58 protein-coding genes and 1 other RNA gene (1 of these 59 only partly in view) are annotated in these 56079 nt (G+C 65.0%); 20 read left to right on the top strand and 39 right to left on the bottom strand.

Going from position 1 to position 56079, the window contains the following annotated elements; translation table 11 throughout:
- The 3 genes from A7V84_RS00405 to A7V84_RS00395 all read left to right on the top strand — a co-directional run.
- Positions 1-596: the 3' portion of a TRAP transporter substrate-binding protein gene (locus tag A7V84_RS00405; RefSeq protein WP_025512364.1), read on the top strand. 373 nt of this gene lie to the left of the window's left edge; 596 of the gene's 969 nt are visible here — the last part of the coding sequence; the start codon falls outside the window, past its left edge; its stop codon occupies positions 594-596.
- Positions 597-665: 69 nt separating this feature from the next.
- The gene (locus A7V84_RS00400; RefSeq protein WP_025512366.1) at positions 666-1166 is read left to right on the top strand and encodes a TRAP transporter small permease; all 501 of its coding nucleotides are present in this window, start codon (positions 666-668) and stop codon (positions 1164-1166) included.
- 81 nt (positions 1167-1247) lie between these two features.
- On the top strand, positions 1248-2525 hold the full coding sequence (locus tag A7V84_RS00395) for a TRAP transporter large permease (protein WP_025512367.1): 1278 nt from the start codon (positions 1248-1250) through the stop codon (positions 2523-2525).
- A 12-nt stretch (positions 2526-2537) separates the two neighbouring features.
- Here the strand turns inward: A7V84_RS00395 and A7V84_RS00390 are convergent, their stop codons facing one another.
- The gene (locus A7V84_RS00390; RefSeq protein ID WP_025512368.1) at positions 2538-3167 is read right to left on the bottom strand and encodes a GntR family transcriptional regulator; all 630 of its coding nucleotides are present in this window, start codon (positions 3165-3167) and stop codon (positions 2538-2540) included.
- 176 nt (positions 3168-3343) lie between these two features.
- Here A7V84_RS00390 and ggt point away from each other — a divergent pair, with 176 nt between their 5' ends.
- Positions 3344-4939 (top strand): gamma-glutamyltransferase, encoded by a 1596-nt coding sequence (gene ggt / locus A7V84_RS00385; protein WP_025512369.1) that lies wholly within the window; start codon positions 3344-3346, stop codon positions 4937-4939.
- A 153-nt stretch (positions 4940-5092) separates the two neighbouring features.
- Here ggt and paaK read toward each other — a convergent pair whose 3' ends face one another.
- The 9 genes from paaK to paaA all read right to left on the bottom strand — a co-directional run bounded on the left by paaK (position 5093) and on the right by paaA (position 13203).
- Entirely contained in the window at positions 5093-6409 is a 1317-nt protein-coding gene (paaK, locus tag A7V84_RS00380; protein ID WP_025512371.1) for a phenylacetate--CoA ligase PaaK, read from the bottom strand.
- Positions 6410-6479: 70 nt separating this feature from the next.
- Positions 6480-6929, bottom strand: a complete 450-nt coding sequence (paaI, locus tag A7V84_RS00375; protein WP_025512372.1) for a hydroxyphenylacetyl-CoA thioesterase PaaI — start codon at positions 6927-6929, stop codon at positions 6480-6482.
- Positions 6926-7714 carry a 2-(1,2-epoxy-1,2-dihydrophenyl)acetyl-CoA isomerase PaaG gene (gene paaG, locus A7V84_RS00370; RefSeq protein ID WP_025512373.1) on the bottom strand — a complete coding sequence of 263 codons (789 nt, stop codon included), beginning with the start codon at positions 7712-7714 and terminating at the stop codon, positions 6926-6928. Before paaG ends, paaI begins: the two co-directional genes overlap by 4 nt.
- 11 nt (positions 7715-7725) lie before the next feature.
- Positions 7726-9390: a phenylacetic acid degradation protein PaaN gene (gene paaN / locus A7V84_RS00365; protein ID WP_025512374.1), complete on the bottom strand. Its 1665-nt coding sequence runs from the start codon at positions 9388-9390 to the stop codon at positions 7726-7728.
- An 87-nt stretch (positions 9391-9477) separates the two neighbouring features.
- Positions 9478-10566 carry a 1,2-phenylacetyl-CoA epoxidase subunit PaaE gene (paaE, locus tag A7V84_RS00360; protein WP_063492387.1) on the bottom strand — a complete coding sequence of 363 codons (1089 nt, stop codon included), beginning with the start codon at positions 10564-10566 and terminating at the stop codon, positions 9478-9480.
- A gap of 10 nt (positions 10567-10576) precedes the next feature.
- Positions 10577-11080 (bottom strand): 1,2-phenylacetyl-CoA epoxidase subunit PaaD, encoded by a 504-nt coding sequence (gene paaD / locus A7V84_RS00355; RefSeq protein ID WP_025512376.1) that lies wholly within the window; start codon positions 11078-11080, stop codon positions 10577-10579.
- A complete protein-coding gene (gene paaC, locus A7V84_RS00350) occupies positions 11080-11844 on the bottom strand; it encodes a 1,2-phenylacetyl-CoA epoxidase subunit PaaC (protein ID WP_063492388.1) in 765 nt (254 codons plus the stop codon). Before paaC ends, paaD begins: the two co-directional genes overlap by 1 nt.
- 7 nt (positions 11845-11851) lie before the next feature.
- Positions 11852-12136, bottom strand: coding sequence for a 1,2-phenylacetyl-CoA epoxidase subunit PaaB (gene paaB / locus A7V84_RS00345; RefSeq protein WP_025512380.1), 285 nt, complete (start codon positions 12134-12136; stop codon positions 11852-11854).
- Between the two features lie 77 nt (positions 12137-12213).
- On the bottom strand, positions 12214-13203 hold the full coding sequence (gene paaA, locus A7V84_RS00340; RefSeq protein WP_025512382.1) for a 1,2-phenylacetyl-CoA epoxidase subunit PaaA: 990 nt from the start codon (positions 13201-13203) through the stop codon (positions 12214-12216).
- A 177-nt stretch (positions 13204-13380) separates the two neighbouring features.
- Here paaA and paaX point away from each other — a divergent pair, with 177 nt between their 5' ends.
- Positions 13381-14319, top strand: coding sequence for a phenylacetic acid degradation operon negative regulatory protein PaaX (gene paaX, locus A7V84_RS00335; RefSeq protein WP_025512383.1), 939 nt, complete (start codon positions 13381-13383; stop codon positions 14317-14319).
- A gap of 6 nt (positions 14320-14325) precedes the next feature.
- Here paaX and A7V84_RS00330 read toward each other — a convergent pair whose 3' ends face one another.
- Both A7V84_RS00330 and orn read right to left on the bottom strand, forming a co-directional pair.
- A complete protein-coding gene (locus A7V84_RS00330; protein WP_063492389.1) occupies positions 14326-14952 on the bottom strand; it encodes an NAD(P)H-hydrate epimerase in 627 nt (208 codons plus the stop codon).
- 21 nt (positions 14953-14973) lie between these two features.
- Positions 14974-15519 (bottom strand): oligoribonuclease, encoded by a 546-nt coding sequence (gene orn, locus A7V84_RS00325; RefSeq protein WP_025512385.1) that lies wholly within the window; start codon positions 15517-15519, stop codon positions 14974-14976.
- A 56-nt stretch (positions 15520-15575) separates the two neighbouring features.
- Here orn and A7V84_RS00320 point away from each other — a divergent pair, with 56 nt between their 5' ends.
- From A7V84_RS00320 to otnI, 3 genes are all read left to right on the top strand, one after another.
- Entirely contained in the window at positions 15576-16835 is a 1260-nt protein-coding gene (locus A7V84_RS00320; protein WP_025512386.1) for a M48 family metallopeptidase, read from the top strand.
- Positions 16832-17734 (top strand): ribosome small subunit-dependent GTPase A, encoded by a 903-nt coding sequence (rsgA, locus tag A7V84_RS00315; RefSeq protein WP_063492390.1) that lies wholly within the window; start codon positions 16832-16834, stop codon positions 17732-17734. Before A7V84_RS00320 ends, rsgA begins: the two co-directional genes overlap by 4 nt.
- Before the next feature lie 66 nt (positions 17735-17800).
- Positions 17801-18598 carry a 2-oxo-tetronate isomerase gene (gene otnI, locus A7V84_RS00310; RefSeq protein WP_033534423.1) on the top strand — a complete coding sequence of 266 codons (798 nt, stop codon included), beginning with the start codon at positions 17801-17803 and terminating at the stop codon, positions 18596-18598.
- 10 nt (positions 18599-18608) lie between these two features.
- Here the strand turns inward: otnI and A7V84_RS00305 are convergent, their stop codons facing one another.
- Positions 18609-19325 carry a CoA pyrophosphatase gene (locus tag A7V84_RS00305; protein WP_025512390.1) on the bottom strand — a complete coding sequence of 239 codons (717 nt, stop codon included), beginning with the start codon at positions 19323-19325 and terminating at the stop codon, positions 18609-18611.
- 169 nt (positions 19326-19494) lie between these two features.
- On the bottom strand, positions 19495-19878 hold the full coding sequence (rplS, locus tag A7V84_RS00300; RefSeq protein WP_025512392.1) for a 50S ribosomal protein L19: 384 nt from the start codon (positions 19876-19878) through the stop codon (positions 19495-19497).
- Between the two features lie 339 nt (positions 19879-20217).
- Between rplS and A7V84_RS00295 the strand changes: the two genes are divergently transcribed.
- Complete coding sequence (locus A7V84_RS00295) at positions 20218-21090, top strand: DMT family transporter (protein WP_025512393.1); 873 nt, start codon at positions 20218-20220, stop codon at positions 21088-21090.
- A gap of 360 nt (positions 21091-21450) precedes the next feature.
- Here A7V84_RS00295 and A7V84_RS00290 read toward each other — a convergent pair whose 3' ends face one another.
- From A7V84_RS00290 to A7V84_RS00255, 8 genes are all read right to left on the bottom strand, one after another.
- Complete coding sequence (locus A7V84_RS00290; protein ID WP_063492391.1) at positions 21451-21801, bottom strand: hypothetical protein; 351 nt, start codon at positions 21799-21801, stop codon at positions 21451-21453.
- Positions 21802-21871: 70 nt separating this feature from the next.
- Positions 21872-23314, bottom strand: coding sequence for a PA0069 family radical SAM protein (locus A7V84_RS00285; protein ID WP_328586961.1), 1443 nt, complete (start codon positions 23312-23314; stop codon positions 21872-21874).
- A 514-nt stretch (positions 23315-23828) separates the two neighbouring features.
- Positions 23829-24470 carry a peroxiredoxin gene (locus A7V84_RS00280; protein WP_025512395.1) on the bottom strand — a complete coding sequence of 214 codons (642 nt, stop codon included), beginning with the start codon at positions 24468-24470 and terminating at the stop codon, positions 23829-23831.
- A 108-nt stretch (positions 24471-24578) separates the two neighbouring features.
- Positions 24579-26405 carry an acyl-CoA dehydrogenase gene (locus tag A7V84_RS00275; RefSeq protein WP_025512396.1) on the bottom strand — a complete coding sequence of 609 codons (1827 nt, stop codon included), beginning with the start codon at positions 26403-26405 and terminating at the stop codon, positions 24579-24581.
- 73 nt (positions 26406-26478) lie between these two features.
- On the bottom strand, positions 26479-28167 hold the full coding sequence (locus A7V84_RS00270; RefSeq protein WP_063492392.1) for an aspartate-alanine antiporter-like transporter: 1689 nt from the start codon (positions 28165-28167) through the stop codon (positions 26479-26481).
- Positions 28168-28395: 228 nt separating this feature from the next.
- Entirely contained in the window at positions 28396-29325 is a 930-nt protein-coding gene (locus A7V84_RS00265; RefSeq protein WP_063492393.1) for an electron transfer flavoprotein subunit alpha/FixB family protein, read from the bottom strand.
- A gap of 2 nt (positions 29326-29327) precedes the next feature.
- Positions 29328-30077: an electron transfer flavoprotein subunit beta/FixA family protein gene (locus A7V84_RS00260; RefSeq protein WP_025512401.1), complete on the bottom strand. Its 750-nt coding sequence runs from the start codon at positions 30075-30077 to the stop codon at positions 29328-29330.
- A gap of 70 nt (positions 30078-30147) precedes the next feature.
- Positions 30148-31062: a histone deacetylase family protein gene (locus A7V84_RS00255; RefSeq protein ID WP_033534512.1), complete on the bottom strand. Its 915-nt coding sequence runs from the start codon at positions 31060-31062 to the stop codon at positions 30148-30150.
- Between the two features lie 19 nt (positions 31063-31081).
- Here A7V84_RS00255 and mltB point away from each other — a divergent pair, with 19 nt between their 5' ends.
- The gene (gene mltB / locus A7V84_RS00250) at positions 31082-32218 is read left to right on the top strand and encodes a lytic murein transglycosylase B (protein ID WP_025512403.1); all 1137 of its coding nucleotides are present in this window, start codon (positions 31082-31084) and stop codon (positions 32216-32218) included.
- Positions 32219-32288: 70 nt separating this feature from the next.
- Here the strand turns inward: mltB and cysM are convergent, their stop codons facing one another.
- The 15 genes from cysM to gyrA all read right to left on the bottom strand — a co-directional run bounded on the left by cysM (position 32289) and on the right by gyrA (position 48645).
- Positions 32289-33200 (bottom strand): cysteine synthase CysM, encoded by a 912-nt coding sequence (cysM, locus tag A7V84_RS00245; RefSeq protein WP_025512404.1) that lies wholly within the window; start codon positions 33198-33200, stop codon positions 32289-32291.
- A gap of 79 nt (positions 33201-33279) precedes the next feature.
- Positions 33280-33642, bottom strand: a complete 363-nt coding sequence (locus A7V84_RS00240; RefSeq protein ID WP_033534428.1) for a helix-hairpin-helix domain-containing protein — start codon at positions 33640-33642, stop codon at positions 33280-33282.
- 137 nt (positions 33643-33779) lie between these two features.
- Positions 33780-34769, bottom strand: a complete 990-nt coding sequence (rfaD, locus tag A7V84_RS00235) for an ADP-glyceromanno-heptose 6-epimerase (protein WP_025512756.1) — start codon at positions 34767-34769, stop codon at positions 33780-33782.
- Positions 34766-35707, bottom strand: coding sequence for a D-glycero-beta-D-manno-heptose-7-phosphate kinase (rfaE1, locus tag A7V84_RS00230; protein ID WP_063492394.1), 942 nt, complete (start codon positions 35705-35707; stop codon positions 34766-34768). The genes rfaD and rfaE1 overlap by 4 nt, the downstream gene beginning before the upstream one ends.
- Complete coding sequence (gene lapB, locus A7V84_RS00225; protein WP_025512406.1) at positions 35704-36927, bottom strand: lipopolysaccharide assembly protein LapB; 1224 nt, start codon at positions 36925-36927, stop codon at positions 35704-35706. Before lapB ends, rfaE1 begins: the two co-directional genes overlap by 4 nt.
- A gap of 35 nt (positions 36928-36962) precedes the next feature.
- The gene (locus A7V84_RS00220; protein WP_025512407.1) at positions 36963-37271 is read right to left on the bottom strand and encodes a LapA family protein; all 309 of its coding nucleotides are present in this window, start codon (positions 37269-37271) and stop codon (positions 36963-36965) included.
- Positions 37272-37423: 152 nt separating this feature from the next.
- Positions 37424-37783 carry an integration host factor subunit beta gene (locus tag A7V84_RS00215; protein ID WP_025512408.1) on the bottom strand — a complete coding sequence of 120 codons (360 nt, stop codon included), beginning with the start codon at positions 37781-37783 and terminating at the stop codon, positions 37424-37426.
- A gap of 1 nt (position 37784) precedes the next feature.
- The gene (gene rpsA / locus A7V84_RS00210; RefSeq protein ID WP_025512410.1) at positions 37785-39497 is read right to left on the bottom strand and encodes a 30S ribosomal protein S1; all 1713 of its coding nucleotides are present in this window, start codon (positions 39495-39497) and stop codon (positions 37785-37787) included.
- Between the two features lie 223 nt (positions 39498-39720).
- Positions 39721-40398: a (d)CMP kinase gene (gene cmk / locus A7V84_RS00205; protein ID WP_025512411.1), complete on the bottom strand. Its 678-nt coding sequence runs from the start codon at positions 40396-40398 to the stop codon at positions 39721-39723.
- 17 nt (positions 40399-40415) lie between these two features.
- Entirely contained in the window at positions 40416-41738 is a 1323-nt protein-coding gene (aroA, locus tag A7V84_RS00200; RefSeq protein ID WP_063492395.1) for a 3-phosphoshikimate 1-carboxyvinyltransferase, read from the bottom strand.
- Positions 41738-42643, bottom strand: coding sequence for a prephenate dehydrogenase (locus A7V84_RS00195; protein WP_033534429.1), 906 nt, complete (start codon positions 42641-42643; stop codon positions 41738-41740). The genes aroA and A7V84_RS00195 overlap by 1 nt, the downstream gene beginning before the upstream one ends.
- Entirely contained in the window at positions 42640-43761 is a 1122-nt protein-coding gene (gene hisC / locus A7V84_RS00190; RefSeq protein ID WP_025512416.1) for a histidinol-phosphate transaminase, read from the bottom strand. The genes A7V84_RS00195 and hisC overlap by 4 nt, the downstream gene beginning before the upstream one ends.
- 19 nt (positions 43762-43780) lie before the next feature.
- A complete protein-coding gene (gene pheA, locus A7V84_RS00185; RefSeq protein WP_025512417.1) occupies positions 43781-44866 on the bottom strand; it encodes a prephenate dehydratase in 1086 nt (361 codons plus the stop codon).
- Entirely contained in the window at positions 44859-45989 is a 1131-nt protein-coding gene (serC, locus tag A7V84_RS00180; RefSeq protein ID WP_025512419.1) for a 3-phosphoserine/phosphohydroxythreonine transaminase, read from the bottom strand. Before serC ends, pheA begins: the two co-directional genes overlap by 8 nt.
- Before the next feature lie 7 nt (positions 45990-45996).
- Entirely contained in the window at positions 45997-48645 is a 2649-nt protein-coding gene (gyrA, locus tag A7V84_RS00175) for a DNA gyrase subunit A (protein WP_025512420.1), read from the bottom strand.
- A gap of 382 nt (positions 48646-49027) precedes the next feature.
- On the opposite strand from gyrA, the gene ompA reads away from it, so the two are divergent.
- The 10 genes from ompA to A7V84_RS00130 all read left to right on the top strand — a co-directional run bounded on the left by ompA (position 49028) and on the right by A7V84_RS00130 (position 55207).
- The gene (ompA, locus tag A7V84_RS00170; protein ID WP_025512422.1) at positions 49028-49612 is read left to right on the top strand and encodes an outer membrane protein OmpA; all 585 of its coding nucleotides are present in this window, start codon (positions 49028-49030) and stop codon (positions 49610-49612) included.
- A gap of 94 nt (positions 49613-49706) precedes the next feature.
- Positions 49707-50432, top strand: coding sequence for a bifunctional 2-polyprenyl-6-hydroxyphenol methylase/3-demethylubiquinol 3-O-methyltransferase UbiG (ubiG, locus tag A7V84_RS00165; protein WP_025512423.1), 726 nt, complete (start codon positions 49707-49709; stop codon positions 50430-50432).
- The gene (gene gph / locus A7V84_RS00160) at positions 50429-51103 is read left to right on the top strand and encodes a phosphoglycolate phosphatase (RefSeq protein ID WP_033534431.1); all 675 of its coding nucleotides are present in this window, start codon (positions 50429-50431) and stop codon (positions 51101-51103) included. Before ubiG ends, gph begins: the two co-directional genes overlap by 4 nt.
- Positions 51104-51149: 46 nt before the next feature.
- Positions 51150-51539: a transfer-messenger RNA gene (gene ssrA / locus A7V84_RS00155) on the top strand.
- A 254-nt stretch (positions 51540-51793) separates the two neighbouring features.
- Positions 51794-52576 carry a hypothetical protein gene (locus A7V84_RS00150; RefSeq protein ID WP_127070845.1) on the top strand — a complete coding sequence of 261 codons (783 nt, stop codon included), beginning with the start codon at positions 51794-51796 and terminating at the stop codon, positions 52574-52576.
- Positions 52577-52710: 134 nt separating this feature from the next.
- Positions 52711-53436: an SOS response-associated peptidase family protein gene (locus tag A7V84_RS21810; protein ID WP_425320896.1), complete on the top strand. Its 726-nt coding sequence runs from the start codon at positions 52711-52713 to the stop codon at positions 53434-53436.
- Positions 53437-53482: 46 nt separating this feature from the next.
- Positions 53483-53929: a hypothetical protein gene (locus A7V84_RS21300; RefSeq protein ID WP_127070847.1), complete on the top strand. Its 447-nt coding sequence runs from the start codon at positions 53483-53485 to the stop codon at positions 53927-53929.
- Complete coding sequence (locus A7V84_RS21390; RefSeq protein ID WP_063492397.1) at positions 53847-54341, top strand: helix-turn-helix domain-containing protein; 495 nt, start codon at positions 53847-53849, stop codon at positions 54339-54341. The genes A7V84_RS21300 and A7V84_RS21390 overlap by 83 nt, the downstream gene beginning before the upstream one ends.
- On the top strand, positions 54341-54802 hold the full coding sequence (locus A7V84_RS00135; RefSeq protein WP_063492398.1) for a hypothetical protein: 462 nt from the start codon (positions 54341-54343) through the stop codon (positions 54800-54802). The genes A7V84_RS21390 and A7V84_RS00135 overlap by 1 nt, the downstream gene beginning before the upstream one ends.
- A gap of 207 nt (positions 54803-55009) precedes the next feature.
- Complete coding sequence (locus A7V84_RS00130) at positions 55010-55207, top strand: hypothetical protein (protein ID WP_231940074.1); 198 nt, start codon at positions 55010-55012, stop codon at positions 55205-55207.
- A 142-nt stretch (positions 55208-55349) separates the two neighbouring features.
- Here the strand turns inward: A7V84_RS00130 and A7V84_RS00125 are convergent, their stop codons facing one another.
- Positions 55350-55616 carry a hypothetical protein gene (locus tag A7V84_RS00125; RefSeq protein WP_063492400.1) on the bottom strand — a complete coding sequence of 89 codons (267 nt, stop codon included), beginning with the start codon at positions 55614-55616 and terminating at the stop codon, positions 55350-55352.
- A partial coding sequence (locus A7V84_RS21385; RefSeq protein ID WP_063939962.1) for a hypothetical protein occupies positions 55600-56079 on the bottom strand: 480 nt, incomplete at its 5' end. The genes A7V84_RS00125 and A7V84_RS21385, both read right to left, overlap by 17 nt.

The following is a 56079-nucleotide window of genomic DNA, read 5'->3' as shown; positions in this document are numbered from 1 at the left end:
ATATGCTCGCCAAGTTCCCCGAGCGCGGCATCGTCGCCCTGGCCTGGGGCGAACAGGGCTTTCGCCACCTGACCAACAATGTGCGCCCGGTCAGTACGCCTGCCGACGCCAAGGGCCTGAAAATCCGCACCACCGAGAATCCGATCCATATTACGGCCTTCCGCCAGATCGGCATCCTGCCCACCCCGATGGCCTGGCCGGAAGTGGCCACCGCCCTGCAGCAAGGCACCATCGACGGCCAGGAGAATCCGCTCTCGGTGATCACCTCGGCCAAGCTGTCGCAACTGCAAAAGCACCTGGCCTTGAGCGGCCACGTCTACGGCCCGGCCCTGATCCTGATGTCCGCCAACGCCTATAACGACCTGAGCGCCGACGACAAGGCCAAATTCGACCAGGCCGGCAAGGCGTCGGCCCAGGCCATGCGCGATTACGTCGACAACATCGAGAAAACCGGCGTAGAGCAGCTCAAGAAAGAAGGCATGCAGGTCACCGAGGTCGATCGCAAGGCCTTCGCCGAGGCCGTCCAGCCGGCCTACCCCGAGTATTACAAGAAATTCGACAAGAAGCTGATCGACGCGATCCGCGACACCCAGTAAGCGCCATCAGCCGCAGCCGCCCTTTCAGGCGGCTGCGCTGTTTCGTCTCTCTCTTACGGGTGATTCGCCATGTCTTTGCTCTGTCTTGCCGAACGCCGGCTGTTCACGCTCGTGTCGCTGCTGGCCCAATGCCTGCTGGTCGCGGCGGCGGCCTGCGCCTTCTATCAGGTGATCGCTCGTTTCGTGCTGCGCTCACCCGCCGACTGGAGCGAGGTCGCCACGCGCGCCCTGCTCATCTGGGCCGTGCTCCTGGGCGTGGCGCTGGCCTTTCGTCATGGCGCCATGATCAGCGTCGAACTGCTGCGCAACGCCCTGGCCGGACGGGCGCAGCGCCTGCTGGAGCACCTCATCGCTCTGATCTGCACCGTCTTCATGGTGATGCTGGCCTGGATAGGCGGCCAGATGACCTGGCGCGTGCGCTTCCAGAACGTGCCCAGCCTGGACATCTCCATTTCCTGGATCTACCTGGCCATCCCGGTCGGGGCCACGCTGGCAGCGCTGGCCATCATCGCCCGCTGGGCCCAAGGGCCCGCGCAGGCCGCCCCGCAGCGCAACGACGCCCAGGGCTGAGCCGGCGTACTTGAACGAACCGCCCCCGCCCCGCGCGGCGGCCTTCCGCAGCGGACGCTGCATCGTTTCAGGCAGTAGACCATGTCGCAGTTGATGATTCTTTCCATGCTGATCTTCTTCGGCCTGTCGGTGCCGGTGGCCATTGCCATCGGCCTGGCCGCGCTGACCGGCATCTCCGTGGGCGGGCTGCCCTGGCTGGTGTTCGCGCAGCAGATCTATGCCGCGCTCGACAAATACCCCCTGGTGGCCATCCCCTTCTTCATCCTGGCCGGCAACCTCATGGAAGCCGGCGGGATATCGGAACGCATGGTGGAGTTCGCCAAGAGTCTGGTGGGTGGCATGCAGGGCGGGCTGGCCTGCACCTGCGTGCTGACCTGCATGATCTTCGCCGCCGTGGCCGGCTCCAGCGTGGCCACCACCTTCGCGGTCGGCGCCATCCTGATCCCGGCGATGGTGCGCCACGGCTATCCGGCGCCCTTCGCCGCCTCGCTGCAGGCCAGCGCGGCCGAACTGGGGGTGATCATCCCCCCATCCATTCCGATGATTCTCTATGCCGTCTCGACCGACACCTCGACCGGCGAACTGTTCATCGCCGGCGTGGTGCCCGGCATCCTGATCGGCCTGGCGCTGATGGTCTACGTGTGGCTCTACGCCCGGCGCAACGGGCTGGGCAAACGCGATGGCGAAGGCCGCCTGCCGCTGTGGCAGGCCTTCAAGCGCGCCTGGCTGGCACTGCTGATGCCGGTCATCATCCTGGGCGGCATCTACGGGGGCATCTTCACACCCACCGAAGCCTCGGTGGTGGCGGTGGTGTACGCCGTGCTGATCGGCACCCTGGTCTACCGGCGCCTGAAGCTGCCGGACATTTCGCTCACCCTGCACCGCTCGGTGATCTCCACGGCCGTGATCATGTTCCTGATCGCCAACGCCGGCGTGTTCAGCTTTCTGCTCAATCGCGCCGGCATTCCGGACGCGCTGGGTCAATGGCTGTCGCAGCTGTTCGACAGCCAGACAGGCTTTTTGCTCGGGATCAACGCCGCGCTGTTCGTCATCGGCATGTTCATCGAAACCTCGGCCTCCATCGTCGTGCTGGCGCCACTGCTGCTGCCGGTCGCCATGCAGTTCGGCGTCGAGCCGGTGCATTTCGGCATCATCATGGTGGTGAATCTGGCGCTGGGCATGGTCACGCCGCCCTTCGGCGTGAATCTGTTTGCCGCCTGCGCGGTCGCCAAGCTGCCGGTAGAACGCCTGATCCGGCCGCTGCTGCCCTTCGTGGGCGTCGTGCTGGTATGCCTGCTGGTGATCACCTACTGGCCCGGTTTGTCGCTGGGCCTGCGCGATCTGGTCTACGCCAGATAGGCCGACGCTGGCCTAGCGCAGAAACGCCAGCAAAGCGGGCACGGTGCGCATCACGTGCTCGCGCATGGCCTGTTCGCAGGCCTGCGGATCGCCGGTGCGCAGCACTTCGATCAAGGCGTCGTGCGAGGCGCGCGCACGCAGGCCATGCTCGGGCTGGGCGGACCACAACCGCATGTACGGTTCGACCACCGTATGCAGCTCGGCGATCTGACCCAGCAACCGGGGCTGGTTGCAGAAGCTGCAGAGGTACTCATGGAATTCACGGTGGGCCGTGGTCCAGTCGATATCGTCCTCGGCCAGCAGATCCAGCATCCCACGCAGACGGCGCATGGCCTGCGGCCCCATGTTGGCCACCGCATTGCGTATCGCCAGCCCTTCGAGCACGGCGCGCATCTCGAAGACCTCTCGCATGTCCTCGCGGTTCAGGCCCCGCACCACGGCGCTGCGGTTGGCCCGGATTTCCACCAGGCCCTCGGCGGCCAGCCGGCGCAGCGCGCTGCGCACCGGCATGCGGCTGGTGTCGATCTGGCTGGCGATGGTCTCCGGCACCAGGCGCATGCCCGGCTCGAACTGACCCAGGCGGATCTGCTGCTGGATGAATTGATAGGCCTCTTCTTCGGCCGTCAGGGCGGATTTGTGCAAGGCGAGGTCGGGGCGGAAAAGTCAGGGGGATGAATGATATCGCCACCGGCTACCGGGAATCCGGATATGCAGGGCAAAACTAGGCTAACATAAAACTGGATCCAATTATCCAAGAATACAATTCGCCACCCTGCGCGATCCCTGTCGCGCCGAACTCCTTTTGCAAACGCCCTGCCATGTCACAGCCTTTTGATTGGACTTTCCCCTACGCCTCGAAAAAAATGCCCGTGCTTGCTTCCAACACGGTCGCCACCAGCCAGCCGCTGGCGGCACAGGCAGGATTGCGCATGATGCTGGCCGGCGGCAACGCGGTCGACAGCGCGATTGCCACGGCCATCGCCCTGACCGTGGTCGAGCCGGTCATGAACGGCATCGGCGGCGACATGTTCACGTTGGTGTGGCATGAGGGCAAGCTGTATGGCCTGAACTCCAGCGGCCGCTCTCCGGCTGCCTGGACGCCCGAGTATTTCGCCGGCCGCGACACCATGCCTCCCACGGGCTGGGGTACGGTCACCGTCCCCGGCCAGGTGGCCGGCTGGAAGGCGCTGCATGAGCGCTTCGGCAAACTGCCCTTTGCCCAGCTCTTCGAGCCGGCCATCGAATACGCCGAGCGCGGCTTCCCGATCTCGCCCACCATCGCACGCCAATGGGCCACCCAGGCGCCCAGACTGGCCAAAGAACCCGGTTTCGCGCAGGCCTTCCTGCCCGACGGCAAGGCCCCCGAGGCCGGTCAATGGTGGCGCTTTCCTGAGCAGGCACGCACGCTGCGCGACATTGCCGACAGCGGCGGCGAGAGTTTCTACCGCGGCGCCCTGGCAGAGAAGATCGCGGCCTACGCGCGTGAAACCGGCGGCGCCATCACCGTCGACGACCTGGCCGCCCACAAGCCCGAATGGGTCGAGCCGATCTCGCAAGGATTCCGCGGCTACCGCCTGCACGAGATCCCCCCCAACGGCCAGGGTATTTCGGCCCTGATGGCGCTGGGCATGCTGGAGCAGTTCGACCTCGAATCGATGGGCCGCGACAGCGCCGACTACTACCACGTCAGCATCGAAGCCATGAAACTGGCCTTCGCCGACCTGCATCACCATATTGCCGACCCGGCTCACATGCGCGTGAACGCCGCCGCCTTGCTGGATCCGGCGTACCTGGCCGAGCGCGCCCGCCTGATCTCGATGGACCGCGCCGCCACGCCGCTGGCCGGCGCGCCGTCCACGGGCGGCACGGTCTACCTGACCGCCGCCGATGCGCAAGGCACCATGGTGTCCTTCATCCAGTCCAACTACCACGGTTTCGGGTCGGGCGTGGTGGTGCCGGGCACCGGCATCAGCCTGCACAACCGCGGCCTGAACTTCGTGCTCACCCCGGGCCACGCCAACCAGGTCGGCCCGCGCAAGCAGCCCATGCACACCATCATTCCGGCCTTCCTGAGCAAGGACGGCCAGCCGGTGATGTCTTTCGGCGTGATGGGCGGCTCGATGCAGGCCCAGGGCCATCTGCAGATGACCACGCGACTGGCCGCCTTCGGCCAGAACCCGCAGGCCATGAGCGATGCCCCGCGCTTTCGGGTCGAGAACGGCCCGGTGGTCAACGTCGAGGCGCACCTGCCGGCCGATGTGGTCCAGACGCTGCGCGATCGCGGCCACAACGTCGCCGTGGCCCCGGCCGACAGCCTGGAATTCGGCTCGGCCCAGTTGATCCAGCGCCTGCCCGGCGGCGGCTATATCGCCGCCTCGGACTCGCGCCGCGACGGCCAGGCCGTGGGCTTCTGAGGCACGCCCCCCTGACACGAACATAACAACCGTTTATTAACACTCAAAGGCCGTCTCCCGACGGCCTTTTTTTTCGTCCCTGCCGCTGCGCCTTTGCATCCCTTCGAGGGCCAAAAAAAACGGGCCGCGGCCCGTTTTCCTCCTCGCGACCCGTCAATCCTTGGGGCGCTTGTCCACCACGCGACGGGCCTTGCCGGTCAAGGTGCGCTCGATGCCGCCAGCGTCGTGCAGGCCGATGCGCGCGCTCACGCCGATGTATGACTTGACGGCGTGCTGCAACTGCTTGCAAAGCTGGCCGCGTTCGGTTTCGCCCAGATGACCGAATTCGGGCCGCAGCTCGGCCAGGATCTCCAGCTCATCGAGGTTGCCCTGGCGCGAGAGCACCAGTTGATAGTGCGGCGCCAGCTGGTCGATCTTGAGCACCAGCTCCTCGACCTGGGTCGGAAACAGATTCACGCCGCGCACGATCAGCATGTCGTCGCTGCGGCCGGTGATCTTGCCGATGCGGCGCATGCTGCGGGCCGTGGGCGCCAGCAGGCGGGTCAGGTCGCGGGTGCGATAGCGGATGATGGGCATGGCCTCCTTGGTCAGCGAGGTGAACACCAGTTCGCCCGACTCGCCGTCGGCCACCGGCTGGCCCGTTTCCGGATGGATGATCTCGGCATAGAAGTGGTCTTCCCAGATGACCGGACCATCCTTGGTCTCGACGCACTCGCTGGCCACGCCCGGGCCCATCACTTCCGACAGGCCGTAGATATCCACCGCGTCGATGCCGGCCTCGCGCTCGATGTCGTGGCGCATCTGCCCGGTCCAGGGCTCGGCGCCGAAAATGCCGATGCGCAGCGAACTCTCGCGCGGGTCCATGCCCTGGCGGCGCTGCTCTTCGATGATGTTGCAGAAATAGGAGGGCGTGACCATGATGATGTCAGGACGGAAATCCTGGATCAGCTGAACCTGCTTCTCGGTCTGGCCGCCCGACATCGGGATCACCGTGCAACCCAGGCGCTCGGCGCCATAGTGCGCGCCCAGGCCGCCCGTAAACAGGCCATAGCCATAGGCCACGTGCACGATATCGCCCCGCTTGCCGCCGGCCGCCCGGATCGAGCGCGCCACCAGGTTGGCCCAGTTGTCCAGGTCGCCGGCGGTGTAGCCCACCACGGTCGGCTTGCCGGTGGTGCCGCTGGAGGCGTGGATGCGCGAAATCTGCTCGCGCGGCACGGCGAACATGCCAAAGGGGTAGTTCTCGCGCAGATCCTTCTTGGTGGTGAAGGGGAACTTGGCGATATCGGCAAGCTGCCTGAGGTCATCGGGATGCACGCCGGCCGCGTCAAAGGCGCGCTTGTAATGCGGCACATTGTCGTAGGCATGGCGAACCGTCCACTTGAGCCGTTCGAGTTGCAGCGCCTGCAACTCGTCACGGCTGGCATGTTCGATAGGGTCCAGCCCCGGCTTGCTCATCGTGTTGGGCATGGTGTCTCACTCCTGAAATTCAGCGCGGCCCCCTCCGGGGCCGCATTCGCAACAAGGAAATCCTCGGGGCTCAGGTCTCGGCTTGACCGATGATCTGCCCTTTTATTCGATACGAGCGGCCGCGGAAAATGGCGACGTTGCGCCCCTCCTGATTGGTGACGGTGACGTCATAGACGCCGGTACGCCCGGCCAGCGAGCGCTCCTGCCCGACCGCGGTCAGGACATCGCCCTCAAAGCCCGGCGCCAGATAGTCGATCACGCAGCCGGAGGCCACGGTGCTGACATTGCGCGAATTGCAGGCAAAGGCGAAGCAACTGTCGGCCAGGGCAAAGATGAAACCGCCGTGGCAGGTCTTGTGGCCGTTGAGCATGTCGGGGCGCACCGTCATGGTGAGCCTGGCATAGCCTGGGCCGCTTTCAACGACCTTCATGCCCAGCCCCTGGGAGGCTGCATCCTCGGCGAACATCGCTTCGCTGACCGCATCGGCCAGCGCTTGCGGATCGGTGGGAATCTGCATCATTGCCCCTTGAACGCCGGCTGACGCTTGTCGAGGAAGGCGGCCACGCCTTCGGCGTAGTCGGCGCTGCGGCCCAGTTCGCGCATCATGTCGCGCTCCAGGTCGAGCTGGGTGGCCAGATCATTGGACAGGCTCGCCTGCAGTGCGCGCTTGGTGAAGGCCAGCCCCTTGGTGGGCGCCTGGGCCAGCTGGCCGACCAGCGTCTCAAGGGTCGCCTCGAACTCCTCGTCGGCCACGCACTGCCAGATCAGCCCCCATTGCTCGGCCTGGCGGGCCGGCAATTTATCGCCCAGCAAAGCCAGGCCGGCCGCACGCGCACGGCCCACCAGCCGCGGCAGCACGAAGGTGCCGCCGGTATCCGGAATCAGGCCCAGACGGCAGAACGACTGGATGAAGCTGGCGGACTCCTTGGCGATGACGATATCGCCGGCAAAGGCGAGATTCGCACCCGCCCCCGCAGCCACGCCATTGACGCCCACCACCACGGGCATTGGCAAGGCGGCCAGACGGCGCACCAGCGGCGCGTAGTAGCGCTCGACCGTCTCGCCCAGGTCGGGCGGGCTGCCATCCTCCGCCGGACGCCGCTCGGAGAGATCCTGGCCGGCGCAAAAGCCCCGGCCCGCGCCGGTCAGCAGCAAGACGCGCGCGCCTTCGGTTTCGACGCGCGTCAGCGCCTCGGCCACTTCGCCGTGCATCCGCGCGGTGAAGCTGTTGAGCTTGTCCGGGCGGTTGAGGGTCAGGCGGGCAACGCCGCCTTCCAGGGAAAATGCGATGTCATGGAATGTCATGGCGCGCTCCTTCAGACGTGGCGGCGGGCTTGCACCACGCGGAAACGGTTGGCCACGAAAGCGCTGTCCGACAGCGCCGCGTTGGCAGCCGGGTTGGCGCCGGTGCCATGGAAGTCGCTGAAGGCCGCGGTCTGGTTGACGAACACCGCGCCGGTCAGGTTGAGCGACCACGACACGCCGGCCACTTCGGCGGCTTCCTGGACCTGCTCGGCCACCTGCTCATCGGTGGTGTAGACCGACAGGCTGAGCGCGCCATGCTCGCGCACCGTCTCGCGTGCCAGTTCGATGCTGTGCGCGGTGGAATCGGTGGCGATGACGAAGGAAATCGGCCCGAACCATTCCTGGAAGATGCGCACGTCCCGGGCTTCGGCGCGCAGCACCAGCGGGGTGCGCACCCGCGCCTGCGGAAACTGCGGATGCTCCAGCGCGCGCGATTCGGCCAGCACCGGCAGCCCCAGGGCGCGGGCCTGCTCGATGCGCTGCGCGGTGGCCTCGTTCTGGATCGCCCCGATCAGTTCGACGGCCTTGGCCGGGTCGCCCGAGAGTTTCTCGACGCTGGCGCCGATGGCTGCGGCCACGTCATCGAACGACAGATGGCCTTCGGCGCTGCGGATGCCATCGCGCGGCACGTAGATGTTCTGCGGCGCGGTGCACATCTGGCCCGAATACAGGCCCAGCGAAAAGGCGAGATTGCGCACCACGGCCTTGAGGTCCTCGACCGAATCGATGATGACCTGGTTCACACCGGCCTTCTCGGTATAGACCTGGGCCTGGCGGGCATTGTCTTCCAGCCACTGGCCGTTGGCCGAGCTGCCGGTGAAGTCGATCAGCTTGACGGCCGGATCCAGCGCCAGGCGCTGCGCGGTATCGTCGCCCGCCGCATGGGCGGCCAGCTGCACGACATCGGGATTCAGGCCCGCCTCGCGCAGCACATCGCGCGCGATCTGCACCGTCAGGGCCAGCGGCAGGATGGCGGCCGGATGCGGCTTGACGATCACCGGGTTGCCCGTGGCCAGGCTGGCGAACAGGCCCGGATAGCCGTTCCAGGTCGGGAAGGTGGAGCAGCCGATCACCAGCGCCACACCGCGCGGCACGATCGTGAAACGCTTTTCCATGCGGATGGGATCATGCTTGCCCTGCGGTTTTTCCCACAAGGCCACGTCCGGGATGCGCGACATTTCCTGCCAGGCGTAGGTCACGGCCTCCAGGCCACGATCCTGGGCATGCGGGCCGCCGGCCTGGAACGCCATCATGAAACCCTGGCCCGTGGTGTGCTGCACGGCGTGCGCCATCTCGAAGCTGCGACGGTTCAGGCGCGCCAGGATTTCCAGCGACACGCCCACCCACGTGCGCGGGCCGGCGCGACGCCAGTCGGCAGCGGCGGCCTGGGCCGAGGCGATCAGCCTGGCGGGCGAAACCTGCGGATAGCGGATGTTCAGCGCCAGGCCGAACGGCGACGTGGCCTCGCTGACCCAGTCTTCGGCCGCGACGCCGTCCAGGGCGAAGTCCTTGCCCAGCGCCTGCTCGAAGGCGGCCTGGCCATCCTGTGCGGCGGTCTCGCCATAATTGCGCGGGCTGGGGGACTCGGCAAAGGGGCTCCAGTAGCCGCGATCGCGGGCCGCAGCCAGGGCCTGTTCGAGGACGGGCTGATGACGTTCAAAGAATGCTTGGGACACTGCCTTCTCTCCGATGGTTCTTATAGATTCGCAATAGACGGGGCGGGTCAGCCCCGAGACTGGCCAGCGCAGTGGCTGGCCTGAAAATCAGGTTTCCTGGTCGAAATCCAGCACCAGCCGGTCAGTGACCGGATAGCTTTGGCAACTGAGCACGAAGCCGCGCGCGACCTCGTAGTCTTCCAGCGCAAAGTTGGCATCCATGTCGACCTCGCCCTCGATCACCTTGCAGCGGCAGGTCGAACAGACACCGCCCTTGCAGGAATAGGGCAATTCAACACCCTGGGCCAGGGCCGCGTCCAACACGTTGTCCTGGTTCTTGGCAATGGTGAAGCTGCGCTGATAGCCATCCTGGATGACCGTCACTTCGCACTGCCCCTTGCCGGGCGCGGCGGGCGTATCCCGACCGGTACGCAGGCTGCGCGGCCCCTTGGGCGCGCCGAACAGTTCGAACTTCACGCGTGACTTGTCCAGCCCGCGCGCGGCCAGCCGCTCAACCACGCTTTCGGTCATGGTCTGCGGCCCGCACACGAACACATAGTCCACCTCGCGCCCGGCCAGCCAGGTGTCCAGCAGTTGCTCGACCTTGTCGCCATCCAGACGGCCGTTGAACAGCTCGATGTCCTGGGTTTCGCGGCTCATGATGTAGACCAGCGAAAAGCGCTGCATGTAGCGGTTCTTCAGGTCTTCGATCTCTTCGCGAAACAGCACCGACGAGGAGGCGCGGTTGCCGAAGAACAGCGTGAACGTGCTCTCGGGTTCGGCCGACAACGCGGTTTTCACCAGCGACAGCACCGGCGTGATGCCGCTGCCCACCGCAAAGGCCACAAAGTGGCGCTGATTCGCCGCGTCGAAATCGAGCGTGAAGTTGCCGGCCGGCGCCATCACTTCGAGCGTCTGGCCGGGCTGCAACTGCTGGTTGGCCCAACTCGAAAAGACGCCTTCCTCGACCTGCTTGATGGCCACGCGCAGCACGCCGTCCTCGGGCGCCGAGCAGATCGAATACGAGCGGCGCACTTCCTCGCCGTCGAGCTGGGTGCGCAGCGTCAGGTACTGGCCCGGGCGGAAGCGGAACACCTCGTTCAGGTCTGCGGGCAGGTCAAAGGTCACCACCACGGCATCGCGGGTGTTGCGCGCCACCGAGGCGACCTTGAGCGAATGGAATTGGGGCTGGCTCATGAGAATCCGGTCAATGCGTCTTGAAGTAATCAAAGGGCTCATGGCACGCAATGCAGCGATAGAGCGCCTTGCAGGAGGTGGAACCGAAATGGCTGATCAGGCGCGTGTTGCGCGACCCGCAACGCGGACAGGCGATGGCCGGCATGGCCTGTCGGCGGCTGATCCCGGAGATATCGATGGCGCGTTCGGCGGGCGCAGCGATACCGTAGTCTTTCAGGGCGGCCCGCCCGCGCTCGGTCATCCAGTCCGTGGTCCAGGCCGGCGACAACCGGGTTTCCACCCGAACCGGCGCCAGACCATGGCTGGCGAGCACGCGCTCGATGTCCTCGCGGATCTCGCGCATGGCCGGGCAGCCCGAGTAGGTCGGGGTAATGGTGACCACCCACGTGCCGTCCTGCCAGTCGACGGCGCGCACCACGCCCAGATCGACCACCGACAGGACGGGGATCTCGGGGTCCGGCACGGCGTGCAGCCATTCCATGACCCGGGCGCTGTCCAGCGGTGCGGCGCGCATTACCAGCTGGCTCCGGGATAGGCGCGCTGCAGGTATTGCATCTCGGCCAGGACATAGCCCAGCTCTTCGGAGTGGCGTCCCTGGCGCCCGCCGCGCAGCAGCGGCATGAAGGCCTGCGCCTCCTCGGGCACCTCCAGGGTGGCCTCCTGCAGCACCTCGGTGACATGCTCCAGCCAGGGCGCGCGCAGTCCGGACAGCGCAACACCGATGCCACGCCCGGCCACGTCCAGATCCACCTCGTCATCGACGAAGAGTTCGCCTGTATAACGCCAGGCCGCATCGATGGCGTTCTGCATGCGGCGATGGCTCTCTTCGGTGCCGTCTCCCAGGCGCACCACCAGATCGCCGGCGCGGCGCACGTGATAGGTCACTTCCTTGATGGCTTTGGCGGCCACGGCGGCCACGCGTTCGTCGCTCGACTGCACCAGGCCCTGCAGCAGGAAGTAATGCCAGGTGTCGAACAGGAACTGACGCGCCATCGTGGCGCCGTAATCGCCGTTGGGCTGCTCGACCAGCAGACAATTGCGGAACTCGTGCACATCGCGCAGATAGGCCAGCTGGTCTTCATCGCGCCCCGCGCCCTCGACCTCGCCGGCCAACGTCAGCCACATGCGCGCCTGACCCAGCAGGTCGAGCGCAGTATTGGTCAGGGCCAGGTCTTCTTCGAGCACCGGCCCGTGACCGCACCAGGCCGACAGGCGCTGCGACAGGATCAACGTGCTGTCGCCCAGGCGCAGCAGATACTCAAACAGATGCTTGTCCATGCCTGCCTCACATGTGCTTGATTTCTTCCGGCATGGGGAAGAAGGTCGGATGACGATAGACCTTGCTGTTGGCCGGCTCGAACAAAGGCTCCTTGTCGCCCGGGCTGCTGGCCACGATGTCCGCGGCACGCACGACCCAGATGCTCAGGCCCTCGTTGCGGCGCGTATAGACGTCGCGGGCATTGTTGATGGCCATCTCGGCATCCGGCGCATGCAGGCTGCCGACGTGCTTATGGGCCAGGCCGTGCTGGCTGCGGATGAAGACTTCCCAAAGGGGCCATGCTTTGCTCATGATGCGTATCCCCGGCGCGCCACGGCGCGCCTTGTTCGTGCAAGGGTGGAAAGGAAAGGCGGAAAGGCCCAGGGGGCTCAGGCGACCTTGCGGCGGGCCTGCTTCTCGGCGTAGGCGGCCAGGCCGTCACGGACCCAGGCGCCGTCTTCATGCGCTTTCACGCGCGCGGCCAGGCGCTCGCGGTTGCACGGGCCATTGCCCTTGATCACCGAATAGAACTCATCCCAGTCGATCTCGCCGAAATCGTAGTGGCCGCGCTCGGCGTTCCACTTCAGGTCGGGATCCGGCACCGTCAGGCCGAGGTACTCGGCCTGAGGGACCGTCTGGTCGACCATTTTCTGGCGCAGCTCGTCGTTGGAAAAGAGCTTGATCTTCCACTGCATGGATTGCGCACTGTTGGGCGAATCTGCATCCGAGGGGCCGAACATCATCAAGGCCGGCCACCACCAGCGGTTCAGGGCATCCTGGCACATGGCCTTCTGCTCGGGCGTGCCATGCAGGCACATCTGGATGAGCAGGTCATAGCCCTGGCGCTGGTGGAACGACTCTTCCTTACAGACCCGCACCATCGCGCGCGCGTACGGCCCATAGGAGCAACGGCACAGCGGAATCTGGTTGATGATGGCCGAGCCATCGACCAGCCAGCCGATCATGCCGATGTCGGCCCAGCTCAGGGTGGGGTAATTGAAGATGCTGGAGTACTTGGCCTTGCCCGAATGCAGGTCGTCGATCAGGTCGTCGCGCGATACGCCAAGGGTTTCGGCGGCGCTGTACAGATACAGGCCATGGCCGGCCTCGTCCTGGACCTTGGCCAGCAGGATGGCCTTGCGCTTGAGCGACGGGGCGCGGGTGATCCAGTTGCCTTCGGGCAGCATGCCCACGATCTCGGAATGGGCGTGCTGCGAGATCTGGCGTACCAGCGTCTTGCGATAGGCATCGGGCATCCAGTCCTTGGCTTCGATGCGCACGCCCTCATCGATGCGGCGCTGGAAGGCCTGCTCAGGGGCGGACAGCTCGTCCTGACCGCGCAGTTTCTTGACGCCGGTATCCACCAGTTGTGCATACATAGTTGTCTCCTTCGGCAGATGGCAGGCCCGGGGCGCGCCAATGCAGTTTCTCTATGGTCGGATTATTTAATACAAAAATTCCATTGTCAAACCAGATTCTGTATCACATCAGAGTTATGTATCATGTTGCCCAGACTAAATACAACCCCTTCCCCCGGGCCGCTGCGCCCCTTTTTTATGGCTAGTTCCCCCTCGCAGTCGCTCGACCGTTTTCTCGCCCGCCTGCTCAAGCAAGACCCCCCGCGCGCCAAATCGCTGTGCGTCAGTTTGCTGGGTGATGCGCTGGGACCGCATGGCGGCGCCATCTGGCTGGGAGATCTGATCGAATTGCTGGCGCCGGTCGGCGTCAACGAAAGGCTGTTGCGCACCAGCGTGTTCAGGCTGGTGGCCCAAGGCTGGCTGCAGTCCGAGCGCCATGGCCGGCGCAGCCTCTATCTGATGACCGACACCGGGCGTCGGCTGACCGCACTGGCCTCGCAACGCATCTACGACGGTCCGCCACAGGCCTGGAACGGCGAGTGGACACTGGTGGCGCTGCCGCGCAACGGGGCCAACGGTCTGGCCGAGCGCGCCGAGCTGCGCCGTGAGCTGGAATGGGAAGGGTTCGCCCTGGTGGCGCCAGGCCTGTTCGCCCACCCCGCCACCGAGGCGCGCGCCGCGCACGACATCCTGGAAAAACTCGGCATTCCCGACAAGGCCCTGGTGCTGGCCGCGCGTGACCTGGCCGACGCCGGCGGGCTACCCATTGCCAGTCTGGTGCCGCAGTGCTGGAACCTGGATGCCGTGGCCGAGCAATATCGCCTGTTCACCCGCAGCTTCTCGCCCTTGACGGCGTGGGCCGCGCACGCCAGCCCCGCGCAGGCCTTTGCCTTGCGGGTGCTGCTGCTGCACCGCTGGCGCCGCATCGTGCTGCACGACCCCCAACTGCCGATGCCGATGCTGCCCGACAGCTGGCCGGGCAGCGCTGCGCGCGAACTCTGCGCCCGCTTGTACTGGGCCTTGTTCGACGCTTCGGAAATCCATCTGGAGGCGATCGCCAGCCGGGAGAATACGCACTACCGGCCCTTGCCGCCGGCCATCGACCAGCGCTTCGGCGGCCGGCCGGCGGCGGGCTGATTGCTGTCAGTCTGCCAGCGCCTGCGCCCGCCACCGCGCCGACAAGCCGAGATCACATTCGTGGTGTTCGCCCAGACAGGGCTGCCCTGCTGCCAGGGCCGGCGGCGTGCCGATGAAAGACAGGGTCCAGCGCGCCTGCAGCGCCCTCCCCAGAGGCTGGCCGGTTGCCGCCGACAGACCGCTGGGCACATCCAGCGCCAGTACCGGCGCCCGCCAGGCATTGACGGTATCGATCATGGCCTGCCAGTCGGATTCCAGGGGACGGTTCAGGCCGATCCCGAACAACCCGTCGACCACCATCGCCGGCGCTGCCGCCGGCAGATCCGATCTTTCACGTCCGCCGGCTTCGCGCCAGATGGCATAGGCCAATCTGGCATCCGGCGGCAGGCGGGCCGGATCGCCCGGCAGGACCACCTCGACCGCCCTGCCCTGGCGTTGCAGCCAGGTGGCGGCCACCAGGGCATCGCCGCCGTTATTGCCCGGCCCGGCAAGCACCAGGACGTTGCCGCCCGCCGGCAAGCGGGCGGCAAGGAAATCGGCCGCAGCCCGGCCGGCGCGAGCCATCAGGTCCAACCCCTCTTGAGCGGCGCGCCGCTCGATGCGCCGCAACTGCGCCACGCTGTAGATCGCCATGGCCGCTCCTTGCGCCGGGGCCTATACCTTGATGAAGTGCTCGCGGTAGTAGCGGAGTTCGTCGATCGACTCGTAGATATCGGCCAGCGCCTCGTGCCGGCTCTTTTTCTCGAAGCCCTTGTAGACGGACGGCGCCCAGCGGCGCGCCAGTTCCTTGAGGGTGCTCACGTCAAGGTTGCGGTAATGGAAGAAACGCTCCAGTTCGGGCATGTAGGCGAACATGAAGCGACGGTCCTGGCTGATCGTGTTGCCGCACAGCGGCGACTTTCCCGCCGGCACATATTGGGCCAGGAAATCGATCAGCTGGCGCTCGGCCTGGGCTTCGGTCAGGGTCGAGGCGCGCACTTTGTCGATCAGGCCGCTGCGGCCATGGGTCGAGGTATTCCAGGCATCCATGGCGTCGAGCAGGCTGTCGGGCTGATGGATCACCAGCACCGGCCCCTCGGCCACGACCCGCAGGTCAGGCTCGGTCACGACCACGGCCACTTCGATGATGCGTTCCTTTTCCGGATCCAGCCCGGTCATTTCCATATCGAGCCAGACCAAGCGGTTTTCGTTGACAGCCATATAATTTGTCCCTGAAGCAAACCCTGGATTTTCGCACACCCGCCGGAGACGCCTGCTTGTTGAACTTTACCGTCTTGTTTGTCGCTGTCCTGCTGGCCGATTTCGCCGTGCGCCTGTGGCTGTCCACGCGCCAGATCCGCCACGTTGCGCAGCACCGCGAAACGGTGCCGACGGAATTCGCCGGCCGCATCGGCCTCTACAGCCACCAACGCGCCGCCGACTACACGGTGGCGCGGGTGCGCCTGGGCCTGCTGGAGCGCGCCTACGACGCCGCCATCCTGGTGGGGCTGACACTCTTCGGCGGCCTGCAAGGGCTCAACACCCTGCTTGCGCAATGGCTCGGCCACGGCCTCGTGCAGCAACTGGCCTTGCTGGGCGCCGTGGCGCTGCTGCTGGCCCTGGCCGGCCTGCCCTTCACCCTGTGGCGACAGTTCCGCCTGGAACGCCGCTTCGGCTTCAATCGCATGACGCCGGGGCTGTTCGCCGCCGATGCGCTCAAAGGGCTGGCGCTGACCTGCCTGCTGGGCCTGCCGCTGGCCGCGGCCGTCCTGTGGCTGATGGCCGAGGCCGGCACGCTCTGGTGGATCTGGGCCTGGGTGCTGTGGGTCGCCTTCAACCTGTTGCTGATCTTTATCGCACCGACCTACATTGCCCCGCTGTTCAACACCTTCACGCCGCTGGATGACCCGGCCCTGACCGAACGCATCCGGGGGCTGACGCAGCGCTGCGGCTTCGCGCTCAACGGCCTGTTCGTCATGGACGGTTCGCGCCGCTCGGCTCACGGCAACGCCTACTTCACCGGCTTCGGCAAGAATCGCCGCATCGTTTTTTTCGATACGCTGCTCAGCCGCCTGAACGCCGACGAAATCGAAGCCGTGCTGGCGCATGAACTCGGACACTTCAAGCATCGCCACATCCTGCGACGCATTGTGCTGAGCATGCTGGGCGCCCTACTCTTTCTGGCGCTGCTCGGATGGCTGGCCAGACAGTCCTGGTTCTACGAGGGCCTGGGCGTCACGCCGCAGCTGGGCGGGCCCAACAACGCCATGGCGCTGATCCTGTTCTTCCTGGTCATGCCGGTTTTCACCTACTTGCTGACCCCGATCTTCAGCTGGTATTCGCGGCGCGATGAATTCGAGGCCGACCGCTATGCGGCCCGCCACAGCAGCTCAGGCCATCTGGTGGCGGCCCTGGTCAAACTGTATGACGACAATGCCGCCACCCTGACTCCCGACCCGGTGCACTCGGCCTTCTACGACAGCCATCCGCCGGCGGCGATCCGCATCCAGCATCTGCAACAAGGAACCGCCGCATGAGCGTCGACCTCCCCCAGGGCCGCATCATCGCGGCTCACGGACGCCACTACAGCGTCGAGCTGAACGACGGCAGCGTACGCAAATGCTTCCCGCGCGGCAAGAAAACCGGCCCGGCCGTGGGCGACTGGGTCCGGATCCAGCCGCAGGGCGCCGATGAAGGCGCCATCGAAGCCATCCTGCCGCGCCGCAATCTGCTGTTCCGCTCCGATGAGATGCGCACCAAGCAGTTTGCCGCCAACGTCGATCAGTTGCTCATCGTGGTGGCGGTCGAGCCGACCTTCTCCGAGGATCTGCTCGGGCGCGCGCTGGCCGGCGCCTGGAGCGCCGGCATCGAGCCTCTGGTAATTCTCAACAAAACCGACCTGAGCGCCGGCCTGCCCGGCGCACGCGAGCGGCTCGCGCCGATCCAGGCCCTGGGCGTGCCCGTCATCGAGCTGAGCGCCCAACAACCCGAAGCGGTGCACGAGCGCCTGGCGCCCCGCCTGGCCGGCCGCGTCAATCTGCTACTGGGGCAAAGCGGTATGGGCAAATCTACCTTGCTCAATGCCCTGGTGCCCGAGGCCCAGGCGGCCACGCGCGAATACTCCACCGCGCTGGACATGGGCCGCCACACGACCACCAGCACCCGGCTCTACCACCTGCCGGCGCCCGGCGGCGAACTGATCGACTCGCCGGGATTCCAGGCTTTCGGTCTGCAACACCTGAGCGGCGAAGACATCCTGCGCGGTTTCCCCGAGTTTTCGCCCTATATCGAACATTGCCGCTTCTACAACTGCACGCACCGGCACGAGCCCGGCTGCGGCGTCGTGGCGGCCCTCCAGGAGCGCCGGATCGACGCCGGCCGCTATGCGCTCTACGAGCGCCTGGTGGCCGAAAACGAAGGCGCACGTCGCTACTGACCCCCCTCCGACCGGCGCGCAGCCCGCCCGGCTACACTTTCCCCTTTGCCGACAGGGAACGCAGACATGCCTCGCTTTGCCGCCAATCTTTCAACGCTGTATCCGGAAGTGGAGATGCTGGAACGCTGCGCGCAAGCCGCCCAGGACGGTTTCCGGGCGGTCGAAATGCAATTCCCCTATGCCCATACGCCCGCCCGCTGGCGCGAACAGTTGCAGGGCCACGGCCTCGAATTGATTCTGATGAACGCCCCGCCGGGCGACGCCGCTCGCGGCGAGCGCGGCCTGGCCTGCCTGCCGGGTCGGGAAGCGGACTTTCGCGCCAGCCTGGAGCAAGGTCTGGAGTACGCCGTGTCCCTGATGTCGCCCCGGCTGCACGTCATGGCCGGCTGCCCGGCTCCCGGAACCGATCCGCAAGCCTTGCGCGAAACCTATCTGGCCAACCTTCAGCACGCCGCCGAACAGGCCGCGGCCGTAGACATCGACATCCTGATCGAACCGATCAACCCGCGCGACATCCCGGGCTACTACCTCAACTACCAGGCCCACGCCCACGAGGTGGCGCAGGCCTGCGCCGCCCCCAACATCAAGGTGCAGATGGACCTGTACCACTGCCAGATCGTCGAGGGCGATGTGAGCATGCGCCTGCGCCATTACCTGCCAACCGGCCGCGTCGGCCACATCCAGATCGCCGGGGTGCCGCTGCGCCAGGAACCGGATCAGGGCGAACTGAATCACCCCTACCTGTTTCAACTGCTGGACGAACTCGGCTATGCCGGCTGGGTCGGCTGCGAGTACCGTCCCGCTGGCGACACGCGCGCTGGCCTGGGCTGGCTGCACGCGGCGCGCCGGGCCTCCACCCACTAGGCCGCGCGCCTCAGGGCATCGCCAGGCTCTTGTACAGATTGCGCAGCATGCCGGCCGTGGCGCCCCAGATGAACCGGTTCTCCCAGGCCATGGCGTAGTATTGGCGCACCTGGCCGTTGGCCAGCCTGGCCTCGTAGAGGCGGTGGTTGGCCGGATCCATCAGGAAACTCAGCGGCACCTCGAACACGTCGGCGACTTCGCCGGCATCCGGCGCGAGCGAGAACCCGGGCCGCACCAGCGACACCACCGGCGTGATGGCGTAACCCGTGGCGGTCACGTACTCGGGCATACTGTTCAGCACTTCCACGCTGTCCTGCGGCAGGCCCGTCTCTTCCTGGGCCTCGCGCAGGGCCGTGGCTACCGGCGACACATCCTCCTGCTCGACCCGCCCGCCCGGAAAACTGATCTGGCCTGCATGATCGTGCAGATGCGCGGCGCGCTGCGTCAACATCACACTCACGCCCTGGGCGCGCATCACCATGGGAATGAGCACGGCCGCCATCACCAACGCCCCTTCGCGCTCCGGATAACGCACCTCGTTGCGGCCCAAGGGGTCCAGCAACCATTGCCGCGCCGGCAGCAGGCTGCGCCGCAGCGCTTCTGGCGTCAGCGCCTGGGGGCCGACGCGCGCCAGACCGCTGTCGGCGGATTGCCAGGGCTGCACTTGAGGGTCAAAACTGGGCCGGACCGGGGGCCGGCGCGCACGCATGATCAAAGAGTTGGACATAACTCACTAAACATGGAGGATGCCTTTCGTTCGCCACGAACGCTCTTGAGACAGACCGCAAGTGGTCCGCTCGCGAGGGACGAAAAAAAGGCACCAGACAGGTGCCTTTTTAACCCGGAAATGCGTCCGGCAGTTGCTCGGTAGAGCTGACTGCCGGAACGCCCGGTCATTAAGCCGTAGCCTTGGCTTGCTTGCTGACCAGTTTTTCCTTGATGCGAGCCGACTTGCCCGAGCGGCTGCGCAGGTAGTACAGCTTGGCACGGCGCACGTCGCCACGGCGCTTGACTTCGATAGCGGCGATTTGCGGCGAGTACAGCTGGAACGTACGTTCCACGGCTTCACCCGACGAAATCTTGCGAACGATAAAGGAAGAGTTCAGGCCGCGGTTGCGCTTGGCGATGACCACGCCTTCGTAGGCCTGGACGCGCTTGCGGGTGCCTTCGACCACGTTCACGCTCACGATCACGGTATCGCCCGGGGCGAATTCGGTCATGGGCTTGCCACCGGTCAGGCGGGCGATTTCTTCCTGCTCGATTTGAGCGATAAGGTTCATGGTAACTCCTGAATCATCGTGTCATTGCGGGTCTGGTTCCCGAAGCGCTTTGCCAGAATTCGCTCCGGTGGCAAAAAAGCGTGACAGACAGCAGGCAAGGCCCACCGCCACTCTCAACCGGCGCCCGCGATGCACGCGCCCCGATCGAAACCGCCTTTTCAACCCTCTGTGATTCGCCGGCCAAAGCCGCCGTACTGCCGCAAGCAGAGGATGAGTGTTGGCAAACCGTAAATTCTACAACATTGCTCTTTTTTTAACCACTGGGCTTGGGTGCAGTCCGAGACGGATTCAAGTACGCTCTTCCCTTTCGTCCCATGCCGGCACCGCTTCGCGTCCACCATGTCGTATACCGCCCTGTCATTGGTCATCCTCGCCGCCATGGCGCATGCGACGTGGAACATCCTGGCCAAGCGGGCGGCCATGGTGGGTCCGGTGTTCGTCTTTGCCTACGGGCTGGCGGCCAGCATCATCTACGCCCCCTGGGTCATCTGGGTCCTGGTTCACGAAGGCATGACGTGGAGCTGGCCGGTCGCCCTGTGCATTCTGGCGTCAGCCTTGTTGCATCTGGGCTACAGCCTGTGCCTGCAACGCGGCTATCAGGTGGCAGACCTGTCGGTGGTCTACCCCATTGCACGCGGCACCGGCCCGCTGCTCTCTACCATCGGCGCTTTCACCCTATTGGGCGAAACCGGCACGGCCGGCGGCGTCGCCGGCATGCTTTGCGTGGTCGGCGGGGTGCTGCTGATCGCCACGCAAGGCCGGCTGACGCTGTTCCGCACGCCCCAGGCCTGGATCGGCGTGCGCTGGGGCGTGCTCATCGGCCTTTTCATCGCTTCCTACACGGTGGTGGACGCCTACGGCGTCAAGATGCTGCTGATCATGCCCGTGGTGTTCGACTGGTTCACTTGCGTCACCCGCACCCTGATGATGACCCCGCACGTGCTGCAGCGCCGCACGCAGAACATCGCAGCCATGCGGGGGTACTGGGGGCTGGCAATCGGCGTCGGGCTGCTGTCGCCGCTGGGCTACATCCTGGTGTTGTACGCGCTGCGCATGGGCGCCCCCCTCAGTCTGGTGGCGCCGGCGCGCGAAATGTCCATGATGCTGGGCACGCTGGCCGGCATGTTCCTGCTGCGCGAGAAGGTCGGCCCCGGACGGCTGGCCGGCTGCGGGGCGATCCTGGTCGGCGTCGTGCTGCTCAGCATGAACTGACAGGCAGCTTGTCGCCTCAGGCGACGACAGCCTCGACACGCACCGCGACGCCGCATCGGGACCCTCAGCAAATAAGAGGAAACAACCCTGAGGAAACAGGGCATCGGGGCCCATGGCCGGGAAAACAGGCAGAAACACAGCCGGGAAGACGGATCAGGAAACAACCCGGATCGGGAAGCAAGCAGGCCGGCAGCCCGCAGCAAACTGCCAGAAAAACAATCAGTGAAAAAACGTCATGAGATTCCCGCTGCCCGAGACAAGCGGGGGGCCGCAGCCCAGGGGGCTCTGGCCAGGAAGCATAGGCCAGGCAGCTGAGGCCGGGCAGTTTAGGCCGTGCATAGCGACGCCAGCGGCTGTCGCTCAGAAACCGGCCGCCGCCCCCAGCCACATAAGGGCCGGAACCAATGCGCCCCACGAAACCACCATGACCACGTCCCAGGCCATGCGGCGGCGCATTTCACGCGCGAGCAAAACCTGATAACGCTCGACGTGCGAGGCCATCAACAGGGCCTCTTGCGCCTGGCGGGCAGCCTGTGCGCCGCCGGCCTCGGGCACACCGGCCTCGACGCCCCGCCCATCGGCAGCCAGGTCCGGTGCGATGGCATCGGGCGCAGCCTGGAACGGCCAGCCCGTCACGCTGCGGGCCGCCCGCCTGGGACGGGCATCGGCCTGGGGAAGCAGGGCATCAGCAGAAAGCGAAACCGCTGTCATGACAAAACTCCTTGGTAAAGCCGGCCCGGTCGCGCGATGCAAGGCAAAAGGGGCTGGAGGGGGAAACAGATCAATCTTCGAAAAGCGCCATCTGCCCTGCCTGACGGGCGACTTCGGCAGGGCTGCTGCGGGGTTGCCGGGGCAGCGGAGCCTGGAATTTGTCGAGCGCCAGCTCGGGCCGGTTTTCACTCAGGCCATGCCGGCGTGCGGCAATCTGAAAACGCTGGCGCAGCAGATCGGCCCAGACGCCAGTGCCCCGCATGCGGGTACCGAAACGGATGTCATTGCGCTGCCCGTCGCGCAGGTCCTCGATACGATGCAGCACCCGCTGGGCACGGTCGGGGAAATGGGTATGCAGCCAGGTCTCGAACACCGTCTTGACCTCCCAGGGCAGGCGAACCACGGTGTACGAAGCCGTGCTCGCCCCGGCCTCGGCAGCCGCTTCCAGGATGCGCTCCATCGACTCATCGTTGATGAAGGGAATGACCGGCGCCACCAGCACCCCGACCGGCACGCCGGCACGCGCGAGGCGGCGTATGGTTTCGATGCGCCGCCACGGCGCCGAGGCGCGCGGCTCCAGCGTGCGCGCCATGGTCGCATCCAGCGTGGTGACGCTGATGAAGACGGTGATCAGTTGCTCGCGCGCCAGGGCGGCGATCAGATCGATATCGCGCTCGACCAGAGCGTTCTTGGTGACCAGGGTCAGGGGATGCCGGGTCTCCAGCATCAGCTCAAGCAGCCCTCGCGTCAGACGCCAGGTGCGTTCGATGGGCTGATAGGCGTCCGTGGCCGAACCGATGTTGATGGGCGAGACCTTGTAGCCGGGACGCGCCAGCTCGGCCCGCAGGGCCTGCACGGCATTGGCCTTGGCGACCAGGCGGGTTTCGAAGTCCAGCCCCGGCGAATAGCCCAGATAGGCATGGGTCGGCCGTGCATAGCAATAGACGCAGCCGTGCTCGCAACCGCGATAAGGATTGACGGCCTGATCGAAGGGAATGTCGGGCGAATCGTTGCGCGACAACAGCTTGCGTGCCTGCTCTACCCGCACTTGCGTGCGCGCTGCGGCAACGACGGGAATGCGACGCTGCCCGCAAGTGGGTTCGGGTTCGGGTTCGGGTTCGGGCTCGGGTTCGGGCTCGGGTTCGGGCTCGGACTCGGGCTCAACGGGGGGCGGCTCGGCGCCGGCTTGCGCACCTTGCTCATGCAGGGGCGCCTGCGCCGACGGCTCCGCCACCACCGGCGTACCGCAACCGGGCCGGGCCGCCACGCCGCCCATGTCGTCATCGGGCAGCGCCTGGCAGACATCGTCATCGGGAATGTCCTGGCAGGTGTCGTAGGCCGGATCGGGCTGGGCGCAGGCATCGTCGCCCGACCAGCCATCATAGAAAGCCTCGCGCTCGACGTCCTCGAAGCGATGGCGAACATTAGTCACCGCACCCCGACCGCGCAAGGCGGCGGGGGCGGCTGCCGGGGACCCAAGACCGGCGGAAAGCGAATGTTCGGTTCTCATCATGAAAGTACTGTACAAAAAACCAGTACTCATGACAAGCCCCGAAATCCCTCAAAGGGTGTTCTGCAATGTACCCCAATGCCCGCGAGGGTGGGCCGGATTCGATTTCGCCATCCGGGAAAGGCACCTAAACCCCTGTGCGCAAAGGAATTTGAAAAAAAACAACACTAAGTCGCTGAGGATGGCGAGGCCGGCTTCTCGCTGGCGCTCGCCGCCCCGCGCACCGGACTGCCCGGGCGCGGCAGCACCGCCGGCGCCCAACCCAGCAGAAACAGCTCAGCAAGCGTCGCCGCCCTCCCCTGACGACCTTGCCGCCACAGGCCATGCCAGGCCCTGGCCCACCGTTGCATCATGATCGCTCCCGCAAGACATCCATCGCGCCAGTGTGGGGCGAGCACGCGATGCAGGGAACGACCGATTGTTTGGCAGCTCATCACCTGCCGTCATAACCGCGGCTGGCGGACGAAAAAAAGCCAGGCACCGGGCCTGGCTGTCTCAAGCGGGGGAAGTCGCCGCTTTATTTGTTGGGCTGCGGAGTAATGCGCAGATACGGACGCAGCGCCTTGTAGCCCTTGGGGAACTTCTCCTTGATCACGGCCTCGTCCTTGAGCGAGGGCACGATGATGACGTCCTCGCCGTCCTTCCAGTTGACCGGCGTGGCCACGCTGTAGTTGTCGGTCAGCTGCAGCGAGTCGATCACGCGCAGGATCTCGTCGAAGTTACGGCCGGTGCTGGCCGGATAGGTGATGATCAGGCGGACTTTCTTGGCCGGGTCGATGATGAACACCGAACGCACCGTCAGGGTGGCGTTGGCATTCGGGTGGATCATGTCGTAGAGCTCGGACACCTTGCGATCGGCATCGGCCAGGATGGGGAAGTTCACCCGGGTCGATTGCGTGTCATTGATGTCGTCGATCCATTTGCCATGCGAATCCTCATCGTCCACCGACAGCGCCAGCACCTTCACGTTGCGCCGGGCGAACTCATCGGCCAGCTTGGCGGTATAGCCCAGTTCCGTGGTGCACACCGGCGTGAAATCGGCCGGATGCGAGAACAGCACCCCCCATTGATCGCCAAGGTAGTCATACAGACGCAGCGTGCCGATGGACGATTTCTGTTCAAAATCGGGCGCGGTATCGCCCAGACGAAGATGTGCCATGCGAGTCTCCAGGATGGTTGGCGTGCAGGAATTCTGGCATCAAACCCACAGCCATGGAAATAAGCAAACCATATAACCTTATGTTCTAACGCCAACCTTTCCGCCGGCTCAGGCGACGCCGGCCAGGGCTGCGCTGGCATCGGCCACCAGGCCGGCCCGCACCGCCGCCGACAGCGACAGTGTCCGCGGCAGGATATGGGCGCCATAGAAAAGCGCCGTCCCCAGCTTCTGGACATGGAAAGGATCCTGGCTGCCGGCCTGGATGTGGCGCTGGCAAGCCAGTGCGGCACGGGCCATCTGCCACCCGCCATGGCTCACCCCGGCCAGCATGAGGTAGGGCACGCTGCCCGAGAACACGGCGCGCACATGGTCGCCCGCCTGCTCCAGCACGAAGGCCACCGCACCCTCGTAGGCCTGGATCGCCTGATCGAAGTTGTCACGCAGCAGGCAGAAACCCTCGCGGTACTCCATCGGCACCTGCCCGCTGGCTGACTGCAGCGCCTTGAGGGTGTCGCGCATGGCCGCGATCGAGGCATGGGCGGCGGCCCCGCCGTCGCGCAACGTCTTGCGCCCGACCAGGTCATTGGCCTGGATGGCCGTGGTGCCTTCGTAGATCGGCAGGATGCGGGCATCGCGATAGTGCTGGGCCGCGCCGGTCTCCTCGATGAACCCCATGCCGCCATGCACCTGCACGCCCAGCGAGGCCACCTCCACCGCGCTCTCGGTGGAAAAGCCCTTGACGATGGGTACCAGGTATTCATAGAAGGCGCGGTTGCGCGTGCGGACCTCGGCGTCGGGATGGTGGTTGGCCTTGTCCTGCGCGGCAGCCGCCACATAGGAGATGGCGCGCGCGGCTTCGGTCAGGCCACGCATGGTCAGCAGCATGCGCTGCACATCCGGGTGGTGCGAGATCGACACCGGACCGGCCGAACCTTCCACCGCACGCCCCTGGATGCGCTCGCGGGCGTAGGCCTGCGCCAGCTGATAGGCGCGCTCGGACAGGCCGATACCTTGCTGGCCGACCGCATAGCGGGCCGCATTCATCATGATGAACATGTATTCCAGGCCGCGATTGGCCTCGCCCACCAGATAACCGATTGCACCCTCGCCCACCTCGCCCTTGCCTGCGCCGTAAAGCAGCACGGCAGTCGGGCTGCCATGGATGCCGAGCTTGTGCTCCAGCGAGGCGCACCAGACGTCGTTGCGCGGCCCCAGCGAGCCATCGGCATTGACGAGGAACTTGGGCACGATGAACAGCGAAATCCCTTTGACCCCGGCCGGCGCGTCTGGCAGACGCGCCAGGACCAGATGGATGATGTTCTCGGCCTGATCGTGCTCGCCATAGGTGATGAAGATTTTCTGACCCGACAGCCGGTAGCTGCCGTCATCCTGCGGGACGGCCTTGGTCTGCACCATGGCCAGGTCGGAGCCGGCCTGCGGTTCGGTCAGGTTCATGGTGCCGGTCCAGCGGCCGCCGATCAGGTTGGGCACGTAGGTCTGACGCTGCTCGGGCGAACCAACCGACAGCAGCGCCTCGATCACGCCGTCCGTCAGCATGGGGCACAGGGCGAACGCCAGACTGGCTGACTGCATGTTCTCGGCCGCTGGTGCGGCCACCAGCTGAGGCAGCCCCTGCCCGCCCCATTGGGTCGGATGCAGCAGCCCCTGCCAGCCGCCGGCCGCGTACTCGGCAAAAGCCTTGGCAAAACCCGGCGCGCTGCTGACCTCGCCGTCGCGCCAGACCGGTGGCTGGCGATCCCCCACGGTATTCAGCGGCGCCACCACTTCCTGCACGAAACGGGCATTTTCCTCGAGGATGGCGTCCACCACATCGGGCTCGACCTCCTCGAAACCCGGCAGTTTGAGGATCTCGTCCAATCCGGCCAGTTCCTGCATGGCAAACCGGATATCGCGCAGCGGTGTGGTGTAGCTCATGATGTCTCCGTTCAATCTGCAATCAGGCGGCTCATGCCGCCCTGGGGTATATGGGGAATCGCCGTTGCCGGCATCAGGCCAGGCGATGGGCCAGGGCCACGATCAAGGGGCCCAGCACCGGCAGCATCACGTTCGCGATGGCATAGGTGACGGTATAGCCCAGAATGGGCACCGGGCTGCCAGCCTGGGCAATCACCGCACTGACCGCCGGGGTGCTGACATGCTGGCCGGCAATGGCCCCCAGCAGCAGCGGCCCCTCGATCTTGAGCAGTTTATGCCCGATCCATAGGGAAGCGCACGCAGGCACCAACGATACCAGCAGGCCCATGACAGGCAGAATCAGGCCGTGTGCTTTCAAGAGCGTAATCGCCTGCGGACCGGCCGACAAGCCGACACAGGCGATGAACACCACCATGCCCAGGTCCTTGAGCAGTCCGAGCGCCGCGGGCGGCACCTGTCCCAGCGTCGGGTATCGGGTCGCGATCCACCCGCAAGCCAGGCCGCTGAGCAGCGCCCCGCCCCCGCTACCCAGCGACAGCGGCAGCCCGCCCAGGGTCACCGACAGACTCCCTGCCCCCAGTCCGGCCAGCACGCCCGCGCACAGGAAGATCAGGTCGGTGGCCCCGTCGGAGCGCAACTCGCTGCCCACGCCGGCGATGGCCGCCTCCAGGGCCGGCTGCGCCCCGGCCAGCTCCAGGACGTCGCCATACCGCAAAGGCGTGTCCTGGGTCGTGGGGATGCGATGCCCGGCGCGCACGGCCTGCTTGATGACCACGCCACGCACCCCGGCCGCTTCGGCCAGCTGCGCCAGCGTCCGGCCGCTGGCACCCCGGCGATGAAGCACCACCCGACGCACCTGCAACGCCGCCGCATCGGCATGGGCCTGCGGCACTGCGGTCTGGGGACCGAACTGCTCCGTGGCGCGCTGCAAGGCCGCACGCCCCCCGATGATCAGCGCGATATCGCCGGGCTGCAGGATCTCCCGGGCCTGGACGACGTGCTTGCGGCCGGCGCGCAGCACATGGGTGATGGCCGCCTGCCCGCCCAGGCGCTGTTCGGCCTGCGCCACCGTCAGGCCGCCGGCCTGCTGCACGAGATGGGCGCGTGTAGCCAGCTGGGACAGGTCGGCATCAGCCCCCTGAAAGGGCCCGGGCAAATGCCCCAGCCGGGTTTCCAGCTTGCGCGACGCCTGGCGCAGATTGATGCCCAGCAGGACCGGCGCCACCTGGCTGGTGAAGAACACGATGCTCAACATACCCACCAGATAGGTCAGCGAATAGGCGGTGGCGATATTGGCTTGCGCCAGCTGAGCCTGGGCCGCGGTCAACCCCGGCTGGCGCAGGGCCTCCGAAGCGGTGCCCAGCACGGCCGACTCGGTCACCGCGCCGGCAGCCAGCCCGGCGGTCGTGCCGGCATCGAAACCGAACCAGCGTGCCGCCGCCAGGACGATCGCCACCACCAGCACCGCCTCCATGAGCGGCAGCGCCATGAAACGCAGGCTGGACCGATTCAGGCTGGCGAAAAAGCCCGGCCCGCCCGCATATCCCATGGCGAAAATGAAGAGCACGAAGGCGAACTCGCGCAGTTGTCCGCTCACCTGGCAACCCGTCTGGCCAAGCACCAGCGCCACGATCAGCGTGCCGCAGCCCCCGCCCAGCGCCACGGGGCCGATACGTAGTTTGCCCAGCAGGCAGCCCAGGCCCACCGCGATGAACAGCACCGCGATCGGCATCGCCTCGAAAAAACTCACAGAGCACGTCATGGTGTCCAATGCCACGGTTACTTTGCCGGGCTTGCACCCCCGGGGCTCTCACGAACCTGTCATGTCTGGCCTCGTGCAGGCCAGGCGCCCGCGACACTATCAGGCTTGACCGGCAGCAAGCCCACCCCGCCTGCAATAGCAGGCTAGCGGCGGGTCGGAACACGCACGACGAACGAAAAAAAACCGCGGCCCGAAGGCCGCGGTTTCCTGCCGTCACCGGTCAGCGTATTACAGCGCGCTGCTCAGTTCCGGGACCACCTGGAACAGGTCGCCCACCAGACCGTAGTCGGCAACACCGAAAATCGGCGCTTCCGGGTCCTTGTTGATGGCAACGATGACCTTGGAGTCCTTCATGCCCGCCAGGTGCTGAATGGCGCCGGAAATGCCGACGGCGACATACAGTTGCGGCGCAACGATCTTGCCGGTCTGGCCAACCTGCCAGTCGTTGGGGGCGTAGCCGGCATCGACGGCGGCACGCGAAGCGCCCAGCGCCGCGCCGAGCTTGTCGGCCAGCGGATCGAGGATCTTGAAGTTCTCGGCGCTGCCCATGCCACGGCCGCCGGAGACGACCACGCGGGCGCCGGCCAGCTCGGGACGGTCGCTCTTGGCGACTTCGCGGCCGACAAAGGACGACAGACCCGAATCCGCCACGGCAGCGGCATCTTCGATGGCAGCCGAGCCACCGCTGGCGGCCACGGCGTCAAAGCCGGTGGTGCGCACGGTGATGACCTTGACGGCATCGCCCGATTGCACGGTGGCGATGGCGTTGCCGGCGTAGATGGGGCGCTGGAAGGTATCGGCCGACTCGACAGCGATGATGTCGGAGATCTGGGCCACGTCCAGCTTGGCGGCCACGCGCGGGGCCACGTTCTTGCCCGAGGCGGTCGCCGGGAACAGGATGTGGCTGTAGCCCGACGCCACGGCCAGCACCTGGGCGGCCAGGTTCTCGGCCAGCCCTTCGGCCAGTTGCGGGGCGTCGGCCAGCAGCACCTTGGACACGCCGGCCACGGCGGCAGCCTGCTCGGCCACGGCGCGGGCGTTGCTGCCCGCCACCAGCACGTGCACGTCGCCGCCAAGCTTGGCGGCGGCGGCCACGGTGTTCAGGGTGGCACCCTTCAGTTGGGCGTTGTCGTGTTCGGCAATAACAAGCGTCGTCATTGTTAGATCACCTTGGCTTCGTTCTTGAGTTTCTCGACCAGCGTGGCGACGTCCGGCACCTTGATGCCAGCCTTGCGCGCAGGCGGTTCGGTGACCTTGAGGGTCTTCAGACGCGGCGCGGCGTCCACGCCCAGCTCTTCAGGCGTGACCGTGTCGAGCGGCTTCTTCTTGGCCTTCATGATGTTGGGCAGCGTGACGTAGCGCGGCTCGTTCAGACGCAGGTCGGTCGTGATGATCGCCGGCAGCTTGAGGGTCAGCGTTTCCAGGCCACCGTCGACCTCGCGCGTCACCGTCACCTGGCCGTCGCCCAGCTCGACCTTGCTGGCGAACGTGGCTTGCGGCCAGTCCAGCAGCGCGGCCAGCATCTGGCCGGTCTGGTTGGCGTCGTCATCGATGGCCTGCTTGCCCAGGATCACCAGTTGCGGCTGTTCCTTGTCGACCAGCGCCTTGAGCAGCTTGGCCACGGCCAGGGGCTGCAGTTCGGCATCGGTCTGCACCAGCACGCCACGGTCAGCGCCGATGGCCATGGCCGTGCGCAGGGTTTCCTGGCTCTGGGCCACGCCGCAAGACACGGCCACGACCTCGGTCACGCCGCCCTTTTCCTTCAGGCGCGTCGCTTCCTCGACGGCGATTTCGTCAAAGGGGTTCATCGACATCTTCACGTTGGCGATGTCCACCCCGGTCTGATCAGATTTCACGCGCACCTTGACGTTATAGTCAACGACGCGCTTGACGGGTACCAATACCTTCATCCAGCAGCCTCCAAAAAGATGACACCCCGGTGGAATACCGGGAGTTGCATTGCACAAATTTTTCCTGATTCTACAACTTAGAAAGGGATCGCATGTGCGCGACCACGCTGCGAGCCAGTGCGGACAAGTTATAGCCGCCCTCCAGCGTGCTCACAATCCGCCCTTGCGCATAGCGATCTGCCACCTCGACCAGGCGATCCGTGATCCATGCATAATCGGCTTCGACCAGCCCCATCTGCGCCATGTCGTCCTCGCGATGGGCATCGAAACCAGCCGAAATGAACAGCAGTTGCGGCGCATGGGCCTGCAGTCGCGGCAGCCACTCCTGCTGCACGGCCTGGCGCACCGCCACGCCGGTGGCATAGGCCTCCAGGGGCACGTTCACCATGTTGCTGGCGGGATGTTCGAAGCCGCTGTTGGGGAAGAAGGGATGCTGAAAGAAACTGCACATCAGCACCCGGTCGTCGCCGGCAAACGCCTCTTCGGTGCCATTGCCGTGGTGGACATCGAAATCGATGATGGCGATGCGCTCCAGGCCGTATCGGCTGAGCGCATAACGTGCTGCGATGGCGACATTGTTGAAGAAACAAAAACCCATGGCGCGGCTGTGCTCGGCGTGGTGCCCGGGTGGACGCACTGCACAAAAAACCGTGCTGGCCTCGCCGGCCATGACCGCATCGACCGCCGTGATCCCGGCCCCCGCGGCATGGTAGGCGGCATCCAGGGTATGCGGGTTCATGAGGGTGTCGGAATCGATGGCGGTATAGCCATGTTCGGGCGCCATCTCGCGCAGGCGATCCAGATGATAGGCGCTGTGCACGCGCAGAATATCCTCGCGGCTGGCGACGCCGGCCTCTTTTTCGGCCAGATAGGGCATCAATCCGCTGGATAGCAGCTGATCGGAAATGGCATCCAGCCTCTGCGGGCCTTCCGGGTGCCAACTGCCCATTTCATGCAGTTTGCATGAGGGGTGAGTAATATACATGGTCTCCATAGGGAAGATTATGTTCATCACCCGGCGTTTCCTGCAAATCTGTTTTGTTTCCGCCCTGACCGCGGGCTGTGCCTCCCCCGCGGTTTCTCCTCCCGAAGCGGCCGAGGCGCCGCAGCGCCAGGCCCCCGGGCAGGCGATCCGCATCGGCCCGGACCGTCCCCAGGAAACCCCATCGACCAGGGTGATCGATGGCGCAGCCCTGCGGCCCGAAGTCCAACAGTTCGGCCAGGCGCTGGCTGCCGAGCGCAACCTTCCCTTGCCCGCCGTGATGGCGCTGCTCAACGACGCCAGCTACAACAGCACCGTAGCCCGCCTGATCGCCCCATCGATACCGGGGCGCAAGGTATGGCGCAGCTGGAACACCTACCGCGGGCGCTTCGTGGAGCCCAAGCGCATCCAGTGGGGCGTGGAATTCTGGAACGAAAACCGCTCCGTCATCGAACAGGCGGCACAGCAATACGGCGTACCGGCTTCCATCATCGTGTCCATCATCGGCGTGGAGACCCTCTACGGCCGCAACATGGGCAACTTCCGGGTCATCGACGCCCTCTCCACCCTGGCCTTCGACTACCCCGAACCGGTGCGCCCGGAACGGGTCGCCATGTTCCGCAACCAGTTGGCCGACTTCATCACCCTGACGCTGCAAGGCAAACTGGCCCCCGACACGCTGGGTTCTTATGCCGGCGCCATCGGGCTGCCTCAGTTCATGCCGACCAGCATCGCCCACCATGCCGCCGACGGCGACGATGACGGCCACATCGACCTGAGCCACAGCGTGCCCGATGCCGTCATGTCCGTGGGCCGTTTCCTGCAGAACCATGGCTGGCAGCGCAGCCTGCCGGTGTTCGCCCCGGTCATCCTGCCCGCTGATCCGTCGGCGCTGGTCGATGGCGGCCTGACGCCCAAGCTCAGCTGGGCCCAATTGCAGCAGGCCGGAGCACGCCTCGCTCCCGGCGCCAGCGGCGGCAGCTGGCAAAGCAGTCCCCTGGGCATCGTCGACCTGGCCGAAGAAGCGCGCGGCACGGCACAGTACCGCACCGGCACCAGCAATTTCTTCGTCATCACGCAATACAACCGCAGCTATTTCTACGCCACCGCCGTAGCAGAGCTGGCCGACGCGATCTCCGCCCGCATGGGGCAGCGCTGACGCCGGCAAGCCCAAAGAAAACCGGCCTGCGATCGCTTGCAGGCCGGCTCGGGTACCAGAAACCGCCAGTTCAGTTGAATACGCCGGTCGACAGATAGCGGTCGCCGCGATCGCAGACGATGAACACGATGGTGGCGTTCTCGACCCGCTCGGCCACGCGCAGCGCCGCGACCAGCGCGCCAGCCGACGAGATCCCGCAAAAAATACCCTCTTCAGCCGCCAGCCGGCGCGCCATGGCCTCGGCATCGGCCTGCGAAATCGACTCGTAGCCATCCACCACGCTAGGGTCGAAAATCTTCGGCAGATATTCCTCGGGCCACTTGCGGATACCCGGGATCTGCGAGCCCTCGGCCGGCTGCGCGCCGACCACCTGCACGGCGGGATTGCGCGACTTCAGGTAGCGCGATACGCCCACGATGGTGCCGGTCGTGCCCATGGCGCTGACGAAATGGGTCACCTGACCGCCGGTCTGATCCCATATTTCAGGGCCGGTGCCTTCGATATGCGCCTGGGGGTTGTCCGCGTTGGAGAATTGATCCAGCACCTTGCCCTTGCCTTCGGCCTGCATGGACATGGCCAGATCACGGGCATACTCCATGCCGCCCTGCGCGGCCGGCGTCAGGATCAGCTCGGCCCCGTAAGCAGTCATGGCGGCGCGCCGTTCGACCGACAGGTTGTCCGGCATGATGAGGATCATGCGGTAGCCGCGCATGGCCGCCGTCATGGCCAGCGCAATGCCCGTATTGCCGCTGGTGGCCTCGATCAGCGTATCGCCAGGGGCGATCTCGCCGCGCGCCTCGGCCCGCAGGATCATCGACAGGGCCGCCCGATCCTTGACGGAACCGGCCGGGTTGTTGCCTTCGAGCTTGGCGAGAATGACGTTGCCGCGCGCCTGGCCCGAGGCGCCAGGAATGCGTTGCAGACGCACCAGCGGCGTATGGCCGACGGTTTGCTCGATCGTGGGATAGGTAATGGCGTTCATGCAAGGATGATAACCGCCCGATGCGCCGCTGCGCAGGGAAACCCGCGCTCCGAAAAGGGCCACCGGGCGAAGCACCGCCTCAGGGGCGGCGCGTGGGCGTGGCCGGCCGTGCGCCCGGACGGCCCGCGGGCCGCGCGGCCTCCCGGGAAGCTGACGCAGGGCCTGCCGGCCCGACCGTCAGGCCGGCCTCCTGCAGGCCCTGCAGCTTGCGTGCGCCGATGCCTCTCACCCGCTCGGCCAGATCCTGGGGCGACAGATAGGGGCCGCCACGCTCACGTTCGCGCACGATGCGCTCGGCCGTGGCGGGGCCAAGCCCCTTGAGATGCGTCAGCTGGGCCGCATCGGCAAGATTGACATCAAGGGCCCGGGCCGAAACGGCAGGCGCCAGCAGCGCTGCCGCAAGCATCACTCGGGCCAGCAGGGAAAGACGGGGCAGGGACATGGATGGACTCCGGATTGCGGGCGGCCCACGCCGCCACGGGCTCCAGAATGCGTCAGGGGGCAGCCATGCCGCCCCCTGAGTGCCCCGTTTTGCCCTAGCGGGCCCGCCCTTACGGAAGGCCCGAAGGCGGCGCCGCGCTACTTGCGCGCGCGCCAGTAGCGCACGTACTCGCTGACGCCGGCCTGCACGTCGCGCATGGGCGCATCGAATCCGGCCGCGCGCAGGCTGTCCACATTGGCCTGCGTAAAGCTCTGATAACGACCCTTCAGGTCATCCGGGAAGGGGATGTACCGGATCAGTCCCTGCTCGACCAGCGCCTCAAGCGGCAGCGCAGCCTCGCCACGTTCTGCACGCAGGCTGTTGACCACCGCGACGGCCACATCATTGAACGGCTGGGCCCGCCCGGTGCCGCAGTTGAAGATGCCGGAGACGTCCGGATGATCGAGAAAATGCAGATTGACGGCCACCACGTCCTCCACCGAAATGAAGTCGCGGCTCTGCCCACCGTTGGCGTAGCCGTCCCAACCCTCGAACAGGCGCACATGGCCCTCGGCGAGGAACTGGTTCATGTTGTGGAAAGCCACAGAGGCCATGCGGCCCTTGTGCTGCTCATGAGGACCGTAGACGTTGAAATAACGCAGGCCCACCACCTGGGCCGTCAGGCGATCCATCCGGGTGCGCAGCACCTGATCGAACAGCAGCTTGGAATAACCATAGACATTGAGCGGACCTTCGTTGGCCGGGTCTTCGACGTAGACGGACGAAGCCCCGTAGACGGCCGCCGACGAGGCATACAGAAACGGCACGCGCTGCGCCTGGCAGTACTCGAACCATTCGAGGGTGACGCGGTAATTGTTGTCCATCATGTAGCGGCCATCGCGCTCGGTGGTATCCGAGCAGGCGCCCTGATGCAGCACGGCGCGCAGCTTGGGCAGCGTGCCGGCGCGCAGACGCTCGCGCGCATCCTCGTGATGCATGTAGTCGGCGATCCGGCAATCGACCAGATTGAGGAATTTGTCACCCTGGGTGAGGTCGTCGATGGCGAGGATGTCATGGATGCCACGGCGGTTGAGCCCGCGCACCAGGTTGCTGCCGATGAAACCGGCTGCGCCAGTCACCACAATCATGGGGTATCTCCTGCAAGTTCAGCGCCGGTCACCACCGAAGTGCCCAGCTTGCCGACGACGATGCCGCCGGCGCGGTTGGCCCAATACATGGCCTCGGCCCAGGACAGGCCTGCCGCGCGCATCACCGCCAGCGCGGCCAGCACGGTATCGCCCGCGCCGGATACGTCAAACACTTCGTGCGCCTGGGCGTCGACGTGGTCGCGCCCCTGCTCAAGAAAGAGGGTCATGCCCTGCTCCGAGCGCGTGACCAGCAAGGCCTCGAGGTCGAGCGCTTCGCGCAAGGCCTGGGCCCGGCGCGTCAGGTCGTCCTCATCGCTCCAGTGGCCCACGGCCAGCTGCATTTCGAGGCGGTTGGGCGTGACCAGGGTCGCGCCCCGATAGCGGCTGTAATCAGCGCCCTTGGGATCGACCAGCACCGGGATCTTGCGCGCGCGCGCCAGGGCGATGAGCTCGGCGACCCGCGCCAGGGTGCCCTTGGCGTAATCCGACAGCACCAGCACATCGCAATGGGGCAATTCGCGCAGCAGGGCCTCATGCACCGCATCGACCACGGCCGCCGAGGGGTGCTCTTCGAAATCCACGCGCAGCAATTGCTGCTGGCGTCCCAGTACGCGCATCTTGAGCGTGGTCGGACAGCCCGGGTCTGCCGGCAGCTCGGTGCGCACGCCCTCTTCGGCGGCCAGCGTCGCGATGCGCTGACCGGCCTCGTCGGCGCCGACCACGCCGATCAACACAGCCTGTGCGCCCAATGCGGCAATGTTGCGCGCCACGTTGGCAGCGCCACCCAATCTGTCTTCGCGGCGCGCCACCCGCACCACGGGCACGGGCGCTTCGGGCGAAATCCGCTCCACCTCGCCGAACCAATAACGGTCCAGCATCACATCACCGACGACCAGCACGCGCGACTGCGCGACGGCCTGGGCGGGAAAAGCCATCATTCAAGTTCTTCCAGACGACGCGGCGCATAGGTTTCCCAGGCGTTGCAGCCCGGGCATTGCCAGTAGAACCGGCGTGCCTGGAAACCGCAGCTGCGGCAGGCGTAGCGGTCCAGGCGCTGCGTATGTTTATGGATCAGGCTGCGCAGCAGCGACAGGTCTGCGCCCGGCACCGGCGGCTTGCCAGCCTCGCCCGACGGCGCGGCCAGCTCGGCTTCGAGCAGGCGGTCCAGGCCAAGCAGCGACGGGTGCAGGCGCAGCGCTTCGCGTGCGAACGACCAGGCCGGCTCGCTGCCTTGCTGGGCGCGCAACTCGCGAAACACCACATTGAACAGATCCAGGGAGGCGTGACGTTCGTAATGGGTGCGCAGGCGCGCCAGACCTTCGACTTCCTCGCCGGCCTGACGGTAGTTGTTCAACACGGCCTCGGCCACCAGGCCGGCATACTCGGGCGCATCGGCCAGGATGCTTTCCAGGTACATGCGTTCACGCTTGCTGTCGCTTTCGAGGGCAGCCACGCGCGCGCGCAGCATGGCGGTGCGCACCTTGGAGCCGCGGCTCAGGCCGCCACGCCCGCTGCCCTCGGCGGCGTGCTCGGCGGCATCCAGCGCTGCCTGGGCGGCATCGAGATCGGCCGGCTTGGCCGCCAGCGCCCCTTGCGCCTGTTCGCAGTAGTAGTGCACCAGTTGCGGGACCGGCTCATCGACCAGACCATGCAAGGTGCGCACGGCCTCGATGGCGCGCGGCCAATCGTGTTCGGATTCGTAGATACGGATCAGCGAACGCAGGGCCGGCAGGGCATAGCGCGTATCGGTGTCCTTGAGCTGCTCGAAGGCCGACTCGGCACGATCCAGCATGCCCGCCTTGAGGAAATCCTGCGCCAGTTCATGCTGGGCATGCTCGCGCTCGGCCTGAGGCAGATCCGAGCGGTTCAGGAGGCTCTGGTGCACGCGGATGGCGCGCTCCATTTCGCCGCGGCGGCGAAACAGGCTGCCGAGCGCAAAGTGCAGCTCGGTGGTTTCCGGATCGAGTTTGGCGACTTCGACAAAGGCATCGATGGCCCGGTCCGGCTCCTCGTTGAGCAGAAAATTCAGGCCGCGGAAATAAGAGTCCGGCAGCGTGCGCGTCTCGCGCAGCATCTGGCGGAAATCAAAGCGCGCCGCCAACCAGCCCAGTGCAAACAGCACTGGTACGAAAATCAGCCACCAGGGTTCAAAGTCCACGTTTCCGGCTCTTGAATGCGATCAAAAATGCCGCGTTACAGCGGCGACATCGGGGCGACAGCCTCGGGCGCGACCGGGACGGCCTGATCGCTGGCCTGCAGGCGTTCGAGTTCGCGGCGCAGGCGCTGCGCCTCGCGGCGACGGCGCATGGAGGCCGGCACGGTCAGCAGCAGGCCGAACACCGCCCCCAGCACGAAGGTGGCCAGCATGACGACGATCAACGGAACATCCTGCACCACATAATCGGCGTAGAACTTGACGGCGACCGGGTCGGTGTTCTTGAGTGCGAACATCAGCACGGCAATGAACACGATCAAACGCAGGGCCCAGACGAAGTAGCGCATGGCGCATGCTCCAGAGGAATGAGATAGTCAATTGTAAGCGCAAGCACGGCCATACGCCTTCGCTACGACCAGGCTTTTTCCGACACGCCGCGCAGAAACGAAAAAGCCCCTTGAAACATCAAGGGGCCATGCGGCGCGAGGATCGCGTGTGGTCAATGCATTGCGTGCATGTCCATCACGGACTGCAGCGGGTCGGAAGACTCGGCCGAAGCATTGTCCTCCCCCCCGTTTCCAGCCAGATCCACGCGTTCCCGCAACTCCTTGCCGGCCTTGAAATGCGGTACCTGCTTGCCCGGCACCAGCACCTGTTCGCCCGACTTGGGATTGCGCCCCACGCGCGGAGACCGCTGCGACAACGAGAAGCTGCCAAAACCACGGATCTCGATGCGCTGACCCGAGGCCAGGGCCTGGGTCATCGCTTCAAGCATGGTCTTGACCGCATAATCGGTGTCACGGGCGGCCAGCTGGGGATAGCGGGCCGCCAGAGCGGCGATCAGCTCCGACTTGGTCACGTCAGCCGTCGTTGCGCTGTTGGTCCAGCTTGGCCTTGAGCAGCGCGCCCAGGTTGGTGGTACCCGACGAGGCGCTGGCTTCGGACATGCGCTGGATGGTGTCAGCGGTTTCGGCGTTATCGCGAGCCTTGACCGACAACTGGATCGAACGCGCCTTGCGATCGATGTTGATGATCATGGCTTCGAGGTTGTCGCCGGCCTTCAGCACGGTGGTGGCATCTTCGACACGACCCGAGGAGATCTCGGAAGCGCGCAGGTAGCCTTCGACGTCGACCGACAGCGTCACCACGGCACCCTTGGGCTCGACCGACTTGATCGTGCCCGGCACCACGGCGCCCTTGTCGTAGGTGGCGACGAAGTTGTTGAAGGGGTCGCCTTCCAGTTGCTTGATACCCAGGGAGATGCGCTCCTTCTCGGTATCGATGCCCAGAACCACGGCTTCGATCTCGTCGCCCTTCTTGAAGTTGCGAACGGCTTCTTCGCCGGTTTCGGTCCACGACAGGTCGGACAGGTGAACCAGGCCATCGATGCCGCCGGGCAGGCCGACGAACACGCCGAAGTCGGTGATCGACTTGATGGCGCCGCGCACCTTGTCGCCGCGCTTGAAGTTCGTGGCGAACTCTTCCCACGGGTTCTGGCGGCACTGCTTCATGCCCAGCGAAATACGACGACGGTCTTCGTCGATTTCCAGGACCATGACTTCGACTTCTTCGCCCAGGGTGACAACCTTGCGCGGATCGACGTTCTTGTTGGTCCAGTCCATTTCGGAAACGTGCACCAGACCTTCGATGCCGGCTTCAACTTCAACGAAGGCGCCGTAGTCGGTCAGGTTGGTCACCTTGCCGAACAGACGGGTGCCTTGCGGGTAGCGGCGAGCCAGGCCCACCCACGGATCTTCGCCCAGCTGCTTGACGCCCAGCGACACGCGGCTCTTTTCCTGGTCGAACTTGAGGACCTTGGCTTCGACTTCCTGACCCACTTGCAGGACTTCGGACGGGTGACGCACACGGCGCCAGGCCATGTCGGTGATGTGCAGCAGGCCGTCGATGCCGCCCAGGTCCACGAACGCGCCGTAGTCGGTGATGTTCTTGACCACGCCCTTGACCACCGCACCTTCGTGCAGGGTTTCGAGCAGCTTCTGGCGCTCTTCGCCCATGCTGGCTTCCAGCACCTGGCGACGCGACAGCACGACGTTGTTGCGCTTGCGGTCCAGCTTGATGACCTTGAACTCGAGCGTCTTGCCCTCGTACGGGGTCGTGTCCTTGACCGGACGCAGGTCGACCAGCGAACCCGGCAGGAAGGCGCGGATGCCGTTGGTCATGACGGTCAGGCCGCCCTTGACCTTGCCCGTGATGGTGCCGGTAACCAGCTCGCCATTTTCCAGGGCCTTTTCCAGTTGCAGCCAGGCCGACAGACGCTTGGCGCGGTCACGCGACAGGATGGTGTCGCCGTAGCCGTTTTCCAGCGAATCGATCGCCACGGAAACGAAATCGCCGGGCTGGACTTCGAGTTCGCCCTGGTCGTTCAGGAACTCTTCCAGGGGAATCAGAGCCTCGGACTTCAGACCGGCGTTGACGACGACAAAGTTATGGTCGACGCGAACGACTTCGGCGCTGATGACCTCGCCGGACTTCATGTCCTGGCTCTTGAGGCTCTCGGCAAACAGGTCGGCGAAGCTTTCGCCACCGAAGGCGGTAGTGGAAACGGAAGACATTAGGTTAATAATCCATGGGGCCAAAATGGCCGTTGCTACACACCGCGACGGCTTGCGCGCCGCAGTGGAGTGGGAAAACCTGCCGGTTGTGCCGCCCTTGCGGGGTGCCCCGTGGGAGCGCACACATGGCCGGTCAGGGCCTGAATCACGGCGCCACCACAGAGCGGCGGCGCCGACACTACATTGTGTTTACTGCAAATTGCCGGGCACTCGCCCCCCAGCCTCAACGCTGGCAAGCCTGCCAGTCATCGAGAACGGCCTGCACCGTCTGCTCGATCGTGAGCTGCGAGGAATCCAGCACCTTCGCATCGGCGGCCGGGGCCAGAGGCGCCACCGCACGTTGCATATCGCGCGCATCGCGTTCAAGCATGTCGCGCAAAAGGTCATCAAGGTTAGCAGAAATCCCCTTATCGATCAACTGCTTATAACGCCTCTGCGCGCGGGCCCCGGGATCGGCGACCAGGAAGATCTTGAGCGGGGCGTCGGGAAAGACGATGGTGCCCATGTCGCGCCCGTCGGCCACCAGGCCCGGCGCGCTGCGAAACGCCCGCTGGCGCTCCAGCAGGGCCTGACGCACAGCCGGATAAGCCGCCACCTGGGACGCGTAGTTGCCGACATGCTCCTGGCGGATCAACGCGCCGACCTCGCGGCCCTGCAGATAAATGTTGTCGCCTTCGAAACGCACGTCCAGGCGCTGCGCCTGGGCGGCTACAGCCGCCTCGTCCTGGGGCGAGACACCGGCGTCCAGGCAGGCCAGCGCGGTCAGGCGGTACAGCGCCCCACTGTCGAGCACGGCAAAGCCCAGCGCCTGGGCGACGCGGTGCGCGATGGTGCCTTTGCCCGAGGCGGTCGGGCCGTCGATGGTAATGACCGGCACCTGGCCGGCAGCGTTTGCAGTCATGATGAGTCCGTGATGTCTCAGCCGCTCACCAGGCTGGCATAGACATCGAAGTAGGTGGGAAATGTCTTGCTGACGCAGCCGGGATCCAGGATGCGCACCGCCGCCGGCCCGAAGGCCGCCAGCGAAAAACACATGGCCATGCGGTGGTCATCCCAGGTGCCGATTTCAGCGTCGCGCCAGCCGCCGGCCGCCGGCGGCGTGACAGCCAGCCAGTCGGGACCGCTTTCGACCTGCGCGCCAAGCTTCATGAGCTCGGTCTGCATGGCGTGGATGCGATCGGTTTCCTTGACGCGCCAGCTGCCGATATTGCGCAGCCGGCAAGGGCCGTCGGCAAACAGCGCCATCGCGGCGGCAGTCATGGCCGCATCGGGAATCAGGTTGAAATCCGCATCGAACGCCTTGACCTGCCCGCCTGCGGCGACGCCCTGGCCGCTGACCTCGATCCAGTCAGGCCCTTTGCTGACCTGCCCGCCAAGGGCCTGGACCACGTCGGCGAAAGCCACGTCGCCCTGGATGCTCCGGGCGCCGACGCCCGTCACACGCAGCGGCCCGCCTCCCAGCAGCCCCAGCGCCAGGAAGTACGAAGCGCTGGAGGCATCGCCCTCGACCGCGATCGCACCGGGGCTGCGATAGCACGCCCCGCCCGGCACCGTGAAGGCGCGCCAGCCATCGCGCTGCACCGTCACGCCGAAACGCGCCATCAGGTTCAGGGTGATGTCGATATAAGGTTTGGAGATCAGTTCGCCGACCACTTCGATGGTGACCGGCAGGCCGCTGGCCGCCGCCTGCAGGGGAGCGGCCATCAGCAGCGCAGTCAGGAACTGGCTCGATACCGAGCCCTGCACCCGCACCGTGTCGGCACGCAGGGCGCTCGGCCCGATGTGCAACGGCGGGTAGCCCTCCTGCCCCAGATAGCGGATATCGGCGCCCCAGGCGCGCAGCGCTTCGGCCAGATCGCCAATGGGTCGCTCGTGCATGCGCGGCACACCCGAGAGGCGGTAGTCGCCTCCCATCAGGGCCAGCGCCGCCGTCAACGGCCGGAACGCGGTGCCGGCATTGCCCAGGAACAGATCGGCCTGCATGACCGGGAAGCGGCGCGTGCCTTCGATATCGACCCAGCCATCGCCCTGGTCGGTGACGGCCACGCCGAGCTGGCGCAGGGCCGCCAGCATGACACGGGTGTCATCGGAGTCGAGCAGGCCGGCGATCTGCGTACGGCCTTCGGCCAGCGCCGCCAGCAGCAGCACACGGTTGGAAATGCTCTTGGATCCGGGCAAGGCCACCACGCCGGCGGCGCGACGCGCCGGCGGCAGATCCAGATAGGCTGGGTGAGTCGTCATCAGGAAGCCTCCTTGCGCCATCCGCGCCGCGCCAGCGCGGCCCGCTGCAACCATTGCTGCAGGGCCTCGCCATCTTCGGCCGCCAGGGCCGCCTCGCAGCGATCCAGCACGGCGCGCAACGCCGACAGCTCAGTCTGCATGGCAGCACGGTTGGAAAGAAAAATGTCGCGCCACATCTCGGGCGAACCGGCCGCAATGCGGGTGAAATCACGAAATCCCGAGCCCGCCAGCGCCAGGCGCAGCGGCGCATCCGCGGCCTCGGCCACCTGGGCCATATAGGCCGCAGACAGAAAATGGGGCACATGGCTGATCGAGGCCAGTACGCGATCGTGCTCAGCCGCCTCCATGTCCAGCACCTCGGCGCCACAGGCCTGCCAGGCGGCCCGCACGGTCTGGACGGCCTGCGGCGGATTCTGCGCCAACGGCGTCAGGATGACGGTGCGCCCGGCATACAGGGTGGCGTCAGCCGCTTGCGGCCCGGTGCGTTCGGCCCCGGCGATCGGATGGCCGGGCACGAAGGCTGCCAGGCGATCGCCCAGCGCCTGGCTGGCGGCAGCCACCACTTCGGCCTTGGTGCTGCCGGCATCCGTCAGGATGGTATGGGCCTGAAGATGATCGCGCATGCTGACCAGCATCGGCCCCAGACTGCCTACCGGCGTCGCCAGCATGATGAGGTCGGCACGGGCGGCAGCCTCTTGGGGCGTGACGATTTCGTCGATCAGCCCCATCGCCTGCGCGTCGGCCAGCGAGGCCGGGTTGCGCCCGACGCCCAGCACGCGGCCAGCCTGGCCGGCACGGCGCAGCGCGGCGGCAAACGAGCCGCCGATCAGCCCGACCCCCACGACCGCCAGCACCGGCACCAGGACTTGCGCTGCCGGCTGGCCAGTGGGTTGCTCCGGGCTCATGCAGACAGGATCTCGGTCAGCGCAGCAATGAAACGTTCGTTTTCTGCCGGCAGGCCGATGCTCACGCGCAGCCACTGCGGCAGCCCGTCAGCCGCCACCGGGCGCACGATCACGCCGCGCTTGAGCAGTTCGAGGTTGATGCTTGCGGCGTCTCCGACGTGCACCAGCACGAAGTTGCCGTAGCTGGGCACGTAACGCAGCTTGAGTGCATCGAAGGCCGCCACCAGCTGCGCCTTGCCCGCCTTGTTGGTGGCATAGGAGCGCTGCTGGAACTCGCCATCGGCCAGCGCGGCGATGGCCGCCGCCTGGGCAAGGGTGTTCACGTTGAAGGGCTGACGCACCCGGTTGAGCAGATCGGTCAGGGCCGGCTGGGCCACCGCGAAACCCACGCGCAGCCCCGCCAGGCCATAGGCCTTGGAGAACGTACGCGAAATGATCAGGTTGGGGAAACGGCGCACCAGGGCCACGCTGTCAAAGCGCAGTTCGGGATCGAGGTACTCGTTATAGGCTTCGTCCAGCACCACCGTGACGCTTTCGCCGTGGGCCTGCTGCACCTGCTCCAGGAAACGGGCGATCGCCTCGCCCGGCAGGAAGGTGCCGGTCGGGTTGTTCGGATTGGCAATGAACACCACCCGGGTGTCGGTGTCGATGGCGGCCAGCATGGCATCCAGGTCATGGCCGTGATCCTTGGCCGCAACCATGATGTGACGCGCCCCGCGCGCCTGAGTCGCCAGACGGTAGACGGCAAAGGCATGTTCGGCGTAGACCGCCGCGCTGCCCGGCTCAAGCAGGGCCAGGGCGACGAGTTCCAGGATGTCATTGGAGCCGTTGCCCAGCGTGATCCAGCTGGCCGGCACGCCATAACGCTGGCTCAGGGCGGCCTTCAGGTCAAAACCGTTGGGGTCCGGATAGCGGGCCAGCGCGTTGGCGGCGGCCAGCATGGCCTGGCGCGCCGACTCCGGCATGCCCAGCGGGTTTTCATTGGAAGCCAGCTTCACGATGCCAGCCGGATCCAGGCCGAACTCGCGGGCCAGTTCCTCGATGGGTTTGCCAGCCTGGTACGGCGCGATGGCACCCACGTGGGCAGGCGCGACGAGAGTCTTGTTTGCTTGCGACATGATGACGACGTAACCGGATTTACTGGGCCGGATAGGAGCCCAGGATCTTGAAGAAAGCGGCCTGCTCGGCCAGGGCGGCAAAGGCAGCGCGCACGTTGCTGTCGTGCTGGTGGCCCATGCAGTCGATGTAGAAGTAATACTCCCATTGGCCGGTGCGCGCCGGACGCGACTCGAAGCGCGTCATGGACACGCCATTGACCGCCAACGGCGCCAGCATGTCATAGACGGCGCCGGCGCGATTGGGCACGGCCAGAATCACGCTGGTCTTGTCGCGGCCGCTGGGCAGCGGCTCGATGTGCCCCAGCGCGAGAAAACGGGTGCGATTCTGGGCGTCATCCTGGATGCCGGCGGCGACGATGCTCAGCCCCCAGGCCGGCGCCGCCACTTCCCCGGCAATGGCTGCCACGGTGGGGTCGCCTGCCGCCACGCGGGCGGCTTCCGAGTTGCTGGCCGCCGCCACCCGCTTGAGGTCGGGATAGTGGCGCGCCAGCCAGCCCTGGCACTGCGCCAGCGCCTGCGGGTGGGCGGAGATGGTCTGGATGCCTTCCATGGTGCCCGATTGGGTCATGAGGCAGTGGCGGATCAACAGGGAACGCTCCCCCATGATCTTGAGCGGCGTATGCAGCAGCAGATCCAGGTTGCGGTTGACCGCGCCCTCGGTGGAGTTCTCGATCGGCACGATGCCAGCATCGGCCTGCCCGCCCTCGATGGCGCGGAACACTTCGTCAAAGGAGGTGCAAGGCAGCTGCGTGACCGAACGACCGAACTGCTCCAGGGCGGCCTGCTCGGAAAACGAACCCTGCGGCCCAAGATAGGCGATGGTCATGCCACGCTCCAGCCCCCGGCAGGCGGACATGATTTCAGTCCAGACGGCGGCGACTGCCGAATTGGGAAACGGCCCGGGATTGCGGCTTTGCAAACCCCGGATGACCTCGGCTTCGCGCTCCGGACGCAGCACCGGGCCATCGGCCTGGGCAGCGTGCTTGACCTCGCCCACTTCCAGGGCGGTGCGGGCGCGCTGGCTAAGCAGATCCAGGATCTGCGCGTCAATCGTGTCGATGCGGTCGCGCAGCGGCCGCAGCTTGGCCTGCAGGGAATCATCCATGGCGGCGCTCGAACTCCTGCATGTAATCAACCAGCGCCTGCACGCCGGCAAGCGGCATGGCGTTGTAGATCGAGGCGCGCATGCCGCCCACGCTCTTGTGGCCCTTCAGGGCCAGCAGGCCCGCGGCTTCGGCGCCCTTCAGGAAGGCGTCGTTGAGCGACTCGTCAGCCAGCACGAAAGGCACGTTCATGCGCGAGCGCACCGCCGGGTCGACCGGATTACGGTAGAAGCCGCTGGCATCCAGGTAGCCATAGAGCAGATCCGCCTTGGCCTTGTTCGCGGCCTCGATCGCGGCCACGCCGCCCTGCGCCTTGAGCCACTTGTAGACCAGGCCGGCCACATAGATGGAGAAGGTTGGCGGCGTGTTGTAACGCGAATGCTCGGCCGCGACGTTGGCGTAATCAAACGCCGAGGGGCAGATCGGCAGGGACTTGCCCAGCAGGTCGCGACGAGCGATCACGACGGTCACGCCGGCAGGCCCGGCGTTTTTCTGGGCGCCGGCGAACAGCAGCCCGCAGCGGGTGACATCCAGCGGACGCGACAGGAAATGCGAGGAGGCATCCACCACCAGCGACACATCGGGCGCGCCCAGCTCGGCCAGGTCGGGCCACTCGGTGAACTCGACACCGCCGATGGTCTCGTTGCTGCACAGATGCAGATAGGAGGCCTCGGGCCGCACCTGCCAGGACGACACCGCCTGCACATAGGTGAAGGCATTCCGGGCGCTGCCGTCGATTTCGGTGGGCAATGCACTGCTGGCGGCGATGTGCACGTCACCATAGCGCCCGGCTTCCTTGTGGGAACGCGTGGACCAGTGGCCCGTGACGACGAAATCGGCCATAGGCGCACCGCGCCGTCCGATCAGGTTCATCGGCACGATCGCGTTTTCACCCAGGCCGCCGCCCTGCATGAACATCACGGCGTAATCGGCCGGGATATTCATGAGCTCGCGCAGATCGGCTTCGGCTTCATCGCAGATCTGCACGAACTGCCGGCCGCGGTGACTCATTTCCATCACCGACATGCCGCTGCCTTGCCAATCCAGCATCTCGGCCGCGGCTTGCTGCAGCACGGTCTCGGGCAGGACCGAGGGTCCGGCCGAGAAATTCCAGGGGCGCGCCATTTCTTGCTTACTCCGTAGGTTCAGTCGATTCAGTCTGAGCGGAATCATCCCCGCCCTCGGTGTCCTCGTCCAGCCCTTCATCGTCGTCGGCATCGCTTTCGACCACGCGGCGCACGCCCGACAGCACGCTGCCATCGTCGACGCTGATCAGCGTGACGCCTTGCGTGGCACGGCCCATCTCGCGAATCTCGCTCACCCGGGTACGCACCAGCACGCCGCCCGTCGTGATGAGCATGATTTCATCGCTCGGATTGACCAGCACGGCCCCCACCACCCGGCCGTTGCGCGAGGTGGTCTGGATGGCGATCATGCCCTTGGTGCCCCGACCATGACGGGTGTACTCGGCGATGGACGTGCGCTTGCCGTAGCCGTTCTCGGTGGCGGTGAGCACGCTCTGGCTTTCGTCGCCGGCCACCAGCAGCGCGATCACGGTCTGGCCATCCTCGAGCATCATGCCGCGCACGCCGCGCGCGGCACGCCCCATGGGCCGCACATCGTTCTCGTCAAAGCGCACGGCCTTGCCGGCGTCCGAGAACAACATCACGTCATGCTTGCCGTCGGTCAGGTCGGCGCCGATCAGGTAGTCGCCGTCATCGAGGTCGACCGCGATGATGCCGGCCTTGCGCGGGTTGGAGAAATCGGCCAGCGTGGTCTTCTTGACCGTGCCGCGCGAGGTCGCCATGAAGACGTAATGATCTTCGCTGAACTCCTTGACCGGCAGAACCACGGTGATCTTCTCGCCGTCGGCCAGCGGGAACATGTTGACGATGGGCTTGCCGCGCGAGTTGCGCGTGCCTTGCGGCACTTCCCAGACCTTCAGCCAGTACACCCGGCCGCGGTTCGAGAAGCACAGCAGGTAGTCATGCGTGTTGGCGATGAAAAGCTGGTCGATCCAGTCGTTTTCCTTCATCTGGGTGGCCTGCTTGCCGCGCCCGCCACGCTTCTGCGAACGGTATTCCGACAGCGGCTGGCTCTTGATGTAGCCGCCGTGCGACAACGTGACCACCATGTCCATCGGCGTGATCAGGTCTTCGGTGTCGAGCTCGGTGGCGTTCATCTCGATATCCGAGCGACGCGTATCCTTGGCCGAGGTCGAGAACTCGGCCTTGATGGCCTGCAGCTCTTCACTGATGATGCCGGTGATGCGCTCGGGGCGCGCCAGGATGTCCAGCAGATCGGCGATCGTGGCCATCACGTCCTTGTACTCGCCGATGATCTTGTCCTGCTCCAGGCCGGTCAGGCGCTGCAGGCGCATGTTCAGGATTTCCTGGGCCTGCACATCCGACAGGTGGTACAGGCCATCGGACTGCAAGCCGAAGCTGATCGCAAGATCGTCCGGGCGGAAGGCGCTGCGGCCGCCGACGGCATCGCCGTCGACACGGTCCAGCATCTCGCGCACCAGCGACGAATCCCAGCCGCGCGCCATCAGTTCCTGGCGCGCCACCGGCGGGGTCGGCGCCGCCTTGATGATGGCGATGAAATCGTCGATGTTGGCCAGCGCCACCGCCAGGCCTTCCAGCACGTGGCCGCGCTCGCGGGCCTTGCGCAACTGGAAGACGGTGCGGCGCGTGACCACTTCGCGGCGATGCTGCAGGAAGTAGTCGATCAGTTGCTTCAGGTTGAGCAGGCGGGGCTGGCCGTCGACCAGCGCCACCAGGTTCATCCCGAAGGTGTCCTGCAGCTGCGTGTTCTTGTAGAGATTGTTGAGCACCACCTCGGGGACTTCACCGCGCTTGAGCTCGATGACCAGGCGCATGCCGTCCTTGTCCGACTCGTCGCGGATGTCCGAGATCCCCTCGATCTTCTTGTCGTTGACCAGCTCGGCGATGCGCTCCTGCAGGGTCTTCTTGTTGACCTGGTAGGGAATGGCGTCGACCACGATGGCCTGGCGGTTGCCCTTCTCCAGGTCTTCGAAGTGCGTCTTGGCGCGCATGATGACGCGCCCGCGGCCGGTGCGGTAACCCTCGCGCACGCCGGTCATGCCGTAGATGATCCCGCCCGTGGGGAAGTCCGGCGCCGGGATGATCTCGATGAGCTCATCAATCGTGCATTCCGGGTTGCGCAGGCAGTACAGGCAGCCTTCGACCACTTCGCCCAGGTTGTGCGGCGGAATGTTGGTGGCCATCCCGACGGCGATGCCCGAACTGCCGTTGACCAGCAGGTTGGGCAGGCGCGACGGCAGCAACAGCGGTTCCTGCTCGCTGCCATCGTAGTTGGGGCCGAAATCGACCGTTTCCTGGTCGATGTCAGCCAGCAGCTCGTGGGCGATCTTGGCCAGGCGGATTTCGGTGTAACGCATCGCCGCGGCATTGTCGCCGTCGATGGAGCCGAAGTTCCCCTGACCATCGACCAGCATGTAGCGCATGGAGAAATCCTGCGCCATGCGGACGATGGTGTCATAGACGGATTGGTCGCCGTGCGGGTGATATTTACCAATCACATCACCGACGATACGCGCCGACTTCTTGTAGGCGCGATTCCAATCGTTGTTGAGTTCGTGCATCGCATACAGCACCCGCCGGTGCACGGGCTTCAAGCCGTCGCGCACATCCGGCAGGGCTCGCCCGACTATGACGCTCATCGCGTAGTCGAGGTAACTGCGGCGCATCTCTTCTTCCAGCGAAACCGGAAGCGTCTCCTTGGCAAAGGAATCCATATATATAGATATCGACAGAATCGTGTGTAAGGAGGGACCCGGGCCGGGTAAACGGGAAATTCTAACATTTCAATCCCAAAGCACCCGCGACACCGCTTTCCGGCGCCGTCGGCGGGCGAATCCGCCCTTGACCCAAGCCTGTTGCCAAAAACCAACACGATTGATGCACCGAGTGGCGAAATGGTCATATCCAGAGGCGCAGGACAGGCTTAGCAGAAGCCAAAGATTGCCAAATGCCTTAAGATTGTTCCCAGCACGCAGGAGACCCAGTGGCGACCCTTTGAACCCATTCTGAGCGTTGCTATACTGGCCCCGTTTTCCTGATATGCGGCGGGGGTCGCTGCGAGTCACTTATCCAGCTTCAAGCTCAACGAGGAGAAACATGAACAAACCCTCCAAATTCGCTCTGGCGCTTGCCTTCGCCGCTGTTACGGCCTCTGGTGCAGCCTCGGCTCAGACGGTGGACAACTGGCGCAATCCGTTCGGTGACGTTTGGAAGAACGGCACGAACGAATTGTGCTGGCGCGACGCCTTCTGGACTCCGGCCACCGGTATCCCCGGCTGCGACGGCGTTCCGGTCGCCCAAAAGCAACCCAAGCCGGCTCCCATGGCCACCAAGGTCGTGTTCAACGCTGACACGTTCTTTGACTTCGACAAAGCCACGCTGAAGCCGGAAGGCCGTCAGCTGCTCGACCAAGTCGCTCAGCAAGCCAAGGCCATCAACCTGGAAACCATCATTGCTGTGGGCCACACCGACTCGATCGGTACCGAAGCCTACAACATGAAGCTGTCCGTGCGTCGTGCTGACGCCGTGAAGGCTTACCTGGTTGGCCAGGGCATCGATCCGAACCGCATCTACACGGAAGGCAAGGGCGAAGCCCAGCCGATCGCGAGCAACAAGACCGCCGAAGGTCGTGCCCGCAACCGTCGCGTGGAAATCGAGATCGTCGGCAGCCGCAGCAATTAATTGCAGCGCTAGCCGCTACAATGAAGGCCTCGCTCTGCGAGGCCTTTTTTTTGCCATTCGCCCCCGGGCGACGGCCATTCCACCAAGTTGCCCCATGACCACTGCTGATACCCATACCCGCTCCGGCGTCAACGTCGACCAGGCAGAACTGGATAAATTCAGCGCCCTCGCCGCCCGCTGGTGGGATCCCGAGAGCGAATTCAAGCCTCTGCATGCCATCAACCCCCTGCGCCTGGAATGGATACAGGAACTGGCCGGCAGCCTGAGCGGCCTACGCGTGCTGGACGTGGGCTGCGGCGGCGGCATCCTCTCCGAAGCCATGGCGCGCAGCGGCGCAGACGTCACCGGCATCGATCTGGCCGAGAAGTCGCTCAAGGTGGCACGCCTGCATGGCCTGGAATCCGGCGTAAAGGTCGAGTACCGCGCCGTCCCGGTCGAGACCCTGGCCGCCGAGCAAGCCGGGCACTACGACGTGGTGACCTGCATGGAGATGCTCGAGCACGTGCCGGATCCCGCCTCCGTCGTGCGCGCCTGCGCCGAGTTGGTCAAGCCGGGCGGCTGGGTGTTCTTTTCCACCCTGAACCGCAATCCCAAGTCCTTTCTGTTCGCCATCATCGGCGCCGAATACGTACTGCGCCTGCTGCCGCGCGGCACGCACAGCTACGAGAGCTTCATCAAGCCCAGCGAGCTGGCAGCCGCCGCCCGCCAGGCCGGCCTGAACCCCTGCAGCATGCGCGGCATGGAATACAACCCCATCACGCAGGTCTACTCCCTCACGGCCAACACTTCGGTCAATTACTTGATGGCAACCCGCAAATGAGCGCCCTGGTTCTGTTCGACTTCGATGGCACGCTGGCCGACACCGCCCCCGACCTGGCTGCGGCCGCCAACCGGCAGCGCACCCACCGCGGCTTGGCCGACCTGCCTTACGAGGCGTTGCGGCCCTATGCTTCGCAGGGCGCCCGCGGCCTGCTGCGCGCTGCGCTGGGCATGGGCACGGACCACCCCGAATACGACACGACGCGCCTGCAGTTCCTGACCGACTACGCGCAAGCATCGACCCAACAAAGCAGACTCTTCCCTGGCATTGCTGAATTGCTGCAGCAACTCCAGGACGAGGGCCTGACCTGGGGCATCGTGACCAACAAGGCCACCCATCTCGCCGAGCCCATCGTCGAGTTCCTCGGCCTGTCCGAGCGCAGCGCCGTACTGGTCTGCGGCGACACCACCGCGCACGCCAAACCGCATCCCCTGCCCTTGCAGCACGCCGCCCGCCTGGCCGGCTTCGGTACGCATCGCTGCCTCTATGTCGGCGACGATCTTCGCGACATCCAGGCAGCCCATGCCGCCGGCATGCCCGCCATCGCCGCCGCCTATGGCTATGTGGACAAGGACGAAGACATCGGCGCCTGGCGTGCCGAGGCAACGGTCGACTCGCCCCAGGCGCTCTGGGATGCGATCACGCCGCTGCTGGCCCGCCTGCGCCCTTGAATTTCTACATTGCGACCCGATTTAACGTACAATACGCAGTTCCCTTGGGGCCGATCCGGATTCGACGTGGGTCATGAAACAGCTCAGGGCATGCCGAGCACCAGTACGCTCGTAAAACCACTGGAAACAAACTAAACGCCAACGACGAGCGTTTCGCTCTCGCCGCTTAAGCGGTGAGCCGCTGCACTGATCTGTCCTTGGGTCAGGCGGGGGAAGGCAACTTCCTAGGGGGGCAACCCTCGAACCGCAGCAGTGTTATTCACAAGGAATCGGTCTGCGCTGGGGTCACACGGTTCAGGCTTAAATTACGTGAATCGCCTCTGTCCGGCCCGTTGATCGGCTAAGTCAGGGGTTAAATCCAAATAGATCGACTAAGCATGTAGAACTGACTGCGGAGGGCTTGCGGACGGGGGTTCAATTCCCCCCGGCTCCACCAAATACTCTAGCAATATCAAGCACTTAAAAAAGGCCGACCCTTAAAGTCGGCCTTTTTTTTGGGCTGTTTTGGGCGGCGCGGTCGGCTTTTTGGTCAGCATTCTGTCCGCTTCATTTGGCCCCCACCTGCTATTGAGCGGCCCCTCTGCTGTATCAACAAACCATGCCCGGCGACTTAGCCGTTTCGGCTACCATATGTTACGCGGACTCTATTCATTGGGTCATCGGTAACCCCAAATTTGCCTTTGGCAGAGCGTGAGCAAGATGGACACATCCCAGGTTGAGCCTCAAGCCAGACCGAAAAAGAATCGCGTGCGCCGCCGACGCGGTATCGGCAAAGAGCCTCTTCAAATCGTTGTGCCGAATGCACCTGACAGCAGCTCAAAGGACTGGAAGAACCATCCCATCCTCATCGCTGTAATCTCAGCGGCCGCGACGGCGACTTTTTTTCAGACTGTCGTCATACCAATTTCAGACGCGAGCAACCGCGCCGAACTTATAGAGTTCAGGAAGCTGAAGGCAACTCACGAGCAAGTAGAGAAGACGCTCGAGGAGGAAAAAAAGCGGAATGCCCAATTGGCTAAGGAACTGGTCATCTCACAACAAGCCAACCTTTTTGTTGCGGGCAACCCGTATCCCGTAGGATATCGAACCACACCCATAGGCATGCCCCTTGCCAAGGTCAAGGAGCACTTTAAGGACAAAGCTTTAACTGACGAACGCTCAATTTTGAGCGTGAAGCTCGACAAGGGAGTCTTTAGACGCGTTACATACCATTATGAGTCGCAAGGCAAAGAGTCGGTAGTGACGCACATTTCGTATATGGTGTCTTTCAGCGATAGCCTTTGGGAGCCCAACGACGCCGATAAGTTACATACGATTCTGACCGAAACATTCGGCCCGCCGACGGAGGTACAAGAGGGCGTAGGCGCGCGCTGGCGGATCTCGAGCGCTGGAAAGTCCTATTGGTTGTACGCCCGCGACGGCTTTCCGTCGTTGATAGTAACGGACATAAAAACGCAAATTCGGATGTGGTGAACGATTGCTCGGCTATGCGCAGCCAGCTCCGAGCGCTTGAAACACGGTTTCGCCCTTCGGGTTGTGCGCCCTTCGCGGGTCACACAGCTCCCGGACAGCCAGTTGTATAGCGCCCCGCAATGGACGCTACGCCTATGCTGATGCCCTACCTGGAGGGTTTGATGTGTAGCCATTACCAGACGCTGAAAGACGCCGAACAGCTGCTCAGAAAGTTTGGCGTGACCAAGCCAGGCGTGCTCGGCAAGTACGACATGTGGCCGCGCTACCAGGGAGTCTTCGTGCGCCGACCGCCGGAGCATGACGCGGGCGACGAGGCGGAGGGGGACATCGAAGCCGTCACGGGCCGTTGGGGGCTGATCTCGGGATCAACCCGCCGGACGCGTTGGCCGGTGCTGAGAAGCTGTCAACCTTCAATGCGCGCGACGACCGCGTCGCCAATGCCTTCACCTTCCGCAACGCTTGGCGCCGCGCGCAGCACTGCATCATCCCTGCCGATGCGATCTTCGAACCTGATTGGCGCTCAGGCAAGGCCGTCGCTACTCGCTTCACCTGGGCAGACGGTGCGCCGCTGGGCGTGGCCGGTCCGTGCCCCCCCCCCCGGAGGTCAGTGGCACGAAAGCTACACGATGCTGACCATCAACGCGGACGCAGACCCGCTTTTCCGCGCCTACCACCAGGCGGGCATGGAAAAACGTATGGTGACAATCCTTCCCGAGGGTGCATACGGCGATTGGCTGCATACTAGCGCCGAACGAGGCCGGGACTTTCTGCTGCCGATCCCATCGGATAGGCAAACGCCGAACCTCTGTCCCCACCATGTCCTGAGGCTTTCAACTAAGACGGTTTGTGACATAGAATAGGGTCAAAACGGCCAACTCCTCGCGAAAATATATCTGGCGTGATATAGTGAGATCCCTCTATGATACGTACGATGCTCAGGACGACCTCGACCGCCTTGAAGCGGCAGGCTTCGTGGCTGACGTCGCCCTGCTTCATGTCTTTCTTGATCAAATAGAGGAAAGCGAGGAAGCCCTGTGGTCTCTCTCACAATACAACGGCGAACACCCCGACCCGCTGTTCAACATGAAGGCGATAGACTGCCTCCATGCGCAGGGCTACAACATCTATCGCATTCGACCGTTACGACGTATCACTTCGTATCGCATAATTTACGGCCTTGACGCCGTAAAAGACGAAATTCACATTCTGGCGTACACGAGAAAGAAAAACCGTGACGCGCCTCCAGGCATCGACCCGGAATACTACGACTATGAGCCAAGACATCCGCTATCACAAAGAATTTGTGTTGAGTACGATCGTCTCGCAATTCCCCGAATCCCGCGTCGTCGTTGAAAGCGTTGGCTCCGGGCCGATTGCACAAAACTTCACCAAGCCCGCCGGCACCCTTAAACGATCTTCTCGGGATGGGCGTCTGCCTAGGCGCGTCGAACGTTCGATCCGGGAAGATCATGACCCCGAATTTAAGGACCGTTTGATCCGCGCCCGCCAAATTTGGGCTGAAGAGGCTTATCCGGATGCGCCTCAGTCATTGGCGAAGATGCGTCTGCAGAAAGGCCTCTCGCAAACACAGTTGGCCGACCTTATCGGTACAAGTCAGTCCCATATTGCAAAGATCGAAGCAGGCCAAGTCCGAATCTATTTAGATACCGCAAATCGTTTGGCCGTCGCACTGTCTGTGAGCTTGGATAAGCTCAATGCGCTGCTTGACTCCACATCGGCAGAAAGCTCGTCAAAGGTTGCCTGATGCGATACGCCCACTGCCTTTTCTGTGACGACGTCCGTACCGAGATGGGCGACAAGCTCTCCGTAATGGGAATATATGGCGGAGAACTGGTGGCTACCCGCCCGGAGGCCCTTCTGCCTGTTGGTGAAGGCGCCCCCGCTGCTCTGCTGCCTAGGTTGTGCATAGTTGGCTATGCGTTTACTCCGATCGACCGTCCCTTCGAGCGTTTAAGCTTTACTGTTCTTCGAAATGACGAGGTCATTCAGCAGCAAGATCTGGATCCTAGCGAATTGGCAAGAATGGCCGACCGCTTGAAGGGCATAGGTTCGCCTGAGGATCCGGTGACCATGTTCCAAGTCGTGGTGAATCTTTCCCTTTCGCCGTATATCATCTCGGACGCTCACACTCTGTCTCTTCGCTTCAATACTGAGTCAGAGGAACTGATCGCTGGAAAGCTCAGGGTGCGGTTCAACAAGCCCTAGCGTCTTTCGGCAAAGACCGCCGTAAAACACGCTTAACTCGCACTCAATTCTGCTGCAATATACTGCATATCCATACAGCATTATCGCAGCAGAATCATGCAATGCTCCGTCGTTCGCACCCATCACCTTGGCGAGAAGCTCCGAGACAATGACCCTGCGCCCGCCGTCCAAGGCAAGGTCCGCATGTACTCAATCACGCGAGAAGACATGCGGCGCCAAGTCCGCGTCATGACGATGGACAGCCTGGCGAAGTTCGGCGCGACGGAGAAAAGCCCCATCCCCGATCTGTTGGATCCGGAGCTACTGACGTTCTGTTCCGACCGGGGAATGATGGTCTGCGGCTTTGAAGAGATCGACGGCCGGCGCTACTACCAGGGGTGGTGGATGCAGTGGGTCGAGGGGTGACGCATGGCCGCGCCGCAAGATTTAACGACATAGCCCCGCCCAGGTCTTGTTCCCCTCCAGCACCTGGCGCCGGATCGCCCCCGGCGTTGCCTGCACCTGCGCCCCCGAATCGAAATAGACCGGCCGCGCGTGATCGCAGTACTCAACGCCGACCCGCTCCGGTCCCGCGCACCCAGTCGCGCTCAAGCTCATCAGCAACAGCGTCATCACCCATACGGGCCGTTTCCAACTGCACATCACGAACCTCCTTGTGGGCCTGCGAGGCCTGTTCATTGATCTGTTCGGCGCGGCGTACACGTTCCGCCCCTTTGCCGGCGCTGCGCCCCCGCAGATACGCCCCCAACGTCAGCGCCAGAGCGGCGCCAATCGCCACCAGATACCCCTTGAATCGCTCAATCAGTGCCAGCATGGATAACCTCCCTCATCGCTGCTCCGTAATTCGAGGCCCATTTAGCGCGAAGCGCGTTGCGTTCGCCAGGCGTCCCGCGGGTGTAAGCGCCAGGGCGCCAAGTGCGTAAGTAGAGCGCCCAAGAGCCGTCCTCATCGCCAACAGCCGGCAAACGTTGCGGATCTGACCAAAGGAGCAACCGCGCCAGGCCGGCAGCCAGCACGTCGTCAAATTCGATGGCCTCCCAGATCGCGGCATCGCTCGGTGCCACGCCTCGTGCGCGGTACAGCTCCGCGGCGAGGGAGCGAGTCGCCGCGTGCAATCGAACTCCCCGAACCATGCCCCCGCCCTCCTCCCCCTGCCAAAAGCTCTTGGCCGGGCCTACCGGCCTGGGCGGTCGGCCCACCAACTGGCGGCGGTGTTCAAAGCGGCTTTCCTGCAGGCCGATGGACAGCAGCATGACGCGGGCAGCTGGCGTATCCAT

The organism is Bordetella trematum (genome assembly GCF_900078335.1).
GTDB classification, from domain to species: Bacteria; Pseudomonadota; Gammaproteobacteria; order Burkholderiales; family Burkholderiaceae_B; genus Bordetella; species Bordetella trematum.
This window is presented reverse-complemented; position numbering and strand designations above follow the sequence as displayed.

Bases quoted from the DNA above. Each gene is read 5' to 3' on its own strand.
- paaK (WP_025512371.1), bottom strand. From the start codon at position 6,409: ATGCCCAACACGATGAGCAAGCCGGGGCTGGACCCTATCGAACATGCC.
- cmk (WP_025512411.1), bottom strand. From the start codon at position 40,398: ATGACTGCAAACGCTGCCGGCCAGGTGCCGGTCATTACCATCGACGGC.
- gph (WP_033534431.1), top strand. From the start codon at position 50,429: ATGAGCGCCCTGGTTCTGTTCGACTTCGATGGCACGCTGGCCGACACC.
- A7V84_RS00125 (WP_063492400.1), bottom strand. From the start codon at position 55,616: ATGCTGGCACTGATTGAGCGATTCAAGGGGTATCTGGTGGCGATTGGC.
- paaA (WP_025512382.1), bottom strand. From the start codon at position 13,203: ATGTATGCACAACTGGTGGATACCGGCGTCAAGAAACTGCGCGGTCAG.
- A7V84_RS00295 (WP_025512393.1), top strand. From the start codon at position 20,218: ATGTCGTATACCGCCCTGTCATTGGTCATCCTCGCCGCCATGGCGCAT.
- rfaE1 (WP_063492394.1), bottom strand. From the start codon at position 35,707: ATGATGGCTTTTCCCGCCCAGGCCGTCGCGCAGTCGCGCGTGCTGGTC.
- cysM (WP_025512404.1), bottom strand. From the start codon at position 33,200: ATGAACGCCATTACCTATCCCACGATCGAGCAAACCGTCGGCCATACG.
- paaB (WP_025512380.1), bottom strand. From the start codon at position 12,136: ATGAGCAAAGCATGGCCCCTTTGGGAAGTCTTCATCCGCAGCCAGCAC.
- A7V84_RS00330 (WP_063492389.1), bottom strand. From the start codon at position 14,952: ATGGCGATCTACAGCGTGGCGCAGTTGCGGCGCATCGAGCGGCGCGCC.
- paaC (WP_063492388.1), bottom strand. From the start codon at position 11,844: ATGGACAAGCATCTGTTTGAGTATCTGCTGCGCCTGGGCGACAGCACG.
- A7V84_RS21390 (WP_063492397.1), top strand. From the start codon at position 53,847: ATGAGCCAAGACATCCGCTATCACAAAGAATTTGTGTTGAGTACGATC.
- A7V84_RS00260 (WP_025512401.1), bottom strand. From the start codon at position 30,077: ATGAAGGTATTGGTACCCGTCAAGCGCGTCGTTGACTATAACGTCAAG.
- A7V84_RS00270 (WP_063492392.1), bottom strand. From the start codon at position 28,167: ATGACGTGCTCTGTGAGTTTTTTCGAGGCGATGCCGATCGCGGTGCTG.
- paaX (WP_025512383.1), top strand. From the start codon at position 13,381: ATGGCTAGTTCCCCCTCGCAGTCGCTCGACCGTTTTCTCGCCCGCCTG.
- paaG (WP_025512373.1), bottom strand. From the start codon at position 7,714: ATGACATTCCATGACATCGCATTTTCCCTGGAAGGCGGCGTTGCCCGC.
- A7V84_RS21810 (WP_425320896.1), top strand. From the start codon at position 52,711: ATGCTGATGCCCTACCTGGAGGGTTTGATGTGTAGCCATTACCAGACG.
- gyrA (WP_025512420.1), bottom strand. From the start codon at position 48,645: ATGGATTCCTTTGCCAAGGAGACGCTTCCGGTTTCGCTGGAAGAAGAG.
- otnI (WP_033534423.1), top strand. From the start codon at position 17,801: ATGCCTCGCTTTGCCGCCAATCTTTCAACGCTGTATCCGGAAGTGGAG.
- A7V84_RS00275 (WP_025512396.1), bottom strand. From the start codon at position 26,405: ATGAGCTACACCACACCGCTGCGCGATATCCGGTTTGCCATGCAGGAA.
- A7V84_RS00305 (WP_025512390.1), bottom strand. From the start codon at position 19,325: ATGTCCAACTCTTTGATCATGCGTGCGCGCCGGCCCCCGGTCCGGCCC.
- ggt (WP_025512369.1), top strand. From the start codon at position 3,344: ATGTCACAGCCTTTTGATTGGACTTTCCCCTACGCCTCGAAAAAAATG.
- serC (WP_025512419.1), bottom strand. From the start codon at position 45,989: ATGGCGCGCCCCTGGAATTTCTCGGCCGGACCCTCGGTCCTGCCCGAG.
- A7V84_RS00240 (WP_033534428.1), bottom strand. From the start codon at position 33,642: ATGTCCCTGCCCCGTCTTTCCCTGCTGGCCCGAGTGATGCTTGCGGCA.
- A7V84_RS00135 (WP_063492398.1), top strand. From the start codon at position 54,341: ATGCGATACGCCCACTGCCTTTTCTGTGACGACGTCCGTACCGAGATG.
- A7V84_RS00195 (WP_033534429.1), bottom strand. From the start codon at position 42,643: ATGAGCCCGGAGCAACCCACTGGCCAGCCGGCAGCGCAAGTCCTGGTG.
- A7V84_RS00255 (WP_033534512.1), bottom strand. From the start codon at position 31,062: ATGTATATTACTCACCCCTCATGCAAACTGCATGAAATGGGCAGTTGG.
- A7V84_RS00265 (WP_063492393.1), bottom strand. From the start codon at position 29,325: ATGACGACGCTTGTTATTGCCGAACACGACAACGCCCAACTGAAGGGT.
- mltB (WP_025512403.1), top strand. From the start codon at position 31,082: ATGTTCATCACCCGGCGTTTCCTGCAAATCTGTTTTGTTTCCGCCCTG.
- paaE (WP_063492387.1), bottom strand. From the start codon at position 10,566: ATGAGCCAGCCCCAATTCCATTCGCTCAAGGTCGCCTCGGTGGCGCGC.
- rplS (WP_025512392.1), bottom strand. From the start codon at position 19,878: ATGAACCTTATCGCTCAAATCGAGCAGGAAGAAATCGCCCGCCTGACC.
- pheA (WP_025512417.1), bottom strand. From the start codon at position 44,866: ATGGATGATTCCCTGCAGGCCAAGCTGCGGCCGCTGCGCGACCGCATC.
- paaD (WP_025512376.1), bottom strand. From the start codon at position 11,080: ATGCGCGCCGCACCGCTGGACAGCGCCCGGGTCATGGAATGGCTGCAC.
- rpsA (WP_025512410.1), bottom strand. From the start codon at position 39,497: ATGTCTTCCGTTTCCACTACCGCCTTCGGTGGCGAAAGCTTCGCCGAC.
- A7V84_RS00220 (WP_025512407.1), bottom strand. From the start codon at position 37,271: ATGCGCTACTTCGTCTGGGCCCTGCGTTTGATCGTGTTCATTGCCGTG.
- hisC (WP_025512416.1), bottom strand. From the start codon at position 43,761: ATGTCGCAAGCAAACAAGACTCTCGTCGCGCCTGCCCACGTGGGTGCC.
- rfaD (WP_025512756.1), bottom strand. From the start codon at position 34,769: ATGATTGTGGTGACTGGCGCAGCCGGTTTCATCGGCAGCAACCTGGTG.
- rsgA (WP_063492390.1), top strand. From the start codon at position 16,832: ATGAGCGTCGACCTCCCCCAGGGCCGCATCATCGCGGCTCACGGACGC.
- A7V84_RS00280 (WP_025512395.1), bottom strand. From the start codon at position 24,470: ATGGCACATCTTCGTCTGGGCGATACCGCGCCCGATTTTGAACAGAAA.
- A7V84_RS00290 (WP_063492391.1), bottom strand. From the start codon at position 21,801: ATGACAGCGGTTTCGCTTTCTGCTGATGCCCTGCTTCCCCAGGCCGAT.
- A7V84_RS00395 (WP_025512367.1), top strand. From the start codon at position 1,248: ATGTCGCAGTTGATGATTCTTTCCATGCTGATCTTCTTCGGCCTGTCG.
- A7V84_RS00400 (WP_025512366.1), top strand. From the start codon at position 666: ATGTCTTTGCTCTGTCTTGCCGAACGCCGGCTGTTCACGCTCGTGTCG.
- orn (WP_025512385.1), bottom strand. From the start codon at position 15,519: ATGGCTGTCAACGAAAACCGCTTGGTCTGGCTCGATATGGAAATGACC.
- A7V84_RS00285 (WP_328586961.1), bottom strand. From the start codon at position 23,314: ATGATGAGAACCGAACATTCGCTTTCCGCCGGTCTTGGGTCCCCGGCA.
- ompA (WP_025512422.1), top strand. From the start codon at position 49,028: ATGAACAAACCCTCCAAATTCGCTCTGGCGCTTGCCTTCGCCGCTGTT.
- A7V84_RS00130 (WP_231940074.1), top strand. From the start codon at position 55,010: ATGCGGCGCCAAGTCCGCGTCATGACGATGGACAGCCTGGCGAAGTTC.
- paaI (WP_025512372.1), bottom strand. From the start codon at position 6,929: ATGATGCAGATTCCCACCGATCCGCAAGCGCTGGCCGATGCGGTCAGC.
- ubiG (WP_025512423.1), top strand. From the start codon at position 49,707: ATGACCACTGCTGATACCCATACCCGCTCCGGCGTCAACGTCGACCAG.
- aroA (WP_063492395.1), bottom strand. From the start codon at position 41,738: ATGACGACTCACCCAGCCTATCTGGATCTGCCGCCGGCGCGTCGCGCC.